The organism is Streptomyces sp. SS7, assembly GCF_037993025.1.
Classification (GTDB): domain Bacteria; phylum Actinomycetota; class Actinomycetes; order Streptomycetales; family Streptomycetaceae; genus Streptomyces.
In genome coordinates, this window is record NZ_CP141223.1 from 5,407,850 (window position 1) to 5,462,769 (window position 54,920).

Annotated in this window: 56 protein-coding genes, 2 pseudogenes and 1 riboswitch (2 of these 59 running past the window's edge); of the genes and pseudogenes, 28 read left to right on the forward strand and 30 right to left on the reverse strand. The window is 72.0% G+C overall.

Annotated features, from left to right (window positions below; genetic code table 11):
* On the forward strand, positions 1-809 hold the 3' portion of the coding sequence (locus U5640_RS25025) for an FAD-dependent oxidoreductase (protein WP_340377981.1). It extends 598 nt beyond the left edge of the window; only the last 809 of its 1,407 coding nucleotides appear in the window; its start codon lies beyond the left edge, outside the window; the stop codon is at positions 807-809.
* Here U5640_RS25025 and U5640_RS25030 read toward each other — a convergent pair.
* Positions 765-2,279, reverse strand: a complete 1,515-nt coding sequence (locus U5640_RS25030; protein WP_340377982.1) for an MFS transporter — start codon at positions 2,277-2,279, stop codon at positions 765-767. The genes U5640_RS25025 and U5640_RS25030 overlap by 45 nt on opposite strands.
* 115 nt (positions 2,280-2,394) lie before the next feature.
* On the opposite strand from U5640_RS25030, the gene U5640_RS25035 reads away from it, so the two are divergent.
* The gene (locus U5640_RS25035) at positions 2,395-3,072 is read left to right on the forward strand and encodes a pentapeptide repeat-containing protein (protein WP_340377983.1); all 678 of its coding nucleotides are present in this window, start codon (positions 2,395-2,397) and stop codon (positions 3,070-3,072) included.
* Positions 3,073-3,137: 65 nt separating this feature from the next.
* On the opposite strand, the gene U5640_RS25040 is transcribed toward U5640_RS25035, so the two are convergent.
* Positions 3,138-3,638 (reverse strand): hypothetical protein, encoded by a 501-nt coding sequence (locus tag U5640_RS25040; RefSeq protein WP_340377984.1) that lies wholly within the window; start codon positions 3,636-3,638, stop codon positions 3,138-3,140.
* Between the two features lie 7 nt (positions 3,639-3,645).
* Between U5640_RS25040 and U5640_RS25045 the strand changes: the two genes are divergently transcribed.
* Positions 3,646-5,064, forward strand: coding sequence for a M1 family metallopeptidase (locus tag U5640_RS25045; RefSeq protein ID WP_340385312.1), 1,419 nt, complete (start codon positions 3,646-3,648; stop codon positions 5,062-5,064).
* 5 nt (positions 5,065-5,069) lie between these two features.
* Here U5640_RS25045 and U5640_RS25050 read toward each other — a convergent pair whose 3' ends face one another.
* Complete coding sequence (locus U5640_RS25050) at positions 5,070-6,056, reverse strand: bifunctional GNAT family N-acetyltransferase/NUDIX hydrolase (RefSeq protein ID WP_340377985.1); 987 nt, start codon at positions 6,054-6,056, stop codon at positions 5,070-5,072.
* Between the two features lie 78 nt (positions 6,057-6,134).
* On the opposite strand from U5640_RS25050, the gene U5640_RS25055 reads away from it, so the two are divergent.
* Complete coding sequence (locus tag U5640_RS25055) at positions 6,135-6,329, forward strand: hypothetical protein (protein ID WP_340377986.1); 195 nt, start codon at positions 6,135-6,137, stop codon at positions 6,327-6,329.
* A gap of 152 nt (positions 6,330-6,481) precedes the next feature.
* Here U5640_RS25055 and U5640_RS25060 read toward each other — a convergent pair whose 3' ends face one another.
* Positions 6,482-7,057, reverse strand: a complete 576-nt coding sequence (locus U5640_RS25060) for a TerD family protein (protein WP_340377987.1) — start codon at positions 7,055-7,057, stop codon at positions 6,482-6,484.
* A 145-nt stretch (positions 7,058-7,202) separates the two neighbouring features.
* On the opposite strand from U5640_RS25060, the gene arfB reads away from it, so the two are divergent.
* Both arfB and U5640_RS25070 read left to right on the forward strand, forming a co-directional pair.
* Positions 7,203-7,640 (forward strand): alternative ribosome rescue aminoacyl-tRNA hydrolase ArfB, encoded by a 438-nt coding sequence (gene arfB / locus U5640_RS25065; protein ID WP_067251600.1) that lies wholly within the window; start codon positions 7,203-7,205, stop codon positions 7,638-7,640.
* A gap of 115 nt (positions 7,641-7,755) precedes the next feature.
* A complete protein-coding gene (locus U5640_RS25070) occupies positions 7,756-8,625 on the forward strand; it encodes an alpha/beta hydrolase (protein WP_340377988.1) in 870 nt (289 codons plus the stop codon).
* Here U5640_RS25070 and U5640_RS25075 read toward each other — a convergent pair.
* Both U5640_RS25075 and U5640_RS25080 read right to left on the reverse strand, forming a co-directional pair.
* Positions 8,625-8,967: pseudogene (locus U5640_RS25075) on the reverse strand (GNAT family N-acetyltransferase); the annotation flags it as partial. The gene U5640_RS25070 and the pseudogene U5640_RS25075 overlap by 1 nt on opposite strands.
* An 86-nt stretch (positions 8,968-9,053) precedes the next feature.
* Positions 9,054-9,572 (reverse strand): flavin reductase family protein, encoded by a 519-nt coding sequence (locus U5640_RS25080; RefSeq protein WP_340377989.1) that lies wholly within the window; start codon positions 9,570-9,572, stop codon positions 9,054-9,056.
* A gap of 397 nt (positions 9,573-9,969) precedes the next feature.
* Here U5640_RS25080 and cdgB point away from each other — a divergent pair, with 397 nt between their 5' ends.
* Positions 9,970-11,640: a diguanylate cyclase CdgB gene (gene cdgB / locus U5640_RS25085; protein WP_340377990.1), complete on the forward strand. Its 1,671-nt coding sequence runs from the start codon at positions 9,970-9,972 to the stop codon at positions 11,638-11,640.
* A 143-nt stretch (positions 11,641-11,783) separates the two neighbouring features.
* The gene (locus tag U5640_RS25090) at positions 11,784-12,746 is read left to right on the forward strand and encodes a carbohydrate-binding protein (RefSeq protein WP_340377991.1); all 963 of its coding nucleotides are present in this window, start codon (positions 11,784-11,786) and stop codon (positions 12,744-12,746) included.
* Positions 12,747-12,751: 5 nt separating this feature from the next.
* Here the strand turns inward: U5640_RS25090 and U5640_RS25095 are convergent, their stop codons facing one another.
* From U5640_RS25095 to U5640_RS25105, 3 genes are all read right to left on the reverse strand, one after another.
* A complete protein-coding gene (locus tag U5640_RS25095; RefSeq protein ID WP_340377992.1) occupies positions 12,752-13,675 on the reverse strand; it encodes a 1-phosphofructokinase family hexose kinase in 924 nt (307 codons plus the stop codon).
* Between the two features lie 124 nt (positions 13,676-13,799).
* Entirely contained in the window at positions 13,800-14,930 is a 1,131-nt protein-coding gene (gene nagA, locus U5640_RS25100) for an N-acetylglucosamine-6-phosphate deacetylase (RefSeq protein ID WP_340385314.1), read from the reverse strand.
* 77 nt (positions 14,931-15,007) lie between these two features.
* A complete protein-coding gene (locus U5640_RS25105; RefSeq protein WP_340377993.1) occupies positions 15,008-15,952 on the reverse strand; it encodes an ROK family protein in 945 nt (314 codons plus the stop codon).
* Positions 15,953-16,171: 219 nt separating this feature from the next.
* Between U5640_RS25105 and U5640_RS25110 the strand changes: the two genes are divergently transcribed.
* Genes U5640_RS25110 through otsB form a run of 3 tightly spaced genes read left to right on the forward strand, consistent with a single transcriptional unit; the run spans position 16,172 to position 18,567 of the window.
* On the forward strand, positions 16,172-17,410 hold the full coding sequence (locus tag U5640_RS25110) for an extracellular solute-binding protein (protein ID WP_340385317.1): 1,239 nt from the start codon (positions 16,172-16,174) through the stop codon (positions 17,408-17,410).
* Between the two features lie 53 nt (positions 17,411-17,463).
* On the forward strand, positions 17,464-17,703 hold the full coding sequence (locus tag U5640_RS25115) for a DUF3263 domain-containing protein (protein ID WP_067251855.1): 240 nt from the start codon (positions 17,464-17,466) through the stop codon (positions 17,701-17,703).
* 9 nt (positions 17,704-17,712) lie between these two features.
* Positions 17,713-18,567 (forward strand): trehalose-phosphatase, encoded by an 855-nt coding sequence (gene otsB / locus U5640_RS25120; RefSeq protein ID WP_340377994.1) that lies wholly within the window; start codon positions 17,713-17,715, stop codon positions 18,565-18,567.
* Here the strand turns inward: otsB and U5640_RS25125 are convergent.
* A complete protein-coding gene (locus tag U5640_RS25125) occupies positions 18,555-19,970 on the reverse strand; it encodes a trehalose-6-phosphate synthase (RefSeq protein WP_340377995.1) in 1,416 nt (471 codons plus the stop codon). The two genes, otsB and U5640_RS25125, sit on opposite strands and share 13 nt — an antisense overlap.
* Before the next feature lie 108 nt (positions 19,971-20,078).
* On the reverse strand, positions 20,079-21,023 hold the full coding sequence (locus tag U5640_RS25130; RefSeq protein WP_340377996.1) for a glucosyl-3-phosphoglycerate synthase: 945 nt from the start codon (positions 21,021-21,023) through the stop codon (positions 20,079-20,081).
* Between the two features lie 136 nt (positions 21,024-21,159).
* Positions 21,160-21,298, forward strand: a riboswitch (SAM riboswitch).
* An 18-nt stretch (positions 21,299-21,316) separates the two neighbouring features.
* Here U5640_RS25130 and thrC point away from each other — a divergent pair.
* The 4 genes from thrC to groL all read left to right on the forward strand — a co-directional run bounded on the left by thrC (position 21,317) and on the right by groL (position 25,576).
* Complete coding sequence (thrC, locus tag U5640_RS25135; RefSeq protein ID WP_340377997.1) at positions 21,317-22,597, forward strand: threonine synthase; 1,281 nt, start codon at positions 21,317-21,319, stop codon at positions 22,595-22,597.
* A gap of 43 nt (positions 22,598-22,640) precedes the next feature.
* Positions 22,641-22,916: a MoaD/ThiS family protein gene (locus U5640_RS25140; protein ID WP_340377998.1), complete on the forward strand. Its 276-nt coding sequence runs from the start codon at positions 22,641-22,643 to the stop codon at positions 22,914-22,916.
* Between the two features lie 464 nt (positions 22,917-23,380).
* Positions 23,381-23,587: a cold-shock protein gene (locus U5640_RS25145; RefSeq protein WP_007493268.1), complete on the forward strand. Its 207-nt coding sequence runs from the start codon at positions 23,381-23,383 to the stop codon at positions 23,585-23,587.
* A gap of 366 nt (positions 23,588-23,953) precedes the next feature.
* Entirely contained in the window at positions 23,954-25,576 is a 1,623-nt protein-coding gene (groL, locus tag U5640_RS25150; protein WP_133911971.1) for a chaperonin GroEL, read from the forward strand.
* Positions 25,577-25,661: 85 nt separating this feature from the next.
* On the opposite strand, the gene U5640_RS25155 is transcribed toward groL, so the two are convergent.
* Both U5640_RS25155 and U5640_RS25160 read right to left on the reverse strand, forming a co-directional pair.
* Positions 25,662-25,850, reverse strand: a complete 189-nt coding sequence (locus U5640_RS25155) for a DUF397 domain-containing protein (RefSeq protein ID WP_340377999.1) — start codon at positions 25,848-25,850, stop codon at positions 25,662-25,664.
* The gene (locus U5640_RS25160) at positions 25,831-26,673 is read right to left on the reverse strand and encodes a helix-turn-helix transcriptional regulator (protein WP_340385319.1); all 843 of its coding nucleotides are present in this window, start codon (positions 26,671-26,673) and stop codon (positions 25,831-25,833) included. Before U5640_RS25160 ends, U5640_RS25155 begins: the two co-directional genes overlap by 20 nt.
* A gap of 282 nt (positions 26,674-26,955) precedes the next feature.
* Here U5640_RS25160 and U5640_RS25165 point away from each other — a divergent pair, with 282 nt between their 5' ends.
* Positions 26,956-27,330: a VOC family protein gene (locus U5640_RS25165; RefSeq protein ID WP_340378000.1), complete on the forward strand. Its 375-nt coding sequence runs from the start codon at positions 26,956-26,958 to the stop codon at positions 27,328-27,330.
* On the opposite strand, the gene U5640_RS25170 is transcribed toward U5640_RS25165, so the two are convergent.
* Positions 27,311-28,000: a methyltransferase domain-containing protein gene (locus U5640_RS25170; protein WP_340378001.1), complete on the reverse strand. Its 690-nt coding sequence runs from the start codon at positions 27,998-28,000 to the stop codon at positions 27,311-27,313. The two genes, U5640_RS25165 and U5640_RS25170, sit on opposite strands and share 20 nt — an antisense overlap.
* A 176-nt stretch (positions 28,001-28,176) precedes the next feature.
* Between U5640_RS25170 and U5640_RS25175 the strand changes: the two genes are divergently transcribed.
* Together U5640_RS25175 and U5640_RS25180 are read left to right on the forward strand one after the other, a co-directional pair.
* Complete coding sequence (locus tag U5640_RS25175; RefSeq protein WP_340378002.1) at positions 28,177-29,304, forward strand: NADH:flavin oxidoreductase; 1,128 nt, start codon at positions 28,177-28,179, stop codon at positions 29,302-29,304.
* Between the two features lie 204 nt (positions 29,305-29,508).
* The gene (locus U5640_RS25180) at positions 29,509-30,990 is read left to right on the forward strand and encodes an MFS transporter (RefSeq protein WP_340378003.1); all 1,482 of its coding nucleotides are present in this window, start codon (positions 29,509-29,511) and stop codon (positions 30,988-30,990) included.
* Between the two features lie 61 nt (positions 30,991-31,051).
* Here U5640_RS25180 and U5640_RS25185 read toward each other — a convergent pair whose 3' ends face one another.
* From U5640_RS25185 to U5640_RS25200, 4 genes are all read right to left on the reverse strand, one after another.
* Positions 31,052-31,621: a hypothetical protein gene (locus U5640_RS25185; RefSeq protein ID WP_067251568.1), complete on the reverse strand. Its 570-nt coding sequence runs from the start codon at positions 31,619-31,621 to the stop codon at positions 31,052-31,054.
* A gap of 497 nt (positions 31,622-32,118) precedes the next feature.
* Positions 32,119-33,642, reverse strand: a complete 1,524-nt coding sequence (locus tag U5640_RS25190; RefSeq protein ID WP_340378004.1) for a PTS transporter subunit EIIC — start codon at positions 33,640-33,642, stop codon at positions 32,119-32,121.
* A complete protein-coding gene (murQ, locus tag U5640_RS25195; protein ID WP_340378005.1) occupies positions 33,611-34,609 on the reverse strand; it encodes an N-acetylmuramic acid 6-phosphate etherase in 999 nt (332 codons plus the stop codon). Before murQ ends, U5640_RS25190 begins: the two co-directional genes overlap by 32 nt.
* Positions 34,610-34,649: 40 nt before the next feature.
* Positions 34,650-35,540 carry a MurR/RpiR family transcriptional regulator gene (locus U5640_RS25200; protein WP_340378006.1) on the reverse strand — a complete coding sequence of 297 codons (891 nt, stop codon included), beginning with the start codon at positions 35,538-35,540 and terminating at the stop codon, positions 34,650-34,652.
* Positions 35,541-35,594: 54 nt separating this feature from the next.
* Here U5640_RS25200 and U5640_RS25205 point away from each other — a divergent pair, with 54 nt between their 5' ends.
* Together U5640_RS25205 and U5640_RS25210 are read left to right on the forward strand one after the other, a co-directional pair.
* Positions 35,595-35,990 carry a hypothetical protein gene (locus U5640_RS25205; RefSeq protein WP_340378007.1) on the forward strand — a complete coding sequence of 132 codons (396 nt, stop codon included), beginning with the start codon at positions 35,595-35,597 and terminating at the stop codon, positions 35,988-35,990.
* 7 nt (positions 35,991-35,997) lie between these two features.
* Positions 35,998-36,267, forward strand: a complete 270-nt coding sequence (locus tag U5640_RS25210; protein WP_340378008.1) for a DUF4031 domain-containing protein — start codon at positions 35,998-36,000, stop codon at positions 36,265-36,267.
* Here U5640_RS25210 and U5640_RS25215 read toward each other — a convergent pair.
* The 3 genes from U5640_RS25215 to U5640_RS25225 form a co-directional block, all read right to left on the reverse strand.
* Positions 36,257-37,033 carry a hypothetical protein gene (locus tag U5640_RS25215; protein WP_340378009.1) on the reverse strand — a complete coding sequence of 259 codons (777 nt, stop codon included), beginning with the start codon at positions 37,031-37,033 and terminating at the stop codon, positions 36,257-36,259. The two genes, U5640_RS25210 and U5640_RS25215, sit on opposite strands and share 11 nt — an antisense overlap.
* Positions 37,034-37,161: 128 nt before the next feature.
* Complete coding sequence (locus tag U5640_RS25220) at positions 37,162-37,650, reverse strand: GNAT family N-acetyltransferase (RefSeq protein WP_340378010.1); 489 nt, start codon at positions 37,648-37,650, stop codon at positions 37,162-37,164.
* Positions 37,647-38,294 (reverse strand): hypothetical protein, encoded by a 648-nt coding sequence (locus U5640_RS25225; protein WP_340378011.1) that lies wholly within the window; start codon positions 38,292-38,294, stop codon positions 37,647-37,649. The genes U5640_RS25220 and U5640_RS25225 overlap by 4 nt, the downstream gene beginning before the upstream one ends.
* A 107-nt stretch (positions 38,295-38,401) precedes the next feature.
* Between U5640_RS25225 and U5640_RS25230 the strand changes: the two genes are divergently transcribed.
* Complete coding sequence (locus tag U5640_RS25230) at positions 38,402-39,082, forward strand: copper homeostasis protein CutC (protein ID WP_340378012.1); 681 nt, start codon at positions 38,402-38,404, stop codon at positions 39,080-39,082.
* Positions 39,083-39,153: 71 nt separating this feature from the next.
* On the opposite strand, the gene U5640_RS25235 is transcribed toward U5640_RS25230, so the two are convergent.
* On the reverse strand, positions 39,154-41,196 hold the full coding sequence (locus tag U5640_RS25235; RefSeq protein ID WP_340378013.1) for a UvrD-helicase domain-containing protein: 2,043 nt from the start codon (positions 41,194-41,196) through the stop codon (positions 39,154-39,156).
* A 267-nt stretch (positions 41,197-41,463) separates the two neighbouring features.
* Here U5640_RS25235 and U5640_RS25240 point away from each other — a divergent pair, with 267 nt between their 5' ends.
* A complete protein-coding gene (locus tag U5640_RS25240; RefSeq protein ID WP_340378014.1) occupies positions 41,464-41,646 on the forward strand; it encodes a hypothetical protein in 183 nt (60 codons plus the stop codon).
* A gap of 4 nt (positions 41,647-41,650) precedes the next feature.
* On the opposite strand, the gene U5640_RS25245 is transcribed toward U5640_RS25240, so the two are convergent.
* Complete coding sequence (locus U5640_RS25245; RefSeq protein WP_340378015.1) at positions 41,651-43,294, reverse strand: DNA repair helicase XPB; 1,644 nt, start codon at positions 43,292-43,294, stop codon at positions 41,651-41,653.
* 130 nt (positions 43,295-43,424) lie between these two features.
* On the opposite strand from U5640_RS25245, the gene U5640_RS25250 reads away from it, so the two are divergent.
* A complete protein-coding gene (locus U5640_RS25250; RefSeq protein ID WP_340378016.1) occupies positions 43,425-43,964 on the forward strand; it encodes a hypothetical protein in 540 nt (179 codons plus the stop codon).
* A 7-nt stretch (positions 43,965-43,971) separates the two neighbouring features.
* On the opposite strand, the gene U5640_RS25255 is transcribed toward U5640_RS25250, so the two are convergent.
* Positions 43,972-46,572 carry a helicase C-terminal domain-containing protein gene (locus tag U5640_RS25255; RefSeq protein WP_340378017.1) on the reverse strand — a complete coding sequence of 867 codons (2,601 nt, stop codon included), beginning with the start codon at positions 46,570-46,572 and terminating at the stop codon, positions 43,972-43,974.
* A gap of 80 nt (positions 46,573-46,652) precedes the next feature.
* Between U5640_RS25255 and U5640_RS25260 the strand changes: the two genes are divergently transcribed.
* Positions 46,653-47,573 carry a hypothetical protein gene (locus U5640_RS25260; protein ID WP_340378018.1) on the forward strand — a complete coding sequence of 307 codons (921 nt, stop codon included), beginning with the start codon at positions 46,653-46,655 and terminating at the stop codon, positions 47,571-47,573.
* A gap of 67 nt (positions 47,574-47,640) precedes the next feature.
* Positions 47,641-48,273 (forward strand): haloacid dehalogenase-like hydrolase, encoded by a 633-nt coding sequence (locus tag U5640_RS25265; RefSeq protein WP_340378019.1) that lies wholly within the window; start codon positions 47,641-47,643, stop codon positions 48,271-48,273.
* On the opposite strand, the gene U5640_RS25270 is transcribed toward U5640_RS25265, so the two are convergent.
* Complete coding sequence (locus U5640_RS25270; protein ID WP_340378020.1) at positions 48,261-48,518, reverse strand: hypothetical protein; 258 nt, start codon at positions 48,516-48,518, stop codon at positions 48,261-48,263. The two genes, U5640_RS25265 and U5640_RS25270, sit on opposite strands and share 13 nt — an antisense overlap.
* 246 nt (positions 48,519-48,764) lie before the next feature.
* Here U5640_RS25270 and U5640_RS25275 point away from each other — a divergent pair, with 246 nt between their 5' ends.
* A complete protein-coding gene (locus U5640_RS25275) occupies positions 48,765-50,378 on the forward strand; it encodes a recombinase family protein (RefSeq protein WP_340378021.1) in 1,614 nt (537 codons plus the stop codon).
* 262 nt (positions 50,379-50,640) lie between these two features.
* Here the strand turns inward: U5640_RS25275 and U5640_RS25280 are convergent, their stop codons facing one another.
* Complete coding sequence (locus U5640_RS25280; protein ID WP_340378022.1) at positions 50,641-50,961, reverse strand: hypothetical protein; 321 nt, start codon at positions 50,959-50,961, stop codon at positions 50,641-50,643.
* A 170-nt stretch (positions 50,962-51,131) separates the two neighbouring features.
* On the opposite strand from U5640_RS25280, the gene U5640_RS25285 reads away from it, so the two are divergent.
* On the forward strand, positions 51,132-51,512 hold the full coding sequence (locus U5640_RS25285; protein WP_340378023.1) for a recombinase family protein: 381 nt from the start codon (positions 51,132-51,134) through the stop codon (positions 51,510-51,512).
* A 159-nt stretch (positions 51,513-51,671) separates the two neighbouring features.
* On the forward strand, positions 51,672-52,055 hold the full coding sequence (locus tag U5640_RS25290; RefSeq protein WP_340378024.1) for a cold-shock protein: 384 nt from the start codon (positions 51,672-51,674) through the stop codon (positions 52,053-52,055).
* A gap of 92 nt (positions 52,056-52,147) precedes the next feature.
* Here U5640_RS25290 and U5640_RS25295 read toward each other — a convergent pair.
* From U5640_RS25295 to U5640_RS25310, 4 genes and pseudogenes are all read right to left on the reverse strand, one after another.
* Positions 52,148-53,000, reverse strand: a pseudogene (locus U5640_RS25295) (1,4-dihydroxy-6-naphthoate synthase).
* Positions 52,990-53,739 (reverse strand): futalosine hydrolase, encoded by a 750-nt coding sequence (locus tag U5640_RS25300; RefSeq protein ID WP_340378025.1) that lies wholly within the window; start codon positions 53,737-53,739, stop codon positions 52,990-52,992. Before U5640_RS25300 ends, U5640_RS25295 begins: the two are co-directional and overlap by 11 nt.
* Positions 53,709-54,194 (reverse strand): DUF2771 domain-containing protein, encoded by a 486-nt coding sequence (locus tag U5640_RS25305; protein WP_340378026.1) that lies wholly within the window; start codon positions 54,192-54,194, stop codon positions 53,709-53,711. The genes U5640_RS25300 and U5640_RS25305 overlap by 31 nt, the downstream gene beginning before the upstream one ends.
* 62 nt (positions 54,195-54,256) lie before the next feature.
* Positions 54,257-54,920, reverse strand: partial view of an MFS transporter gene (locus U5640_RS25310; protein WP_340378027.1) — the 3' portion only. It continues 779 nt past the right edge of the window; the window shows 664 of its 1,443 coding nt (coding positions 780-1,443); its start codon lies off the right edge, out of view; it ends in the stop codon at positions 54,257-54,259.

Genomic DNA, 54,920 nt, shown 5'->3' on the forward strand with positions numbered 1-54,920 from the left:
CGGCGGCCGTCGAGGCGCTGGGCGTCGAGGTGCACGAGTCGACGCCGGTCACCGAGATCCAGGCCGGACGCGCCGTGACGCCGTACGGCACCGTGCGCGCGCCGTACGTCCTGCGCTGCACCGAGGGCTTCACGGCCGCGCTGAAGGGCGAGCGGCGGACCTGGCTGCCCATGAACTCCTCCATGATCGCCACCGAGCCGCTCACCGACGAGCAGTGGGCGGCCGTCGGCTGGACGGGCCGGGAGGCGCTCGGCGACATGGCGCACGCCTACATGTACGCCCAGCGCACCGCCGACGGGCGGATCGCGCTCGGCGGGCGCGGGGTGCCGTACCGCTTCGGCTCGCGCACCGACCACGACGGCCGCACCCAGCCCGAGACCGTCGAGGCGCTGCGGGAGATCCTCGTGGGCTTCTTCCCGGCGCTCGCCGGGGTACGGATCGCGCACGCCTGGTCCGGGGTGCTCGGCGTGCCGCGCGACTGGTGCGCCACGGTCACCCTGGACCGGGCGTCGGGGCTCGGCTGGGCGGGCGGTTACGTCGGCTCGGGCGTCGCCACCACCAACCTGGCCGGCCGGACCCTGCGCGACCTCGTGCTGCTGGACTCGGGCCGGGGCGGCAACACCGACCTCACCGTGCTGCCCTGGGTCGGCCACCGGGTCCGCCGCTGGGAGCCGGAGCCGCTGCGCTGGCTGGGCGTCCAGGGCATGTACGCCACCTACCGCACGGCCGACCGCCGCGAGACGCGGAGCCACAGCGCGGGGTCCTCACGGCTGGCCCGGCTCGCGGACCGGGTGGCGGGGCGGCACTGAGGGCTCCGCCGCCCGTGGCTGAGCGGGGGGTTTCGCCGTCACCATCAGGCCGGCGATCAGGCCCGCCAGGAGCATGATCCCGGCGGCCCACCAGATGGCCACCGTGTAGCCGTGGACGATGCCCTCGCGGGTGACCGCGGCGCGTTCGGCGGGGCCGGTGAGGTGGGCCGTGACGTAGGCGGCGCTGCTGGTGGTGGCGATGGTGTTGAGCAGCGCCGTCCCGATGGAACCGCCCACCTGCTGCGAGGTGTTCACGGTGGCCGAGGTGACGCCCGCGTCCTGGGGGGCGACGCCGGCGGTGGCCGTGGCGAAGACCGGCATGAAGGTCAGGCCCATGCCGAGGCCCATGAGCAGCAGCGCGGGCAGGATCTCGCTGGTGTAGGAGGAGTCCACCGTCATCTGGGTGAGGATCACCATGCCGCTCGCGGCGAGGATCATGCCGGGGACCATCAGGGCGCGCGGCTGCACCCGGCTCATCAGCCGGGCCGAGATCTGGGTGGAGCCGACGATGATCGCGAGGGTGAGCGGCAGGAAGGCGAAGCCGGTCTTCATGGGCGAGTAGCCGAGGATGACCTGGAGGTAGTAGGTCATGAACAGGAACAGGCCGAACATGCCGATGACGGCGAGCATCATCGTCAGCAGGCAGCCCGCGCGGTTGCGGTTCTTGAGGATGTGCAGCGGCAGCAGCGGGCTCGGGGCGCGGGTCTGCCACCACACGAAGGCCGCGAGCAGGACGGCTCCGGCCGCGAACAGCGCCAGCACGAACGGATCGCTCCAGCCGCGCGACTCGGCCTCGCTGAAGCCGTAGACGATCGTGAACAGCCCGCCGCAGCCCAGGACGACCCCGGGCACGTCGAGCCGGGCCGGGTGGCCGGGGGAGTCGTGCAGCAGGACGGAGGCGCCGACCACCGCGACGATCGCGATGGGCACGTTCACGTACAGGCACCAGCGCCAGTCCAGGTACTCGGTGAGCACTCCGCCGACGATGAACCCGATCGCGGCGCCGCTGCCGGCCAGGGCGCCGTAGACGCCGAAGGCCTTGCCGCGTTCCTTGGGGTCGGTGAACGTCGTGGTGAGCAGGCTGAGCGCGGAGGGTGCGAGGACGGCGGCGAAGACGCCCTGGAGGGCGCGGGCGCCGAACAGCATGCCCGGATCGACGGCCGCGCCGCCGAGCGCGGAGGCGCCCGCGAAGCCGATCAGCCCGATGACGAAGGTGCGTTTGCGGCCCACGAGGTCGGAGATCCGGCCGCCGAGCAGCAGCAGACCGCCGAAGGCGAGGGTGTAGGCGGTGATGACCCACTGGCGGTTGCCGTCCGAGATGCCGAGGTCCCGCTGGGCGGAGGGGAGCGCGATGTTCACGATCGTCGCGTCGAGGACGACCATCAGCTGGGCGAGGGCGATGATCACCAGCCCCCACCAGCGGCGGGGGTCCGGCTCGGTCGAGGTTTCACCTGTCCGGGTGACACTCATTTGCCCAGAAGACCACGAATCGGGAGGTAACGCATCCCTGTTCGACGGCTCGGGGCGGGGGGTGGGAGTGGTGCCGGTCAGGGGCGTTGTCAGTGGTGGGGTGCACGATGGGGGCATGGCGAGGCGAGCGAGCGGTGGCGCGGGAGTGAAGGGGGCGCGGCGGCCGGAGGTGCGGCTGCCCGCGCTGGAGGCGTACGGCGGAGGGGGACTGGAGCCCGACGGGGACTACGACGGGGTGGAGTTCCGCGAGCTGGACCTCGCCGGGCAGGACGGCGCGGGGGCCCGCTTCATGGACTGCGCCCTGACGGAGTGCGCGCTGGACGGCACGGGGCTCAGACACGCCCGCCTCCTCGACTCCGTCCTCACCGGCGTCCGGGGCGTCGGCACCGATCTCGCGGAGGCGACCCTGCGCGATGTCGAGCTGGTCGAGGCCCGGCTGGGCGGCACACAGCTGTACGGCGCCGTGCTGGAGCGGGTGCTGATCCGGGGCGGGAAGATCGACTTCCTGAATCTGCGGCAGGCACGGCTGCGGGACGTGGTGTTCCAGGGCTGTGTGCTCGTCGAGCCGGACTTCGGCGGGGCCCGGCTGGAGCGGGTGGAGTTCGTGGACTGCGCGGTGCGGGCGGCGGACCTCACCGCGGCGACCCTCACCGACGTCGACCTGCGCGGGGCGGCGGAACTGGGGATCGCCTCGGGCGTGGACCGGCTGTCGGGCGCGGTGATCAGCGCGGCCCAGCTCCTGGACCTGGCCCCGGTGCTGGCGGCGCAACTGGGGGTGCGGGTGGAGGGCTAGAGCGTGTCTCTTTGGGCAGGGAGCCGCCCGGAGGGCGCGCGGAGAGGGCGGCGGTCCCCGCGGGGTCAGCCGATGCGGGGGAAGCGGGCCTGGAGGGTCCAGATCGCCGGGTTCTCGCCCAGGTCCTCGTGCAGGTCGATCAGATCGGCGAGGAGGTCGTGGAGGAAGTCGCGGGACTCGCGGCGCAGCTCGGTGTGGGAGAAGGTCAGCGGGGGTTCCTCGGCCGGCATCCAGTCGGCCTCGACGTCCACCCAGCCGAAGCGGCGCTCGAAGAGCATGCGGTCGGTGGACTCGGTGAAGTCCAGCTCGGCGTACTGGGGGCGGGAGGCGCGCGAGCCCGCCGGGTCCCGGTCGATCTGCTCCACGATGTCGCACAGCGCCCACGCGAAGTCCAGCACCGGTACCCATCCCCAGGCCGTGGACAGCTCCCGGTCCGCCTTGGTGTCGGCGAGGTAGACGTCCCCGCAGAACAGGTCGTGCCGCAGCGCGCGGACGTCCGCGCGCCGGTAGTCGGTCTGCGGCGGGTCGGGGAAGCGGTTGGAGAGGGCGTAGCCGATGTCGAGCACGAGGGTGATGGTGTCATGCCCTCGTAGGATCGCGGTCGTGGCCCGATACGTGCGCTCCGCCCTCGTACTCCTCCTCCTCACCGCATGCTCGGGCGGTGGCGGACGCGGCGCCGACGGGGCGGCGGGCGTCGGCGACCCCTACTTCCCGAAGGCCGGCAACGGCGGGTACGACGTCACGCACTACGACCTCACCCTCGCCTACGACCCGGGGGGCCGGCCGGTGCTGACCGGCTCGGCGGCGATCACGGCCCGCGCCACCCAGGACCTCGACTCCTTCCACCTGGACCTGAAGGGACTCAGCGTCCGGAGGGTCACGGTCGAGGGCAGCAGCGCCGACTGGAACCGGGACGGCCAGGAGCTGAGCGTCCGCCCGTCCCGCGCGCTGGACCGGGGCGAGACGTTCCGCGTCACGGTCGACTACTCCGGCACCCCGCGGCCGGTCACCGACGCCGACGGCTCGCAGGAGGGCTGGCTGCGCACGGCCGACGGCGCCCTGGCCCTCGGGGAACCGGTCGGCTCCATGGCCTGGTTCCCCGGCGACCACCACCCCTCCGACAAGGCCTCGTACGACATCGCGGTCACCGTTCCGAAGGGCCTGACGGCCGTCTCCAACGGTGAGCCCGCCGGGGAGCGGACCGAAGGCGACCGCAGCACCTACACCTGGCACACCGCCGAGCCCATGGCGAGCTATCTCGCCACCCTCGCCATCGGCCGGTACACCGTCACCCGCTCCACGACGAAGGACGGCCTGCCGCTGTACGTCGCGGTCGACCCGACCCAGGTCGCCGCGAGCCGCGAGGTCCTCGCCCGGCTGCCGGAGGTCATGGACTGGGCACGGAACAACTTCGGCCCCTACCCGTTCGCCTCCGCGGGGGCGATCGTCGACCGCCCGGAGGACTCCGACTACGCCCTGGAGACCCAGAACCGCCCCGTCTTCCCCGGCGCCCCCGACACCGCCACCCTCGTCCACGAGATCGCCCACCAGTGGTTCGGCGACTCCGTCACCCCGAGGACCTGGCGCGACATGTGGCTCAACGAGGCCTTCGCGACCTACGCCGAGTGGCTGTGGGAGGAGGACGAGGGCGGCGCCACGGCGGAGGAGACCTTCACCGATCTCTACGAGCACGGCGAGGACGACTATCCGGACCTGTGGGACTTCCCGCCCGGCGACCCGCCGAGCGCCGAGGACATCTCGGCCGACACCGTCTACCAGCGCGGCGCGATGGTCGTCCACCGGATCCGGCAGACCGTCGGCGACGACGCCTTCTACGACCTCGTCCAGGGCTGGACCGCCGCCCACCGCCACGGCAGCGCGGACGCCGACGACTTCATGGCGTACGTCGAGCGGCAGGCGCCGGACGAGGACTTCGAGGAGATCTGGGACGACTGGCTGTACGGGGAGGGAAAACCGCACCTGGGGCGCTGAAGCGCTCAGCCCTCCTCGTCGGACCGCACGGACCGCACGGACCGCACGGACCGCTCGAACCGGTCGAGCAGCTCGGCGAGATGGGGCGGCCACACCGGCTCGGTGGGCGCGCGCAGTTCGTCCCGGGTCCACCAGCGCCAGGCGAGGATGCCGTCGGCGGCGTGGGCGTCGGCGAGGTGCGGTCCCGACGGCTCCCGGTGCGGGCCGTGGGCGACGTGGATGTGGTCGTGCTGGTGGACGCGGACGCCGAAGCGGGTGAAGTCGTGCTCCCAGGCACACAGCAGCGGTCCCGGTGCGAGGTCCGCCCACCCCGTCTCCTCGCGCAGTTCGCGCAGGGCGCCCTCGGCCGGCGTCTCGCCCTCCTCCAGCCCTCCGCCGGGCAGGGCCCAGTGCGGGCCGATGTCCTCGTTGTCGTACCGGAAGAGGAAGACGGCACCCGCGGGGTCGAGCACGGCGACCCGGGCGGCCTGACGGACCCGGCCGAGCCGTTTGCGCAGCACGGAGCACGGGCGGCCGTGTTGCAGATCGGGCCGGTGCCCGACGACCTCGTAGCCGAGGGCCGTCCAGAAGGCGAGGCCCTTGGGGTTGGCGTCGAGCACGGCGAGCCGTACGGCCGTACGACCGCGGGCGCGGAAGCGTTCCGCCAGGCGCTCGGCGATCCGCCGCCCGTACCCCTGCCCGTGCGCCCCCGCGTCGACCATCAGCAGCCCGATCCAGGGGTCCGGGTCGGCCGGGTCGGGATGCCGGTCCAGGGTGATCGCCACGCCGACCAGCCGCCCCTCGCTCCGCGCGAGCAGCACCTCCACCCCCGGCCCGGCCGACTCGTCCGCCAGCGCCCGCGCCACCTGCTCCGGCCGGATGTCGTCCGGATCCGGGAAGTCCCCGCTGAGCGCCTGGAACTCGCGGTTCGAGGCGTACAGCGCGGTGAGTTCGGTGAGCAGCGGGGCGGGGATGTCGTGGTCGGGTGAGAGGGGGAGCGGTTCGAGGATCACGGGCTGGTGGATCCTTTCCTTGTCGTCCGTCAGTCGTCCGTCAGTCGTGTGTCGGACGGGAGTCACCGGAGGAAGTACATGAACCGCAGGAGCACCGTGGGCATCGCCCTGTCCGTCGCCGGTCTCTGCGCGCTGATCGCACTGGCCGCCGTGTCGGCCGCGTTGGAGCTGTCCGGAGCGGTGCGCATGGGAGTCGTCGCCGTACTGGTCTGCGCCATCGCCGGGGCAGCGGCCGTACTCGGGGCCTCGGTGGTCAGCGGCAACCGCGAGTGAGGTCGGGCCTTCGGGCGCCGAGCGGGGCGTGATCCCCCGGGCCCCCGGGCTGCCTGCGCACGCACGAGGGGCCCCTGGTGTGAACCGGGGCCCCTCGGTGGCTCGATCAGCTGCTGATCAGGTGGCGATCAGCCGCTGGATCAGGTGCTGGATCAGACGTTGACGCCGAAGTCCTGGGCGATGCCGACCAGGCCGGAGGCGTAGCCCTGGCCGACCGCGCGGAACTTCCACTCCGCGCCGTTGCGGTAGAGCTCGCCGAAGACCATGGCGGTCTCGGTCGCCGCGTCCTCCGAGAGGTCGTAGCGGGCGATCTCGGCGCCGCCGGCCTGGTTCACGATGCGGATGTAGGCGTTGCGGACCTGGCCGAAGTTCTGCGAGCGGTTCTCCGCGTCGTAGATCGAGACCGGGAAGACGATCTTGTCGATGTCGGCGGGGAGGCCGGCCAGGTTGACGTTGATCGCCTCGTCGTCGCCCGCGCCCTCGCCGGTGCGGTTGTCGCCGGTGTGGACGATCGTCTGGTCCGGGGTCTGCTTGTTGTTGAAGAAGACGAAGTGGGCGTCGGAGTAGACCTTGCCCTGGTTGTTGACCGCGATGGCGGAGGCGTCGAGGTCGAAGTCCGTGCCGGTGGTGGTGCGGACGTCCCAGCCGAGGCCCACGGTGACGGCGGTCAGGCCCGGAGCCTCCTTGGTGAGCGAGACGTTGCCACCCTTGGACAGGCTTACAGCCATGGTTTGGGACCCTTCCCTCGGTTCAGGTACGGCAGAAAGCTACAGCTACCGGTATGAACGCCAAGAGGGGTACACAAGGTTCCAGGTCTCTTTGCTTTCTTTACCCGGGAATTTCGGATGACGCGAGCATGCCCGGCGGGCGACCATGGGGGACATGTCCGGTCCCTATCTCATCCGCGGTTCCGTCCCGCTCCCCGAGGCCGAGCTGGCGTGGCGTTTCTCGCGGTCCTCGGGGCCGGGCGGGCAGCACGTCAACACCAGTGACTCGCAGGTGGAGCTCCGTTTCGACCTGGCCCGCACCGAGGCCCTGCCCGAGGTGTGGAAAGCGCGGGCGCTGGAGCGGCTCGCCGGCCGTCTGGTCGACGGCGTGATCGTCGTACGCGCCTCCGAGCACCGCTCGCAGTGGCGCAACCGGGAGACCGCCGCCGTACGCCTCGCGGCGCTCCTCGCCGAAGCGACGGCGCCGCCGCCCAGGCCGCGCCGCCCCACCCGCATCCCCCGCGGCATCAACGAACGGCGGCTGAGGGAGAAGAAGGCCCGCTCCGACACCAAGCAGGGCAGGTCCGGCCGCAACTGGACCTGACCCGTCCCGGCACGGGCCGGCACGTCCCGGCACCCGGTACGGCTCTCCCCGCCTCGCCGCCCACCCCCACCGGTGTGACATTGGACCGCGGGGGCCGGCAGCGAGGAGCGACAAGATGGCCGTACGGCAGGCGGGGCAGGTCCGGCGGGTCGAGCTCGACGGCGGGGACGTCCCCCTGTCCGGTCTGCTCGCGCTTCCCTCGGACGGCGGACCGCCCCGCGCCGTCCTCGTCGCCCTCCACGGCAGCGGGATGGCCGCCGGCTACTTCCACGGCCAGGCCGACGCCTCCGTCTCCCTCCTCTCCCTCGCCGCCGACGCCGGCTATGCCGCGCTCGCCCTCGACCGCCCCGGTTACGGCCTCTCCGCCCGTTCGCTGCCGCACGGCCAGTCTCTCGTCGAGCAGGCCCGGTGCGTGCGGGCGGCCGTACGGGCGTACGCCGACGGACACGAGACGGGGGCCGGGACCCTGCTCGTCGGCCACTCGCTGGGCGGCAAGGTCGCGTTGACCGCGGCGGCCACGGCGGGCCCGGAGGACCGGCTCCTCGGCGTGGACGTCTCCGGTGTCGGCGCCCGCTGGGCCGTACCGCCCGACCGGCTGGCCGCCCTGCGGCACCGTCCCGACCCCCGGCTGCACTGGGGCCCGCTCACCCTCTACCCGCCGGACACCTTCCGGCTGGCGCGCCGCTTCCTCGCGCCCGTCCCTGCCCGGGAGGCCGAGGAGATCCCCTGCTGGCCCGGCCGGTACGCCGACGTGGTCCGCCGTATCCGCGTGCCCGTACGGTTCACCTTCGCGGAGTACGAGCGCCTGTGGGCCTGGGACCCGCCCGCCCTGCGCGAGCTGACCCGCTCCCTCACCGCCCCCCTGGTCCGCGTCGACCACGAACCGGACGCCGGCCACAACATCAGCCTCGGCCGCTCCGCCCGCCGCCACCATCTGCGCCTGCTGGACTTCCTGGAGGAGTGCCGGGCCCGGGCGGCCGCCTGAGGTCCGTCGTGCCGGGTGACGTACAGCTCCTCGCCGACGCGGCGGCGGATCTCGTCCGCGACCGATTGCACGGCGAAACGGCCGTCACCGCGGCCCTGTTCTCCGGAGGAGATGTCCAGGCGCCACGGACCGGAGCGGAACAGCGTGCCGTCGAGAAGCCGGTCGATGTCGAAAAGGGCCATCAGGAAGCCGAACGGGCGGTCGCCGTCCATGATCGGACGGGGTCGGGCGGCACCGGGGTGCACAGCGGCCTCGGCGAAAGACTTCACCACGTGCGACTGCGAATTCCCGCTCGGGTGCGACCTTCACCGCGAGAGCCGCGTCGAGACGGGCGGCGGTGATTTCTTCGAGCCTGAGAGAAGCCCCTGATGAGTTCGTCGTCCGGGGAAAGCAAGTCGGCCGGCCACCGTCCGGCCGCTGAATTCCGTTCAGCCCAACTGCCGGTACCGGCCGCGGAAATACAGCAGCGGACCGCCGTCCGCGCTCGGCATCCTCGCCTGCAGCACCCGCCCGATCACGAGCGTGTGGTCGCCCGCCGCCACCCGCTGCTCGGTCCGGCACTCCAGGGTGCCGAGCGCCCCGCCCACCAGCGGAGCCCCGGTCGCCTCGCCGCGGACGTACGGGATGTCCTCGAAGAGCAGCCGGTCGCTGAGCCGGCCCTTCATGGCGAAGCGGCCGGCGATGTGCCGCTGGCTCTCGGAGAGCACCGACACCGCCCACAGCGGCTGTTCGTCCAGCAGGTCGTCCATCCGGGAGCCCGTGCGCAGGCTGACCAGCACCAGGGGCGGCTCCAGGGAGACCGAGAGGAACGCCGTCGCCGTCATGCCGGCGTACTCGCCGTCCGGCGCCCCGGGGTCGTCCGGGTCCAGCGGCGGCTCCTGCGCGGTCACCAGGACCACCCCGCCGGCCAGCCGGGACATCACGGCGCGGAACTCTTCGCTGCTCACTCCCCCAGAATGCCCAAAGGCGGGGAGGGCGGGGGTCTTCAGTACGTCGGTAGCCACGTCCGGAACGCTAGTGCCGATGCCGGGCCCGCCACATCGGACCTCGGTCCGAGTAGGGTCGTAGGTCCGTGGACCGATTTGTTGTGTGCTCGGTCGTGCACTTCCTGTTAGGGAAACCCCCAGGGAAAACACAGAAACTCCACTCAAATGTTCAGGTTCGTCTGTGACTTGAGTCACAAGACGCATTAATTGTTGACCCTGTGTACCGAGTGGGCAGCGCGCTGTGATTCAGTGGCGGAGGTGTCACTAGGACATACGCAACGGACTGGAACGACAGAAACGAACGTTACGCCGAAGACAACCCTTGATTCGCTGCGAAGTCTCGGGGGGAGGGCGAAGCATGGAGACCGAGTCGGAGCCGTACGTCCGCCTTGCGTCCCTGCGACAGCTGCACCAGGCCATGGCCGAGATGAACACGGCCCGCAGCCTGGCCGAAACACTGCAGACCGTCGCCGACGGCGTGGTCACCGCACTGGGCTACGAGCTCGCGTGCGTCAACCTCGTGCGCCCCGACGGGGACCTCGTGGTGGCCGCCTTCTCGGGGAACCCCGCCGCCGAGGCCCTCATCACCGGCCGGGTCGGCTCCCGTGAGTCCTGGGAACGCCGGCTGGGCATGGGCGAGGCCTGGGGCGACCTGATCTTCATACCCCACACCGAGGGCTGGATCCTCGACGACGACGACGTCCCGCAGTGGTACACCGACGGGCCCGCCCCCCGCTTCGAGGACGAGCGGCACCCCTCCGACCGGCTCTTCGCCCCGATGTACACCCCCGCCCCGCCCGGCAGCGGCGGCACCTGCGGTGAGCTGATAGGCGTCCTGTCCGTGGACCGGCCGCGCAACGGCCGCCTGCCCGGCGCCTGGGGCCGCGAGGCCCTCCAGATGTACGCCTTCCAGGCCGCCATCGCCATCAGCAACGCGCGTCTACGTGCGAACATGCAGCGGGCACTGGTCCGCCTCGAACGGGAGCAGCAGGCCCTGCGCGCCAGCGAGGAGTCCTTCCGCCAGGCCTTCGAGTACGCCCCCTCCGGCATGGCGATAGCCGAGATGGGCGGCGACCAGCACGGGCGGATCCTGCGCACCAACGACGCCCTGTGCCGGCTGCTCGGCCGCCCCGCCTCCGCGATGCGCCGCTACGCGTTCTCCGACCTCGTCCACCCCGAGGACATAGGCACCCTGCTCCGCACGTCCGCCGAGGGCGGGCGCGCCGAGCTGCGGCTCGGCCGCCGGGACGGCACCTACGTCTGGGTCAGCCTCCGCAACTCCGTCGTCGCCGACGCGGCCGACGGGCCCCGCTTCCTCCTCACCCACGTCGAGGACATCGAGGAGCGCAAGCGCCGCGAGCTCCAGCTCGCCCACCGCGCCTCGCACGACTCCCTCACCGGCCTGCCGAACTCCGCGGAGCTGCGCTCGCGGCTGTCGGCCCGGATCTGTTCGCGCCCCCAGTCGACGCACCCGGCCGCCGCCGACGCCATGGACCAGACGTACGGCCACCCCGCCTTCGACGCCAACGGCCACGGCTTCGACTACCGCCCGGCCGGCGCCGAGTCCTACGACGGCTACGACCACCACGTCCACACCGCCGCCCCCGAGGACGCCGCGCGCGACGACGGCACCAAGGGGCTCGCGGTCCTCTTCTGCGACCTCGACGGCTTCAAGTCGATCAACGACCGGTTCGGGCACAACGCGGGGGACGCGGTCCTCATCGAGGTCGCCCGGCGGCTGTCGCGGGCCGTCCGCGACGGCGACACCGTCGCCCGGCTCGGCGGCGACGAGTTCGTGATCCTCGCCGACGGCCTCGGCCGCGCCGACGCCGCCGACCTCGCCGTGCGCCTGCGCAACGAGATCATCCAGCCGATCCGCGCCGAGGGCCGGGCCGTCCGGGTGGGCGCCAGTTTCGGCATCGGGTGGGCGCACTGCGGGATGACCGCCGACGAAGTCCTGAAATCCGCCGACGAGCGGATGTACGTCGAGAAACGATCTCGTCCCAAACAGCACCGACGTGCGGGGTGAAACGGCGATGAAGGGCCAGGTCAGCGCCCGGGTCGCCGAGATGGTGCGATCCGGGTCACCCGTTCGGGGCAGCTGGACCGGGTAGGCTCGCCATTCGCACCTTGCAACGCATCAGCCCCGCACCTGTTGAGGAGTACGAAGGGATGACGCCCGGCAACAACGGCGCGAGTACGCCCGAGGACGACGACCCGTTCGGCTACCTCTACGCCGACGGCCAGGCCAACGGCGCCCAGCCGCCCTCCGGTGGCTACGGCTACCCGGGCTCGGTCAACAGAGTGCGTCCGGTGGGTGAGCGCCAGTACGGCCAGCCGCAGCAGCAGACCGCGCAGTACGGCCAGTACGGCCAGCCCACGGTGCCCCAGCAGGGCGCCTACGGCCAGCCGGGCGCGAACTACGGCGGGCCCGAGACCTTCCCCGGCGCGGGCGGCCCGACCGGCCGTCAGCAGCCCGTACCCGGCGGCGGTGGCGGCCGGGGCCGTGGCCCCAACACCAAGGGCCTGCTGATCGGCGCGGTCGCGGTGGTCGCCGCGGTCGTGATCGGGATCGCGGTGGCCATGGCCAACGGCGACTCGGACACGGGCGACAACAACAACGCGAGCGGCCAGGTCTCCCCCTCGGCCTCCACGTCGACGAGCGCCTCCCCGAGCGAGTCCTCCAAGAGCGAGCCGGGGCAGGAACTGCCGACCATCGACGCCAAGGCCCTGAAGCTCGACGGCGGCGCGTCGCTGGCGTCCGACGTCAAGGGCGCCGCGGCGGACGGCGGGATCTACGTCAACAACCTCAACAACCAGGGCGCCTCGGTGACCTGGACGGTCAACGGGATCCCCTCGGACGGCACCTACACGGTCTTCGCGCACTACAGCACCGCCGGTGAGGACCAGTCGATGACGCTCACCGTCAACGGCAAGGTCTTCGGCAGCAAGTTCAACATGGAGAACTACGCCCACGCCAAGGACGGCGACTTCGCCAACGGCTGGACCACGACGTACTCCTGGCCCACCCTCACCAAGGGCACGAACACGATCAGCCTGTCCTGCCAGGGCGGCGACAAGTGCAACGTCCTGCTCGACCAGCTGTACCTGAAGGCCGGTCAGGTCAAGCGCTGAGGCGCTCACGCCGCCGTGGCCTCCCCCGTCACCGTGATGTGGTTCAGGAGGTCCTCGTACGTGGTGCGGTCGAAGTCGCCTGTCGTCGGGGTGTGGAGCGTCGCCGCCGAGAGGGCTGCCGCTCGGGTCAGGCGGGCCGGCCAGGGGAGGCCTTCGGCCAGGGCCGAGAGCAGGCCTGCCGCGACGGAGTCGCCGGCGCCCGTCGGGTGGCCGGGGACGCGGGTGGGCGGGGTGGCGCGCCAGCGGCCCTCGGGGGTCGCGGCGATCAGGCCGTCGGGGCCCAGTGAGACCACCACGGACTGGGCGCCCCGTCGGCGCGCGTCCTGAGTCGCTCTCAGCGGCTCGTGCGAGCCGGTGAGTTCGGCCAGTTCGTCGGCGGTCGGTTTGACCAGGTCCGGGCGCGCGGCGACGCCCCGGCGCAGCGGCTCCCCGCTCGTGTCCAGCAGCACCGGCACCCCCGCCGACCGCGCCTTGCGCACCAGCCCCGCGTACGCCCCCACCGGCACCCCCGGTGGCAGAGTCCCGCACAGGGCGACCGCGTCGGCGTCGGCGACCAGATCCTCGTACGCCTCCTGGAAGGCGGACCACTCGGCCGGGGTGATGAGCGGGCCGGGTTCGTCGAGCCGGGTGGTGTCACCGGTGCGGGTGTCGACGACGGCGACCGTGCGGCGGGTGGCGCCGGAGACGGGCAGGAGCGCGTCGGCGATCACCATCGGGAGCCGTTCCCGGACGACCCGCCCGGTTGCCCCGCCCGCGAAACCGGTGACCGCCACCTCGTGGCCCAGCGCGGCCAGCACCCGCGCCACGTTCAGCCCCTTGCCGCCCGCACGCTCCGTCACCTCCGTCACCCGGTGCGCGGTGTGCGGCCGCAGCGCCGGGACGCGGTACGTGATGTCGAGAGCGGTGTTCAGTGTGACCGTGAGGATCACCTGTGCCGACCTCCCCCGAGCGATGCCGCGTGCGCGTGACTGTTTCCGGGGCCCGATCATGCCAAAAGGACGGCGACCGGCCCAGACCCCCGGTCGGTCACCGTCCTCGGCGGAGGGGGGCTTTTCAGCCGAGGTGGGGTTCCACCACCCAGTCGCCCTGCCGCATCACGCCCTTGACGTCGAAGTTCTCGTCGAGAAGGACCAGGTCGGCGTCCTTGCCGGGCTCCAGGGAGCCCACGGTGTCGAAGAGGCCGAGCACCCGGGCCGGGGTCGCGGACAGCGCGGTGACGACGTCCTCCACCGGGATCCGGTCGACGGTGACCGCCCGCTTGAAGGCGCGGTCCTGGGTCAGCGTCGAGCCGGCGATCGCGCCGCCCGCCACCAGCCGGGCCACCCCGTCGCTGACCTCGACCTCCAGCGGTCCCAGCAGATAGCGGCCGTCGCCGATGCCGGCCGCGTCCATCGCGTCGGTGATGAACGCCACCCGGTGGGCGCCCGCGTGACGGAACGCCAGGGCCAGGGAGGCGGGGTGCAGATGGGTGCCGTCGTTGATCAGTTCGACCGTGATCCGCTCGTCCTGGAGGAGGGCGGCGATCGGGCCGGGCGTGCGGTGGCCCAGCGGCGGCATCGCGTTGAAGAGGTGGGTGGCGACCGTCGCGCCCGCCTCGATGGCCTGAACCGTCTGCTCGTACGTCGCGTCCGTGTGCCCCACCGCCGCGATCACGCCCTGCTCGACGAGCAGCCGTACGGAGTCCAGGCCGCCCGGGAGTTCGGTGGCGAGGGTGACCATGCGGGCCGCGCCGCGCGCCGCGTCCAGCAGCTTGCGGACGTCCGCCGGGTCGGGGTCGCGCAGCAGCGCCTCGGAGTGGGCGCCCTTGCGGCAGGGCGAGATGAACGGGCCCTCGAAGTGGATGCCGGCCAGGTCGCCCTGCTCGGTCAGCTCGCTCAGCAGGCCGGCCTGGCGGACCAGGACGTCCATGTCGTCGGTGACGGTGGAGGCGACGAGGGTGGTGGTGCCGTGCCGGCGGTGGGTGCGGATCGCCCGCTGCACGTCGTCCGCCGTGCCGGAGAAGGAGGCTCCGCCTCCGCCGTGGTTGTGCAGGTCCACGAAGCCGGGGACCAGCCAGTGGCCTCTCGCGTCGATGACGTGGGCGTTCGCCGTGGAGGTGCCGGTGATGTGTCGGCCGTGGACGGCGATCTGGCCGTTCTTGACCGTTCCGGTGGGCATGACCACGTTGGCGCCGGTGAGGAGCAGGGGGGTGTCGGCCGTCGCGGGGCGCGGGAGCGTTGTGGTCGGTCGCGCAGTTCCCCGCGCCCCTGGGGGCGTTGCGGTCACGCGGTTACCTCCGAACTGTCGAGGGAGTGGTGGAGGAGATCCCAGGCCAGCAGGCCCGCGCCGCGGCAGCCCGCGGTGTCGCCCAGGGCCGCCGGGACGATCTCCGGGAGTTTCTGGAAGGTGATCCGGGCGCGGACGGCGTCCCGGAGGGGGGTGAACAGGGTGTCGCCCGCCTCCGCGAGGCCGCCGCCGATGACGAGGGTGCGCGGGTCCAGCAGGGTGAGGGCGGTGACCAGGCCGTCGGCCAGGGCGTCCACCGCCTCTCGCCAGACCCGGACGGCGTTCGGGTCGCCGGACGCGACCGCCTCGGCGCAGTCCGCCGCGTCCGCCTCCGGGTCCCCGCAGGCCGCCGCCCAGGCCTCGGACACCGCCGCAGCCGAGGCGAACCGCTCCAGGCAGCCGCGCTGCCCGCAGGGACACGGGGTGCCGCCGGGCCGTACGACGACGTGCCCGATCTCACCGGCGAAGCCGTGCGCGCCCGCCTCGACCCGGCCGTCGACGCCGATGGCGCCCGCGATGCCGGTGCCCAGGGCCACGAACAGGAAGCGGTCCGCGCCCCGGCCCGCGCCGACCCGGCCCTCGGCGAGTCCGCCGGTGCGGACGTCGTGGCCGAGGGCGACGGGGGTGCCGAGCCGCTCGGTGAGGAGCGTGCGCAGGGGGACGTCCCGCCAGCCCAGGTTGGCCGCGTAGACGGCGGTGCCGTCCGTCTCGTCGACGATGCCGGGGACCGCGACACCCGCGGCCGCCGCGGGCTCGCCGAGCCGCTCGACGCCGAGTGCGCGCAGGTCGGCGGCGAAGCCGAGGATGGCGTCCACCACCGCGTCGGGGCCGCGCTCCCGGCCGGTGGGCCGGCGGTCCTGGTGCAGGAGGGTGCCGTCGGCGCCGACCAGCGCCGCCTTCATCCCGGTGCCGCCCACGTCGAGGGCGATGACATGTCTCACGGGAACAGTGTGGACCGAGGAACCGCGAGAGGTCTAGTCCACTTACCCGTCTTGGCGGTACGGTGCCGCCTCATGAGACCCAAAAGAGGTCTAGTCCACCCTTATGGTGTAGACCTTGATCCGGATAGCGGACCCATTGGTATGAGCAATCATTTCGGGAGTGAGGGGCGACACGTGCACCGGCGGGCAGGCAGGTCACTGACGACGATCGTGGGCGGACTGTCCACCCTGGGCCTGGCGGCGGTGCTGTCCGGCTGCGGACTCACCTCCGGCTCCGACCACACCACCCTCAGACTCGTCGCCGCCGACTACGGCGACAGCGCCGCCAACAGCTCCACGAAATACTGGGGCGCCCTGGTCGAGGCGTACGAGAAGAAACACCCCGACGTCACCGTCGACGTCACCGTCTCCTCCTGGAACGACGTCGACGCCGAGGTCAAGACCATGGTCGACGCGGGCCACCCGCCCGACATGGCGCAGATCGGCTCCTACGCCGACTACGCGGCCGCCGACCAGCTCTACACGGCGGACGACCTGCTCTCCGTCACCGTCCAGGCCGACTTCGTGCAGCAGCTCGCCACCGCCGGCAAGGTGCGCGGCGTGCAGTACGGCATGCCGTTCGCCTCCTCCACCCGGCTGCTCTTCTACAACAGGACCCTCTTCGCCGAGGCCGGGATCACCCCGCCGACCACCTGGGCCGAACTCGCCGCGGACGCCGCGAAGCTGAAGGCCCAGGGCGTGAAGTACCCCTATGCGCTGCCCCTCGGGCCCGAGGAGGCCCAGGCCGAGACCCTCCAGTGGCTGCTCAGCGGCGGAGGCGGCTACGCCCGGAGCGCCGGCGGCTACAGCATCGACTCGACCGAGAACGTCGACACGTTCGACTGGCTCAAGGACAAGCTGGTCGGCAAGGGACTCACCGGGCCGGTCGCACCGGGCTCGCTCAACCGCGCGGACGCCTTCACGGCGTTCGCCGACGGACAGGTCGGCATGCTCAACGGGCACCCCTCCCTGATGAAGATGGCCCAGAAGACCGGCGTGAAGTTCGGCATGGTGCCGATGCCCGGCGTCGACGGCCCCTCCAAGGTCGCCATGGGCGTCGCCGACTGGATGACCGCCTTCCGCAAGAACGGGCACGCCGAGCAGATCGGCCGGTTCCTCGACTTCGTCTACAGCGAGCGGAACGTGCTCGGCTTCTCCCGCGAGTACGACCTGCTGCCCGTCACCACCTCCGCCTCCCAGATCATGAGCACCTCCTCGCGGGACGCCGCGCTGCGGCCCTTCCTGGAGGAACTCCCGCTCGCCGAGGTCTACCCCGTCGGACGGACCTCCTGGGCGCAGGTCAGCGCGGCCGTCAAGAAGGGCATCGGCAGGGCCGTGACCCGCTCCGGCGACCCGGCGGCCGTCCTGTCCGACCTCCAGGCCAAGGCGATGAGCGCGCAGAGCGCCGCCGGGGAGTGAGCCGGCTGTCGGTGGCCGGGGTTACGGTGCTCGGGTACGCGGGAGCGCCGGAGGTGCGGGCAGTGCCAGAACAGCTGGAGACCAGGGAACGCGACATCCTCGCCCTGGAGCGTCGCACCTTCCCCGGCCCCGGAGCCAAGGAGCGCGCCATCCGCGAGGAGCTCGACCTCTCCCCGGTCCGCTACTACCAGCTCCTCAACGCCCTCCTGGACGACCCGCGGGCGCTGGCCCACGACCCGGTGACGGTGAACAGACTGAGAAGGGTCCGCGAGACCAGGCGGGGCGACCGATAGTGTCGCCGTATGGGCACCCAGGAGACGCACTCAACGGACCCCGTACCCACGACCCCGGCCGGCCGTGAGGCCCTCGCCGCCATTCTGGCGCGCCCCGCGGCCACCCTCGTCGGTCTCGACTTCGACGGCACGCTCGCCCCGATCGTCGAGAACCCCGAGGACGCCCGCGCCCACCCCGACGCCCTCGCCGCCCTCGCCGCCCTCGCACCCAAGGTCGCCGCCGTCGCCGTCATCACCGGCCGCCCCGCCGAGGTGGCCGTCCGCAACGGCGGCTTCGCGGGCGCCAGGGGACTGGACCACCTCACCGTCCTCGGCCACTACGGCGCCGAACGCTGGGAGGCCCGCACCCAGGAGATCACCGCCCCCGCACCCCACCCGGGCGTCGCCGCCGTCCGCGCCGAGCTGCCCGCCGTCCTGGACGCGGCCGGCGCGGGGCAGGGCGTCCGGGTGGAGGAGAAGGGCGGCCGGGCCGTCGCCGTGCACACCCGCCGCGCCGCCGACCCCCTCGCCGCCTTCGAGACCCTCCGCGAGCCCCTCGCCGCCCTCGCCGCCCGCCACGGCCTCATCGTGGAACCCGGCCGGTACGTGCTGGAGCTGCGCCCGCCCGGCATGGACAAGGGCGTCGCCCTCCTCGACCACGTCCGCGCCACCGGCGCCGGGTCCGTCCTCTACGCCGGCGACGACCTCGGCGACCTCCCCGCCTTCTCCGCCGTCGAGAAACTCCGCCAGGACGGCGTCCCCGGCCTCCTCGTCTGCAGCGGTTCCACCGAGGTGACGGAACTCGCGGCCCGCGCCGACCTGGTCGTCGACGGCCCCGCCGGCGTCGTACGCCTCCTGCGGGACCTCGCCGGTCAGCTGGGCTGAAGGTCCCGCAGGGCCGTCAGCTGCTCCAGGAACCACTGGGCCGGAGGCAGCGCGGTCGCGGCGGCGGCCAGCCGTTTGACGCGCTCGGCGCGCTCCTCCGGCCCCATGGACAGGGCCTCGTGCAGGGCACGGGCCGTCTCCAGGACGTCGTACGGATTCACGACGATCGCGTCCTCGCCCAGCTCCCAGTACGCCCCGGCCTCCCGCGACAGCACCAGCGCGCACCCCCGGTCGGAGACGACCGGGACCTCCTTGGCGACCAGGTTCATCCCGTCCCGGATCGGGTTGACCAGCGCCACGTCCGCGAGCCGGTACGCGGCGAGGGAGCGGGCGAAGTCGTCCTCCAGGTTCAGCAGGACCGGGGTCCAGCCGGGGGTGCCGTACTGTTCGTTGATCTCCGCCGACAGCCGCGAGACCTCCGCCGTGTAGGCGCGGTAGACGGCGAGATCCTGCCGGGAGGGGTAGGCGAAGGCGATGTGGACGACCCGCTCCCGCCACTCGGGGTGGTCGTCGAGGAGCTGCCGGTAGGCCAGCAGACCGCGCACGATGTTCTTCGACAGCTCGGTGCGGTCGACCCGCACGACGGTCCTGCGGTCCGTGCCGCCGATCTCCTCGCGCAGGGCGACGATCCGCTCCTCCACGTCCGGCCGGTGCGAGCGCTCGCGCAGGAAGTCGGCGTCGGCGCCCAGACCGTGCACCCCGATCAGGGTGCCGCCCGTGCCGCCCACGTACTCCGCGCAGCACGCGGTGAACGCGTCCGCCCAGCGCCGGGTGAGGAAGCCCAGCCGGTCCGCGCCGAGCATGCCCCGCAGCAGCTGCTCGCGGATGTCCGCCGGCAGCAGCCCGAAGTAGTCCACCGGCGCCCACGGCGTGTGCGAGAAGTGCCCGATGCGCAGGTCCGGGCGGAGTTCGCGGAGCATCCCGGGCACCAGACAGAGGTGGTAGTCCTGCACGAGGACCGCCGCGCCGTCCGCCGCCTCCTCCGCCAGCGCCTCGGCGAACGCGCGGTTGTACGTCTCGTACGACGCCCACTGGCGCCGGAACTCCGCGTCGAAGGACGGTTCCAGCGGGGTCTGGTAGAGGAGGTGGTGGATGAACCACAGGACCGAGTTCGCGATGCCGTTGTAGGCGTCCTCGTGCACGTCGGCCGGGACGGGCAGCATCCGCACGCCCTCCTCGCCGACCCCGCGCCGGACCGCCTCCCGGTCGCCGTCGGACAGCGCGGAGCACACCCACAGCGCGCCGGCGTCCGGGCCGATCGCCGACAGACCGGAGACCAGCCCGCCGCCCCCGCGTTTCGAGTGCAGCGAGCCGTCCTCGCCGATCGTGTAGGAGACCGGGCCGCGATTGGACGCGACCAGCACCTGAGCACCCCGAGCAGCAGTGTCGTGCGTGGAAGCCATACGCCTCAACCTAGCCCGGCCGGGAAACAATCAAACGTACGGTGGCGCTGTGTGCGGGGGTCGTATCCAGCCGTATACGACCCGTCCTCCCGCACGGCGCAACAGGCCCTAAGCGACCTTGCGGGACCGGTACTCCGCGATCTCCGCCATCGGTGGCCGTTCCTCCGTGTCCACCGTGTAGGTCCGCGGCTCGAAACCGTCGGGGCCGCGTTCGAACTGGGTGAGGGCGGGGCGGACGAGATGGCCGCGGGCCAGCCGCAGCTGGGCGGTGCGGTAGATCGCCGCCGCCATCCGGCCGAGGGCCTGCCCGTCCTGGTGGCGGTGCTTGCGCACCCCCAGGTCCACCTGCGCGAGCGCGTCGAGGCCCACCAGGTGCAGCGCGTCGATCAGCATGCCGAGCTCCACGCCGTAGCCCACCGGGAACGGCAGCTGTTCGAGCAGGGAGCGGCGGGCCGCGTACTCGCCGCCGAGCGGCTGCACGAAACCGGCCAGCTGCGGCCAGTGCAGGTTCAGCAGCGGGCGCGCCATCAGCTCGGTGACCCGGCCGCCCTGCCCGGCGGCGCCGCCCAGGGGACGGTCGTACATCCCCTTGACGAGGTCCACCGCGGGGTCGGTGAGCAGCGGGCCGACGATGCCGGAGACGAAGTCCGAGGAGAACTCCCTGAGGTCGGCGTCTATGAAACAGACGATGTCCCCGCCGGTGACCAGCAGGGACCGCCACAGGACCTCCCCCTTGCCGGGCACGGCCGGGACGCGGGGCAGGATCGTGTCGCGGTGGACGACCCGCGCGCCGGCCGCCGCCGCGACCGCGGCCGTGCGGTCGGTCGAACCCGAGTCGACGACCACGAGCTCGTCGACCAGCGGGACCTGCTGCATGAGGTCGTGCCGGATGACCGCGACGATCTCGCCGACGGTCTCCTCCTCGTTCAGCGCGGGCAGGACGACACTGACCCGCTGCCCCGAGGACCGTTTGGCCGCCATGATCCGGTGCAGCGGTCGGTCGGTCACGGTCCAGGAGCGGGTGGTCAGCCAGCGCTCGACTTCTTCCAGCACGTACGCGGCTCCTTCACCTGTGATCCGTCTCGCGGTTCGGACGACTATCTCAACTGTCCTGGTTGTCGGTTACAGTCTTGAACAACGCGGGTGACCATCGCATGTCCTCGGTGGCCCGCCGTCCACAACTTCATACCGCTCATCCAGAGGGGCAGAGGGAAACGGCCCGATGAAGCCCCGGCAACCCTCCAGCCGGTCTCGTTCACGCGAGGCTCCCGGCTAGGGAAGGTGCCAAATCCGTCTCACGGCGAGATGCGTCGTGAGGAAGATGAGGAGAAAGGGCCTCGCCTCACATGGCTGCGCAGACTGTTGCAACCGAATCCACCGTAGACCTGGGTCCCGCCGCGGCACTGAGCTGCCGCGAGTGCGGGCACCGCGTACCCCTCGGCCCCGTCTTCGCCTGCGAGGAGTGTTTCGGCCCGCTCGAGATCGCGTACGACTTCTCCGCCTACGACCCGGAGGAGCTCAGGAAGCGCATCGAGGCGGGACCCGCGAACATCTGGCGGTACGCGCCGCTGCTGCCCGTCCCGGCGGACGTGGCCGACAAGCCCAACATCAACCCCGGCTGGACCAAGCTCGTCAAGGCCGACAACCTGGCGCGCGAGCTGGGCGTCGAGCCCGGCAGGCTGTTCGTCAAGGACGACTCCGGCAACCCGACCCACTCCTTCAAGGACCGGGTCGTCGCCCAGGCCGTCGAGGCCGCGCGTGCCTTCGGCTACACGACCCTGAGCTGCTCCTCGACCGGCAACCTCGCCGGTGCCGTCGGCGCCGCGGCCGCCCGGGCCGGCTTCCGCTCCTGTGTGTTCATCCCGCACGACCTGGAGCAGGGCAAGGTCGTGATGGCCGCGATCTACGGCGGCGAGCTGGTCGGCATCGAGGGCAACTACGACGACGTCAACCGCTTCTGCTCCGAGCTCATCGGCGACCCGGCGGGCGAGGGCTGGGGCTTCGTCAACGTCAACCTGCGGCCGTACTACGCCGAGGGCTCCAAGACGCTGGCGTACGAGATCGCCGAGCAGCTCGGCTGGCAGCTCCCCGACCAGCTGGTCGTGCCGATCGCCTCCGGCTCACAGCTCACGAAGATCGACAAGGGCCTCCAGGAGCTGATCAAGCTGGGGCTCGTCGAGGACAGGCCGTACAAGATCTTCGGCGCGCAGGCGGAGGGGTGCTCCCCGGTGTCGGTGGCCTTCAAGGCCGGGCACGACGTGGTCCGCCCGCAGAAGCCGAACACCATCGCCAAGTCGCTGGCGATCGGCAACCCGGCGGACGGGCCGTACGTCCTCGACATCGCGCGCCGCACCGGCGGTGCGGTGGAGGACGTGACCGACGAGCAGGTCGTCGAGGCGATCAGGATTCTCGCCCGGACCGAGGGCATCTTCGCGGAGACCGCCGGCGGTGTGACGGTCGGCGTCACGAAGAAGCTGATCGAGAACGGGCTGCTGGACCCGGCGAAGACGACCGTCGTGCTGAACACCGGTGACGGTCTGAAGACGCTGGACGCGGTGGCCGGTACCGGGCTCACCGCGACGATCCGCCCGTCGCTGGAGTCCTTCCACGAGGCCGGGCTCGCGTAAGCGGCGCGCCCCCCGAAGCACGCACCTGACCGGAGGTCACACAGTGAGCGTCACCGTCCGCATCCCCACCATCCTGCGCACCTACACGGGTGGCCGGGCCGAGGTCACCGCCGAGGGGACCACCCTCGGCGAGGTCATCTCGGACCTGGAGAAGAACCACACCGGGATCGCCGCCCGGGTCCTGGACGACCAGGGCAAGCTGCGGCGGTTCGTGAACGTGTACGTGAACGACGACGACGTCCGTTTCGAGCAGGGGCTGGAGACGGCGACCCCGGACGGCGCGGGCGTGTCGATCATCCCGGCCGTCGCCGGCGGCTGAGCGGTGGCTGACCTCCGGTCAGTACCCGCGAGTAGTAACCGTCGGTAACATTGATTACCGAGTGTTCATCGAATTGCCCCCTCCGTGAGAGAAGCGGAGGGGGCAATTCAGTGTGGTTGAGCGAGGTACAGTTGGGGAACCGGGTCGCGAAACCCTGATCCGGAATCTTTGATTTCTGCCTTGCGCCCGACAAGAAGTAGCCAAAGTGCGAGCCTCTTGCGTGGCATTTGCGGCTTTTGCGGGGCCCGACTTGCCCTGAATTCTGGCGAATTCTCGCCACATTCCGGATCGCGTGCGTCCAGAATTCTCGTCCGAGTGACCTGTTGCAGACGGCAGTTGGACAGATACATTCGGCCGCGGTCGACGCGTTCCGGCGCACGCCCCCAAACCAACTGGGGGGTGAGGTCTGACCCGGATCCGCGAAGTGTGGATCTGTGCAAGGGCCAGTAATAGGGGAGTTAGGCATGGCTCAGGGCACCGTCAAGTGGTTCAACGCGGAGAAGGGGTACGGCTTCATCGCGGTCGACGGTGGTGCGGATGTTTTCGTCCACTACAGCGCGATCCAGATGGACGGGTACCGCACCCTGGAAGAGGGCCAGCGGGTCGATTTCGAGATCTCGCAGGGTCAGAAGGGGCCGCAGGCGGACATGGTCCGACTCGCGACCGGCTGAAGCACGCGCCGACTGAAGCGTCGTTCTTCTGTTTCATCTTCGAAGGGCTCGTACCTCCCGGGGTACGGGCCCTTCGGCCTGTCCGGGCACCGGGGTACGGGCCCTTCGGCCTGCCCGGCCAGGGGTGCGCGGGGGGCCCGGGGCGCGCGCGCCCCCCTGCGGATCGGGCGGAGGCGCTTGCACTCGACCATGCCGAGTGCTAATCATTGGCGTTAGCACTCTGAAGGTGAGAGTGACAAAGAAGGACCGGGTCGGTGAGGCCCGCAGGCCAGGTGGGGCAAGGAACCACGCGGCATGCGAGCCGTCCGTCGCGGGCGCGGGCGCGGTCCGAAGGAATCACCCCCAGTCCTGGAGGGACCACTTCACATGGCCAAGATCATCGCGTTCGACGAGGAGGCGCGGCGCGGCCTCGAGCGCGGCATGAACCAGCTCGCGGACGCCGTCAAGGTGACGCTCGGCCCCAAGGGTCGCAACGTCGTCCTCGAGAAGAAGTGGGGCGCCCCCACGATCACCAACGATGGTGTGTCCATCGCCAAGGAGATCGAGCTCGAGGACCCGTACGAGAAGATCGGCGCCGAGCTGGTCAAGGAAGTCGCGAAGAAGACGGACGACGTAGCCGGTGACGGCACGACGACCGCGACTGTCCTGGCCCAGGCCCTGGTGCGCGAGGGTCTGCGCAACGTGGCCGCCGGCGCCAACCCGATGGCTCTGAAGCGCGGCATCGAGAAGGCCGTCGAGGCCGTCTCCGGCGCGCTGCTGGAGCAGGCGAAGGATGTCGAGACCAAGGAGCAGATCGCTTCCACGGCCTCCATCTCCGCCGCCGACACCCAGATCGGCGAGCTCATCGCCGAGGCGATGGACAAGGTCGGCAAGGAAGGCGTCATCACCGTCGAGGAGTCCCAGACCTTCGGTCTGGAGCTGGAGCTCACCGAGGGTATGCGCTTCGACAAGGGCTACATCTCGGCGTACTTCGCCACCGACATGGAGCGTATGGAGGCCGTCCTCGACGACCCGTACATCCTGATCGCGAACTCCAAGATCGCGAACGTCAAGGACCTGCTCCCGCTCCTGGAGAAGGTCATGCAGTCGGGCAAGCCGCTGCTGATCATCGCCGAGGACGTCGAGGGCGAGGCCCTGTCGACCCTGGTCGTCAACAAGATCCGCGGCACCTTCAAGTCCGTCGCGGTCAAGGCCCCGGGCTTCGGCGACCGCCGCAAGGCGATGCTGAACGACATCGCCATCCTCACCGGCGGCGAGGTCATCTCCGAGGAGGTCGGTCTCAAGCTCGAGAACACGACCCTCGACCTGCTGGGCAAGGCCCGCAAGGTCGTCATCACCAAGGACGAGACCACCATCGTCGACGGTGCCGGCTCCTCGGACCAGGTCGCCGGCCGGGTGAACCAGATCCGCGCCGAGATCGAGAACAGCGACTCGGACTACGACCGCGAGAAGCTGCAGGAGCGCCTGGCGAAGCTCGCCGGCGGTGTCGCGGTCATCAAGGCCGGCGCCGCCACCGAGGTGGAGCTCAAGGAGCGCAAGCACCGCATCGAGGACGCCGTCCGCAACGCGAAGGCGGCCGTCGAGGAGGGCATCGTCGCCGGTGGTGGCGTGGCCCTGCTGCAGGCCTCCCAGGTCTTCGAGAAGCTGGAGCTCGAGGGTGACGAGGCGACCGGCGCCAACGCCGTGAAGCTCGCGCTGGAGGCCCCGCTCAAGCAGATCGCCGTCAACGGTGGTCTCGAGGGTGGCGTCGTCGTGGAGAAGGTCCGCAACCTCCAGGTCGGCCACGGCCTGAACGCCGCGACCGGTGAGTACGTCGACATGATCGCCTCCGGCATCATCGACCCGGCGAAGGTGACCCGCTCTGCCCTGCAGAACGCCGCCTCCATCGCCGCGCTCTTCCTCACCACCGAGGCCGTCATCGCCGACAAGCCGGAGAAGGCCGCCGCGCCCGCCGGTGGCGGTATGCCGGGCGGTGACATGGACTTCTGATCGACCTGACGGTTGATCGCCTGTCCTTCGGACCGAGGGCGGTACCCCTGGCTACGGCCGGGGGTACCGCCCTCGGGCGTTTCGCTCAAGCGCTGATGTGCTCCACGAACGCCGCCCAGGCCTCCGGCCGGAACGCGAGCCTCGGGCCGTGGGGGGCCTTGGAGTCGCGGATGAGGGTGGGGTGGGTGAGGGCGGCTTCGAGGCAGTTGCCGCCGTCACCTCCGCTGTAGCTGGACTTGTGCCAGGTCAGGACCTCACGAGTGCTGTTCTCCATGCCCGTAATCCTGCGCTACTGATTCCAGCAGGGCCAGCGATTCCTGCGGCGAAAGCGCCGCAGCCTGAAGCAGGTTGAACATCAGCGTGTGTCGGCCGACGGTGGCGGGGTCGTCCAGCAGTTTGCCCATGTCCGGCGCCTCCACGAAGGAGAGCGGCGGCGCGTCCTCGAACTCCATGAGCTTCAGGGAGCCGTGCATGGCCGCGTGCACCCCGGCGGCGAAGGGCAGAACTTGCACGATGATCCGGTGTCTGCGGGCCAGGTCGGCCACGTGACGCAGGGCTTCCGCCATCACCGCTGCTCCGCCGACCGGTCGCCGGATCGCGGCCTCGTCGAGAATGGCCCACAACAACGGCGTGGTCGGATCGTCGAGGAGATGCGCCCGTTCGAGGCGCGTGGCCACCAGGTTGTCGATCTCGGCGTCCGGTGCCGTGGGCTTGTAGGCGCGGCAGACCGCTTCCGCGTAGGCCCGTGTCTGCAACAGACCCGGGATCAGGAGCTGGGCGTATTCCCTGATCGCCGTCGCGACCGCCTCCGCCTCCGCCGCCTCCGCGAAGTGGTCCGGGTACTTCGACTTGGCCAGTGCGCGGCAGTTCCGTTCGAAGAAGCCGTTCGTGCCCAGGATCTCGTCTATCTGGACGGCGTACTCGAGGTGGAGGCGCCGCGTCCCCGCCTCCAGCCGGGCGATGAACGAACCGCTCACGAAAAGGGGTTCGCCCAGCTCGGCCTGGCTGAGGCCGGCTCGCTCGCGGGCGTGGCGCAGCTCCGCCCCCAACAGCGCGCGCGGGGAGGATGACGGGTCGAGGTCCTTCGGGCCGGGCATGGCAACTCCCTTGTGGCACAGCAGGGGTTGGGCGGGTGCCGTCTCCGGCCAGGTTAGGGCGGTGGTGGCCACGCTGTGTGGTGAACTCGCATACCCAGCGTGGAGGCCGTCCTCTTGCCCGGGACGGCCCCGCTCCCGGTAAGGTTCTGGCATGAACACCGGACCGGCCTCGCGCCACACACGGACGGGCGATCCGGTGGAGAGCTGACCGCCCGCGGACCCCCGCAGTGCTCGCGCACCGAGAACCCTTCTTCGTGTCGAGCGCCAAGCGAGGTCAGCCGTATGTCAGTCACCTTCAACCACACCATCATCGCCGCCAAGGACCGCAACGAGTCGGCCCGGTTCTTCCGGGAGCTGCTGGAGCTGGCGGAAGCCCCCTCGTGGGGGCCCTTCACCAACATCCAGCTCGACGACGGCGTTCTGCTCCAGTTCGCCGAGCCGCCGGTGGACATCCAGATGCAGCACTACGCCTTTCTCGTCGACGACGAGCTCTTCGACCGGGCGTACCGGCGGCTGTGCGCGCAGGGTGTCGTGCACTGGGCCGATCCGCAGATGCGGCGGCCCGGCGAGATCAATCACGAACACGGCGGCCGGGGCGTCTACTTCAAGGACCCCGCCGGTCATGCCGTCGAGCTGATCACCCGGCCGTATCTGTGACCGTCCGGGAGTAGTGGGAGCCGACCGCCGGCTGGCCCGTGTAGTTGGGGCCGGCCGCCGGATCGGCGCCCAGGTAGGTGAAGGGGAGGGTGGTGGTCCGGGCGCCCTGGAGGGTGAGCAGGTGGCGGCGGGTGTCGTACGTGAATCCTGCCGCCCGCAGCGCCGCGAGCACCGCCCTGCCCGCCGCCGTGCCGTCGGCCCAGCGGACCGACTCCGGGTCGAAGTGGGCGAGGAGGAGGCCGTCCTCCGTCAGCCAGGAAGCGGCCCGGCCGAGCAGGCCGAGCTGGTCGCCCACGTAGTGCAGTCCGTGCACACAGGTGATCAGGTCGTACGGCCGGGTCGGCGCCCAGGCGGAGACCGAGGCGGTGATCTCCTCCACGGTGGGCGGGGCGGGGAGCGGCACCAGCGGTCCCACCAGGTCCACGGCGGTGAGGACCGCGTCGGCCGGGAGGGCGGAGGCTGCTTCCCGCAGGGCGCGCCCCTCGCCGCTGCACAGGTCCAGCCAGGACGGGGCGGGCCCCGCCAGCCGGGCCAGCGGGTCCACGCCCAGTTCGCGGGCGTAGCTGTTCACCCCGGCCAGCCCGCGTTCGCGGTTCATCGTGCTGTTGGCGACCACGGACGACCGCTCCAGCTCGGACGTGCCCACCAGCCCGCCCCTCGCGTCTCGCATGGCGTAACGCTAGCGGCACCTCTGGCAGCGCCTGCGCGTGGCCGGGATCACAGGGCCTTCGGGGGTGCGGGCGGAATGGGACGGCTGGCGCGCTGGTTCTCTGTTGAGAGTCACTCAATGCATGTGCACATACTGACCGGTCTCCAAGGCCGCATACTTCACGAGGAGCCCCCCGCGTGAGCGTCACCGAGCCCACCCCCACCCGAGCCGCCGAGATCCTCTCCCGGCCGGTGAACATCAACGGTCTGACCGTCCCGAACCGGATCGTCATGGCGCCGATGACCCGGATGTTCTCCCCGGACGGCATCCCGGGCGAGGACGTGGTCTCGTACTACTCCCGCCGTGCCGCCGCCGGTGTCGGTCTGGTCGTCACCGAGGGGACGTACGTCGGACACGAGTCGGCCGGGCAGAGCGACCGGGTGCCCCGGTTCCACGGTGAGGAGCAGCTCGCGGGGTGGGCCAGGGTCGCCGAGGGCGTCCACGCGGCGGGCGGGACGATCGTGCCGCAGCTGTGGCACATCGGCATGGTCCGCAAGCAGGGCGAGCCGCCGTACGCGGACGCCCCCGCGGTCGGTCCGTCGGGGCTGCGCATGGACGGCACCGAGGGCACCGGCCGGGCGATGACCCAGCGTGACCTGGACGACGTGATCGGCGCGTTCGCCGAGGCCGCGGCCGCCGCCGAGCGCATCGGGTTCGACGGTGTCGAGATCCACGGCGCCCACGGCTACCTCGTCGACCAGTTCCTGTGGGCCGGCACGAACCGCCGTACCGACGCCTACGGCGGTGACGCGGTGGCCCGTACGAAGTTCGCCGCCGAGGTCGTCGCGGCCGTCCGCGAGACCGTCTCGGCCGAGTTCCCGATCATCTTCCGGTACTCGCAGTGGAAGCAGGAGGCCTACCGGGCCCGGCTCGCCGAGACCCCGGAGGAGCTGGAGGCCATCCTCACGCCGCTGGCCGCCGCCGGTGTCGACGCCTTCCACGCCTCCACCCGCCGCTACTGGACCCCGGAGTTCGAGGGCTCGGACCTCAACCTCGCGGGCTGGACGAAGAAGCTCACCGGCAAGACCACCATCACGGTCGGCTCGGTGGGTCTCGACGGCGACTTCATCCGGGGCTTCGCGGGGGAGGGCGCGCCGCTCAAGGGCATCGAGGACCTCCTCGACAGCCTGGAGCGCGACGAGTTCGACCTGGTGGCCGTGGGGCGCGCGCTGCTCCAGGACCCGGAGTGGGCGGCCAAGGTCCTCGCGGGGCGGACGGACGAGCTGAAGGCGTACGACGCGGCCGCACTGAGCACCCTGAGCTGAACCAGGGGCGGCGCCCTCGACTTTCCCGCGGCTGATGCCGGGCGGCGGGAGCGGTGGGGGCGCCGCCGAGGTCTCGGGCCCGCAGCGGTGGCGGATTTAGCTTGCTTAACTCAATCAATCTACCTAAGCTTGCTTGAGTCAAGCAGTTCTCGGTGTGCTGTCGGCACCCCTTGCTCGTCCCGCGCATCCGACGGAGGCCCTGTGATGTCCGACGCCCTTGCCCGACCCGCCGCGCCGGGGACATCCGCCCCGCCGCGGCCGAACGCCGTGGTGGCGGTGCTGGCCCTGGCCGGGATCGTCGTCTCGCTGATGCAGACCCTGGTCATCCCGATCGTCCCCGAGCTGCCGAGGCTGCTGGACGCGCCCGCCTCCGACACCGCCTGGGCGGTCACCGCCACCCTCCTCGCCGCCGCCGTGGCCACCCCGGTCGTCGGCCGGCTCGGGGACATGGCCGGCAAGCGGCGGATGCTGGTCGTCAGCGTCGTGATGCTGATCGCCGGCTCGCTGGTCTGCGCCCTCTCCGACTCCCTGGTCCCGCTGATCGTCGGCCGGGTGTTCCAGGGGCTGTCGGCCGCCGTGGTGCCGCTCGGCATCAGCATCCTGCGGGACACCGTCCCGGCGGAGAAGCTCGCCGGTTCGACGGCCGTGATGAGCGCCTCGCTCGGCGTCGGCGGCGCGCTCGGACTGCCGACCGCCGCGTTCATCGCGGACAACTGGGACTGGCACGTCCTGTTCTGGGTCGCCGCCGCCCTCGGGGTGCTCGCCCTCACCCTCGTCCTGGTCTTCATCCCCGAGTCACGGAACCGCACCGGCGGTCGCTTCGACCTGGCCGGCTCGCTCGGCCTGGCGGCCGGTCTCGTCACGCTGCTGCTCGCCGTGTCCAAGGGCGCCGACTGGGGCTGGACCTCCGCCACCACCCTGGGCCTGGGCGCCGCCGCCCTGGTGATCCTGCCCGCGTGGGGCCGGTGGGAGCTGAGGGCGAAGCAGCCGCTGGTCGACCTGCGCACCACCGCCAAGCGGCAGGTGCTGTTCACCAACCTCGCCTCGATCGCCCTCGGCTTCTCGATGTTCGCGATGTCGCTGGTCCTGCCGCAGATCCTCCAGCTGCCCGCGCAGACCGGCTACGGCCTCGGCAAGTCGATGCTCGCCGCCGGTCTGCTGCTCGCCCCGCAGGGCCTGGTGATGATGCTCATGTCGGCCGTGTCGGCCGCGATCACCCGGGCCCAGGGCCCCAAGGTCACCCTGATGACCGGCGCGCTGATCGTCGCCGCCGGCTACGGCCTGAACATCGTCCTGATGAGCGAGGTCTGGCACGTCGTCCTGGCGTCCTGCGTCATCGGCGCCGGTGTCGGCTTCACCTACGGCGCGATGCCCGCCCTGATCATGGCCGCGGTCGATCCCTCCCAGACCGGTGCCGCGAACAGCCTCAACACCCTGATGCGGTCCCTGGGCACCTCGTTCGCCAGCGCCGTCGCCGGCGTCGTCCTCGCCCGGCTGACCACCGACTTCGGCGGGTACGCCCTGCCCTCCGAGAACGGCTTCAAGGCCGTCATGGCGATCGGCGCGGGCGCGGCCCTGGTCGCCTTCCTCCTCGCCCTCTTCATCCCCGGGCGCCGGGCCGCCGTACCGCCCGCGGCCCCGGCGGGGGAACCCCGCGACGCGACGCCTGCCGCCTCCGGCAGATGAGCGGCCAGTAGGGCTTGGTCAGGTTCACACGCCACCGGCGAGTGAACCTGACCAAGCCCTGCTAGAGGTTGCCGAGGGGCTCGATGTCGACCTTCACCGGGGTGCCCCAGATGCGCAGGACCTCGTAGTCGGTGAACTCGTGGACCAGGCGGTACGCCATTGCGGGGCGGGAGCCGCGGCGCAGGGCGGCCAGGTACAGCTCGGCCTCGCGCCGGTCGCGCCGGGGCGTGCCGCACAGCTGCCACTCCTGGCCGTTCCACAGCTCGGGCAGCCAGCGCTGCTGGGGCTGGGGGCGGTCGCCGCGGCTGCCGTAGCGGGAGGGGGCGTGCGAGGCGGGCGCGCCCTGCGGGGCGGGGCCGTTGAACTCGGCCCGGCGGGCCGCCCGGCGCCGGGTCTCGCAGAGCAGGCAGAGATCGGGGGCGGCCTCGTCGACGGGGCCGTGGGGATGCTCGGCGCACCGGGTGGTGGGGACGGCGCTGGTGACACTGTCGTCGAGCAGTTCCAGGGCACGCCGCAGATCGGCCTTGACCTCGTGCAGCCGGGCGTCGGGGGTGTCGGCGGACAGGGCCTCGCCGTGTTCCCCGAGCAGTCGGAGGGCACGGCCCAGGGCGGTGGACTGGGCGTGGTTCATGCCACCCAGGGTAGGCCGGGCCCGCACGGGGTCACCCGGCTGACCCGGTCGGCCCGGGGCCTCAGGTGCCGGGCAGGCGGGGCCTCGGCGCTGGTTGCCGCCGCTCTTCCGTACGCGGCCGATGGCGTGGGCCGCCGCGAGGCGGTGGACACGCCCCGGCACGGCGGACGGCGGCACCTCGCCGTCCGCGGTGCCGGGCGCCCCGGGAGGCCCGGGCCGCGGTCGGTCCGGCTGGCCCGGGCGTCCGGCAGACTCGGCGGCGGCGGGCTTGGTCGCCCGAGAGGTCCGGTCGCCCCGCGGCGGTCGGCTTGGTCGCCCGAGAGGCCCTGTCGCCCGGCTGCGGTCGCCCGGTCGCCCCGGTCGGGCGGCAGGCCCGGGCGGCCCGAGCCACGGTCGGCCCGGTCGCCCCGGTCGGGCGGCAGGCCCGGGCGGCCCGAGCCACGGTCGGCCCGGTCGGCCCGGTCGGCCGGTGGCGGTCGGTCCGGCTGGCTCGGGGTTCAGTTTCCCGAGGTGGGGCGGGTAGGTGCCGGGGCGGGTGAGGTGTCGGCGAGGGGGGCCGTCGCTGCTTTCCGTACGCCGCCGAAGGCGTAGGTCGTCGCGAAGCCGACGCCGTAGCCCGTGAGGAGGCCGCCCGCGTAGATCGCGGCGGTGACGCCCAGCCCCCTGTTCCCCGCGAGCAGGGGGAACAGGGCCCACCCCGAGGGGCCGATGGCCATCGCGCCGACCCGGTCGCCGAGCATCGCGAAGAAGCCGATGAAGGCACCGCCGGCCGCGCCGCCCGCGCAGGCGGTCAGGAAGGGCCGGCCGAGGGGGAGGGAGACGCCGTAGATGAGGGGTTCGCCGACGCCGAGCAGGCCCGCCGGGAGCGCCGATCTGATCGTCGTACGGAGTGAGGCGCCGAGGGAGGTGTCGTGGCGCAGCCGGACGTACACCGCGACGGCCGCGCCGACCTGGCCCGCGCCCGCCATCGCCAGGACCGGGAGCAGGACGGTGTAGCCCTGCTGGTCGATGAGGGTGGTGTGGATCGGGATCAGCGCCTGGTGGAGGCCGAGCATCACCAGGGGGAGGAAGAGGCCGCCCAGGACCAGGCCGGCGAAGGCGCCCGTGGTGGCCAGCAGCCAGTTGGCCGCCGTACCGATCGCGGTGGAGACCGCGCCGGCCGCGTACATGATCCCGTACAGCGTGCCCAGGCCCGCGACGAGGACGGTCAGGGCGGGGGTGAGGAGGACGTCCAGGGCGTCCGGGACCCTGCCCCGGCACCACCGTTCGGCACCGGTCGCCAGCAGGGCCGCGGCCAGTGCGCCGAGCACCCCGCCCTGGCCGGGGGAGAGGTGCACCCCGAACGCCGTCACCTTCGCCACGCCGGGAAGGACGACGATCGCCGCGACCGCGCCCCCGAGGACCGGGGTGCCGCCGAACTCCTTCGCCGTGTTGACGCCGACGAACACGGGGATCAGCGCCATGAAGCCGGAGGCGACGGCGGCCAGGGCGGGCGTCAGCCCGGGCAGCAGGCCCGCGTTGACGAGCAGACCGTTCAGCCCCGCGAGGATGCCGCAGCCGATCAGCGCGGGGATCAGTGGGACGAAGACGGCGGCGAGCCGGCGCAGGGCCGCCTTGACCGGGGTGGCGTTGCGCCGCCGCCGCTCCTCCCGCAACACCGCTCCCCGCGCGGCGAGCCGCCCCGCGGCGGTCGGCTCGGCAGTCTGTGCGGTGGCAGCCCGAGCGGGGGCAGCCCGTGCGGTGGGGCTGCCCTCCGTTTCCGTCAGCTGTCGGAACGCGGTCGTCACCCTGCCCACCACCCCCGGTCCCAGCACCACCTGCCAGGTGTGGCCGGCCGTGACGACGCCGAGGACGCCGGGCAGGGCCCGCAGGGCCGGTTCGTCGGCGCGGGACGGGTCGGTGAGGGTGAGGCGCAGACGGGTCATGCAGTGGGCGACGGAGGTCACGTTCGCGGGGCCGCCGACCAGGGGGAGGATCGCGGCGGCGAGGTCAGGGGCGCTGTCCGAAGTCGGGGTGCTCACCCACCGAGCGTGCGGCCCGGCCGGCCGCCGCGGCGAGCGCGGCACGCAGATGACCGCCGGACTCCTCCAGAAGGCGGGCGGCCGCCGCCCCGTCCACCCCGGCCAGCAGCACCAGGACGGCGTGTTTGGCCCGGCCGTCGGTGGCCGCGAGCGCCGCCTCGACCTCCCGCTCCCCGGCCCCCGTCGCCAGCGCGACGATGTGCCGTGAGCGGGCGCGCAGCTTGTCGTTCGAGGCACGGACGTCGACCATCAGGTTCCCGTAGGTCTTGCCCAGCCGGATCATCGTGATCGTCGACACCATGTTGAGCACCAGTTTCTGCGCGGTGCCGGCCTTCAGCCGGGTCGAGCCGGTGAGCAGCTCCGGCCCGACCACGACCTCGATCCCGTGCTCGGCGGCGGCCGCCAGCGCGCTGCCCGCGTTGCAGGAGAACCCCACGGTCAGCGCACCCCGCGCCCGGGCGTACCGCACCGCGCCGACCGCGTACGGGGTGCGGCCGGACGCGGAGACGCCGATCACCGAGTCGTCGGCGGTCAGCCGGAGGGCCCGCAGGTCGGCGACGGCCAGCTCGGGGGAGTCCTCGGCGCCTTCGACGGAGGTGGTCATCGCCGTGGGCCCGCCGGCGAGGACGCCGACGACCTGCCCGGGGGCGGTGTCGAAGGTCGGCGGGCACTCGGAGGCGTCGAGCACACCGAGCCGCCCGGCGGTCCCGGCGCCCGCGTAGACCAGCCGCCCCCCGCGCGCCATCCGTGCCGCGACGGCGTCGATCACGGCGGCGATACGGGGCAGCTCGGCGGCGACGGCCGCCGGTACCCCGGCGTCCTCGCCGTTCATCAGCCGGGCCAGATCGAGGGTGGCGAGCCGGTCGATGTCGGCGAGCTCGGGCCGGAAGGCCTCGGTGGTGAGGGAGGAGAGCTGACGCCGCAGGGCGTCGGGGGAGGCGGCGCCGGAGGACGAGGTGGAGGTCATGGCAGACGGTTCTTTCTGACGCGGGTCCAGTGCAACACGACTACCTGTGCCGGTGCGCCAACGCCTCGTACGACGCGGCCAGCGCGGGCCCCGCCACCTCGTAGGTCCGCTGGGCCACGCCCACGAACAGACAGTCCACCACCAGCAGCTGCCCGGTCCGGGAGGACATCGCCGCGGGCCGCAGCTCGCTCTCCCGCGCCGTCGACGTGGTCAGGACGTGATCGGCGTACTGGGTGACGGGGCTCCGCGGCCGTCCGGTGATGGCGATCGTGGTCGCCCCCCGCTCGAACGCCACCCGCAGCGGCTCGATGACGTCCCCGGTCGACCCGGAGTGGGTGATCGCGACGGCGACGTCCCCCGCGCCGAGCTGCACCGCGTTGGTCACCGCGAGGTGCGGGTCGCTGTGCGCGTGGGCGACGCGGCCGATCCGCAGCAGCTTCTGGGTGAGGTCCTGGGCGACCAGCCCGCTCGCGCCGACGCCGTACACGTCGACCCGCCGCGCGCCCGCCGCCGCGCCGACCGCCGCCTCCAGCTGCGCGGTGTCGAGGCAGGCCGCGGTGTCGGCGAGGGTCTGCCGCTCGTCGTGGGCGAGTTTGGCGACGACGTCCGCGAGGGGGTCGTCGACGGCGATGTCGGTGGTGAGGGCGGGCGCGCGGCCGGACTGCTGCTGGGCGGCGAGCCCGGCGAGGGCGAGGCGCAGGTCGCGGTAGCCGGGGTAGCCGAGGACGCGGGCGGTGCGGACCACGGTGGCCTCGCTGGTGCCGGTGCGTTCGGCGAGGCCGCTGACGGTGAGGGCCGCGCAGCCGGCCGGGTCGCTCGCGACGGCCTCGGCGACGCGCTGCATGGAGCGGGTCAGGGAGGGCGCGAGGGTACGGACCTTGCTGGCGAGCGCGCCGGACGGTCGGAAGGTTTCCTTCACTTCCTGGGTCACCTTTGAAAGGTATTTTCACACGGGGGTGCGGTCAAGCTCGCGCACAATGGGTGCATGGATCCTTCCGGCCTCCCCGTCAGCGCCCTCGAACAGGCGCTGCACACCGCCCGCGCCCTCGTGCTGGCCGATCTGGCTTCCGGCGAGGTGGCCGCGGCGGACGTCGTGTCGATGGTCGAGGAGTCCGTCGTACAGCGCCGCTGGTGGGTCGAGCAGTGGCCGGACGGGATGGCGTACGTGGCCGGGCTGGTGGCCCAGGACGTGCAGGACGCGCTCCTCGAACGGTACGGCCGCTGGCCGCTGTGCCCGGTCTGCCGCTCGGGCGATCCGCACGCACTGGACGTCGAGCCCGAACTGGGCCCCGATCCGCACTGGGTGTGCCACCAGGCCGGGGTGAAGGTCGCGGCCGTGGGGACGCTGGGCTCGGCGACGGGCGGGGCGCGTTCCTCATGAGGCCGTCGTGACGCTCTACATCGACCCCCCGAACTGGCCGGGCCACGGCCGGATGTGGTCCCACCTCGTCAGCGATGTCTCGTACGACGAACTGCACGCGTTCGCCGAGGGGCTGGGCGTGCCCCGGCGCGCCTTCGAGCGGGACCACTACGACATCCCCTCCCACCGGTACGCGGAGGTGGTCGCCGCGGGCGCGGTCGAGGTGGGCAGCCGTGAGGTGGTGCGGCTGCTGCACGCGGCGGGGCTGCGCCGGCGCAAGGGCGGGGTCAGCCGGTGAAGACCGGCTCCATGGTGTGCCACCAGGCGGTGAGGCTGCTCTGGTCGGGGCCGGTGATCTGGACCAGGGCGGGACGGTCGTAGTAGCTGCACAGGAAGACGTACTGCCCGGTGGTCGACAGGAAGCAGACGACGTCGCCCGCCGCCCGGCCGGTGTTGTTCTCGGACCAGCTGCCCCGCACGTTGATCTGGGCCTCGCAGTTCCCCTCGGGCAGGGTGCCCGCGTAGCCCTGGAAGACCCGGTCCCGGTCGGTCTTCGTCTCGTACATCACGACGCTGGCCTTGCCGGTGCCGGTGACGCCGAACCGGTCGACGGTGGTGACCGTGCAGTACAGGGCGGCCGTGGCGCCCTGCCACAGGGTGTGCGAGCAGCTGTCGCGCGACCACTGGTCGGTGTTGAGCGAGTCGCGCAGCTCGTGCTCGGCGAGGGTGAGGCCGTCGTCGCCGGAGTACGGGGACGGGCTGGGGTCGTCCGGGCCTTCCCCGTCCGGGCCCTCCCCGTCCGGACCGGAGCCGTCCGGCGTCGGTGAGGGCGGATCGCCGCCCGGGCTCCCGTCGTCCGGCGTGGGCCCCGGCTCGGCGGAGGCGCTGCGGCTGGGCGTCGGGTGCGCGATGTCGCCCTTGGACTGCTGGGCCTGGAAGTAGAGGCTGACCAGGGCGATCACCGTGCTGATCACGATGCCGACGATGGTCCAGCGCACGCCCCGCCGGGCATGGGGGTCCGGCACGGGCGGTCCGGGCGGCGTGGCCGGGCCGTTCTGACTCATGACGCTCCCCGCTTCCCCCGGCGTGCACGGCCCGTGCGCGGCGCGGCCGTGCCGGAATTATCCGAAGCGCGTGGGGTGCGGGGGGAGCCGAAGGGCGGAAGATCGCCCCAGGCTACGCCAGGACGAGGTCAGCCGCGCAGCTCATACGCGTATGCGCCCTCGCCCTCCCAGACCCGGACGAACCCGGTCCGTTCGAGTACGGCGCGGGAGGCGGTGTTGGTCTGTTCGACGGTGGCGAACAGCCGGCGTACGTCGTCCCGGGCGAGCGCCCAGCCCGCCAGGGTGCGCAGCGCCTCGGTGGCGTAGCCGTGGCCGCGGGCGGCGGGGACGAGGTCGTAGCCGATCTCGGTGCGCCCGTCCTCGTCGGGTGCGGCGTGGAATCCCATGCTGCCGATCGCCCGGCGGTCCTCCCGGCGTACGACGACGTAGAGCCCGAAGCCGGGCCGCAGGATGCCGTCCTCATGGGCCCGGAACACCATTCCGGCGGCGTCGCGCGTGCCGTCGTACGGGCTGCCGCCGAGCCAGTCGTAGCCGCCGTCGCCGCCGGACCAGAGGTCGGCGAGGGCGGTGGGGGAGGCGCCTTCCAGGGTGAGCCGGGGGCCGGGGATACGGGTCACGACGTGAGCAGCTCCAGTTCGGACCGCAGGTTGTAGCGCGCGGTCGCCTCCCACCGCTCGGCCCCGTACGGCGTCCGGAACAGCCGGGGCAGATCGAGGAGCTGACGCAGGACCGCGGCGCGTCCGGCGCGGAAGGCGTCGTTCGGCACGAAGTGGTACTCCTCGCGGACGGCGGCCGTGTAGGCGGCGTACGCGGAGGGCGGCGCGGCGAGGATCGCGAGGTCGGCGTCGCACAGCACCTGCCCGTCGCGGTCCTCGTCGGCGGGGTCGTGGGTGACGGTCAGCCGCACCAGCCGGGCGACCTCGGCGGTTCTCGCCTTCCCGACCCCCGCCTCGGGCAGGGCCCGCTCGGCCAGCCGGGCGGACCGCTCCTCGTTCTCGGAGCGGTCGGGCAGGTACACGGCGTCGTGGAACCAGGCGGCGAGCCGTACGGCGGCCGGGTCGTCCGCGTGCTCGTGCAGGACGTCGATGTGGTCCAGGACCGCCGCGAGGTGCTCGACGGTGTGGTACCGGCGCTGGGGTTCCCGCCAGCGGGTGAGGAGGGCGTCGGCGTAGGGGGCGGGGTCGGGGCCGTCGGCGGCCGAGTCCCTGGCTGCTTCCAGGGCGTGGGTGAAGCGGGCGCGCAGGGCGTCGAGGTCGGCCATGGGCTCATTCTCGCGCGGAGACCGTCCGTATGGTGCAATTGGACTAGACAACTGGACTAGACCTGTTGTGGCGATGCTCCGTGATGCTTCTCGATGAATGGGGTCCCATGAGCGAGCGTGCAGTGCTTGAGGTGATCGCCCTCGACGCCGAGGACGCGATCGCGGCCCGGGCCGGAGGCGCGGACCGCCTCGAACTGGTCACCGACATGGCCGCGGACGGCCTGACCCCGCCCGTGCCGGTCTTCACCGCGATCCGGGCCGCCGTGGACATCCCGCTGCGCGTGATGGTGCGCCTCGCGGACGGCTTCGCGGCGGGCGACCTCGACCGGTTGGCGCGGGTCGCCCGCCAGCTGCGCGCCGCGGGGGCGGAGGAGTTCGTCCTCGGCTTCCTCGACACGGACGGCCAGGCCGACGTGGACGCGGTGGAGCGGGTCGTGGCGGAGCTGGCCGGCTGCCGCTGGACGTTCCACCGGGCGCTCGACCACGCGGCCGACCGCGACGCCGTACGCAAACAACTCGCCGACCTCCCCGGCCTCGACACCTACCTCACCGCAGGCTCGCCCGCGGGCGTGGACGAGGGCCTGCCGACCCTGCTGACGGAGGCGTCCCGGGGAGGCGACCAGCAGCTCCTGGTCGGCGGCGGCCTGCGCCTGGACCATGTACCGGCCCTGAGGGAGGCGGGGGTGACGGCCTTCCACATCGGCGGGGCGGCGCGGCCCGGCGGCTGGCAGAAGCCGGTATCGGCAGAGGCGGTACGAAAGTGGCGCCACGTACTCGACAGGGGCTGACCTGTCCTGCCCAGGGGCGCGGGGAACCGCGCGACCAGCCCCCCCCACGCACCCGCACTCACCCACCGACATCAGCCCAACTCGGCAGGCAACTCCCCCGCGTACGCCACGATCAGCCCCGACACCGCGCGGGTCAGCGCCACATACAGCCGCCGCAACCCCGTCCGCCCGTCCGGCTCCCCGTCCACGACCGCCCGCGGCTCGTCCAGCACGACATAGTCGTACTCCAGACCCTTCGCCAGCGACGCCGGCACCAGCGTCAGCCGGGTCTCGGCGGTCGTCTCCGCACCGGGCTCCAGATACGAAAGCCCCGCCGACGCCAGCGCCGAAGCCAGCGCGGGGACCCGCGCGTCCGCGGCGATCAGCCCCACCGACCCTTCCCGGCGCAGCAACTCCTCGCAGGCGGCGACCACGTCGGCGGCCCCGGCCACCGGCCGGAGATCGAAGAACCCGGGGTTCTCCCGCACCGAGGCCACCGGAGCGAGCCCGGGAGCGATGTGCGGGAGCAGCCGGGACGCGTAGGCGATGACGTCGGTCGGCACGCGGAAACCGGCCGTCAGCTCCTCGATCACCCCGTCCGCCTTGCCGAGATGCGCCAGGGCCTCGCCCCAACTCCGCGTCGCCCAGGGCGTGGTGCCCTGCGCCAGATCGCCCAGGACGGTCGCCGAACCGGTGGTGCAGCGCCGTCCCACCGCCCGGTACTGCATCGGCGACAGATCCTGCGCCTCGTCCAGCACCACATGCCCCAGCGAGTGGGTGCGCTCCACGATGTCGGCCGTCTCGTCGATCAGCACGGCGTCCGCGGCCGACCACCTGGCGGACTTCACGCTCCGCACCGGCTTCGCCCACAGCATGGTCCGCTGCTCGTCCTCGTCGAGGATCCCGTCGGCGTGGGCGGCGAGGAAATCCGCGTCGGTGAGCAGGCGCAGCACCAGTTTCGCCGGGTCGACGGGCGGCCAGATCTCCTTCACCGCCGCCTTGACCACGCCGGTGCGGGCCACCGCGTCCTGCACCCGGTCGTCCGGGGCCTCCCCCGACCGCTCCATCTGCACCAGCACGGCATGCGCGATGCGCTGCGGAAGCGCCTCGCGGGCGGCGCCGTAGCGGATGTTCCGGTCGAGCAACTCGCGGACCATGTCCTCCAGTTCGTACGCCGGGACCCGCCAGCGGCGCGACCCGCGCACCACGACGACCGGCTCGGTGGGCATCCGGACATGGGAGTACACGGCCCGCCGCAGGACCTCCGCCAGCCTCGCGTCGCCCTTGACGACCGCAGCGGGCGCCTCGTCCGTGCCGCGCACCTCGACGTGCGCGACCAGGTCGTCCACCGTGGCCTGGCGGACCGTCAGCTCCCCCAGGGCGGGCAGCACCTGCTCGATGTAGTGCAGGAAGGACTTGTTCGGCCCGATCACCAGGGTGCCGGTACGGGCCAGCCGCTCCCGGTGCGCGTAGAGCAGGTAGGCGACCCGGTGCAGGCCGACGGCGGTCTTCCCGGTGCCCGGCCCGCCCTGGACGCACACGGTCCCGCCCAGCCCGGACCGGACGATCTCGTCCTGCTCGGGCTGGATGGTGGCGACGATGTCCCGCATCGGACCGACACGCGGCCGCTCGATCTCCTGCTGGAGCAGCCTGCTGGTGCGGGCCGCCTCCTGCGGGTCGGAGAGGTGCTCGTCCTCGTACGCGGTGAGGTCGCCGCCGGTGTAGCCGAAGCGGCGCCGCAGCCCGACGTCCATCGGGTCCTTCTTCGAGGCCCGGTAGAACGGCTGCGACACCGGGGCGCGCCAGTCGATGACCATGGGGTCGCCGTCACCGTCGTGCACATGCCGCCGCCCGATGTAGAAGCGCTCCCCCTCGGCGCCCTCGGCCTGCTCGGCGCCCGGGGCGTGCAGATAGTCGAGGCGGCCGAAGAACAGCGGGGTGTCGCTCAGGTCGGCGAGCGCCTTGATGCGTTCGTCGATCTGGCGGGAGAGGACCTCGGCGTTCACCCAGTTCGCGGTGACGTCGCTGATGTCGAGCGCCTCGACGTCCTCCCGCATGGCCCGCAGGGCGGCCCGGGAGGAGGTGAGGTGTGCGCGCTCGCGGCCGAGGGGGTCGTCGTGGACGGACGTGGACAAGGAGGTGCCTCCGGGCCTGCTGGGGGTGGGCTACGGCGATGCCGTCCGGTTTCCGTCCGGGCGGCGGCACTCCGTGAAGGGAGGCGGGCAAGAGCGGAGATTTTAAGGGAGGGGCGAGGGGAAGGCGAATGATTTTTCCCGCCCCGGAGGCGCTCCGGGCCCGCGCCCCCTAGGGGAAGCCGCACCGCACGGCTGTACTCAGGTAGTACGCCAAGTGGGGACCTGGGGCCGATGCCCCCTTTATGCCTCTCCCGGCACCATGGAGACATGAGTGCAGCGACCCTCACCCCAGCCCCCGGTCGCCCGTCCGGCGCGACTCCGCTTTCCGACGCCCACCGTCACCCCGTCGGCGACGCCCTGCACGCGATCAGGGTCTTCGTGGGCGCCGCCTTCGACGTCGTCATCCTCGGCGAGTACGGCGAGGAGGCCGGAGTCCGCCGCCGGCGCTGACCCCTCAGCCCCCGGCCAGCAGCTCGTCCGCGTCCATGATCCGGTAGGCGTACCCCTGCTCCGCCAGGAACCGCTGCCGGTGCGCCGCGAAGTCCTGGTCGATGGTGTCGCGGGCGACGACCGAGTAGAAGTGCGCCTGGTGACCGTCCGCCTTCGGACGCAGCACCCGGCCCAGCCGCTGGGCCTCCTCCTGGCGGGAGCCGAAGGTGCCGGACACCTGGATGGCGACCGTCGCCTCGGGCAGGTCGATCGAGAAGTTCGCCACCTTCGACACCACCAGCACGCTGATCTCGCCCTCCCGGAAGGCGTCGAAGAGCTTCTCGCGCTGCGCGTTGGACGTCTCGCCCTTGATGACCGGAGCCCCGAGGTGCTCGCCCAGCTCGTCGAGCTGGTCGATGTACTGGCCGATGACGAGGATCTGCTGGCCCGCGAAGCGCCGCACGATCGCCTCCGTCACCTTCCGCTTGGTCGCGGTCGTCGCACAGAAGCGGTACTTCTCCTCCGCCTCGGCGGTCGCGTACGCCAGCCGCTCGGAGTCGGTGAGGTTGACCCGTACCTCCACACAGTCCGCCGGCGCGATGTAGCCCTGCGCCTCGATCTCCTTCCACGGCGCGTCGAACCGCTTGGGGCCGATGAGGGAGAACACGTCCGACTCACGGCCGTCCTCACGGACCAGCGTCGCGGTCAGACCGAGACGGCGGCGGGCCTGGAGGTCGGCGGTGAACTTGAAGACGGGCGCGGGCAGCAGGTGCACCTCGTCGTAGACGATGAGCCCCCAGTCCCGGGAGTCGAACAGCTCCAGGTGCGGATAGACGCCCTTCCGCCGGGTCGTGAGCACCTGGTAGGTGGCGATGGTGACCGGGCGGATCTCCTTGCGCGTCCCGCTGTACTCGCCGATCTCGTCCTCGGTCAGCGAGGTCCGCTTCACCAGCTCGTGCTTCCACTGCCGGGCCGAGACCGTGTTCGTGACGAGGATCAGCGTGGTCGACTTCGCCTGCGCCATCGACCCCGCGCCGACCAGCGTCTTGCCCGCCCCGCAGGGCAGGACCACGACCCCGCTCCCGCCGTGCCAGAAGTTCTCCACGGCCTGCTTCTGGTACGGCCTGAGCGCCCAGCCGTCCTCCGCCAGCTCGATCGGATGCGCCTCCCCGTCCACGTACCCGGCGAGGTCCTCGGCCGGCCAGCCCAGCTTCAGCAGGGTCTGCTTGATCTGGCCGCGCTCCGAGGGGTGCACCACGACCGTGTCCGGGTCGATCCGGGCGCCGACCAGCGGGCTGATCCGCTTGGAGCGCAGGATCTCCTCCAGCACCGGCCGGTCGGTCGTGGTCAGCACCAGCCCGTGCGCCGGGTGCTTGGACAGGGTCAGCCGGCCGTAGCGGTCCATCGTCTCCGCGATGTCCACGAGCAGCGCGTGCGGCACCGGGTAGCGGCTGTACTGCACCAGCGCGTCCACCACCTGCTCGGCGTCGTGCCCGGCCGCCCGCGCGTTCCACAGGCCGAGCGGGGTCACCCGGTAGGTGTGGATGTGCTCGGGCGCCCGCTCCAGCTCGGCGAACGGCGCGATGGCGCGACGGCAGTCGTCGGCCTGCTCGTGGTCGACTTCCAGGAGCAGAGTTTTGTCCGACTGGACGATCAGCGGTCCGTTCACGAGGTACGCACATCCTTCCGAGGCGGCCAAACGTCCAGTGTGCCCCATCGCGCGTGCAACCCCGAGCGCCTCTCGGCGGTCTTGTCCAGGGGAAGCCGCGCAGCGCGCGCGGCTCGGTGAGGAGCTCGCGGTGACTTCGGTACGCATCTGGGGACCCGGCGTCGGCGCGGTGGTGGTGCTGGTGGCGACCGGGGCGTGGGCGCGGGGGTCGAGCGCGGTGGACGCCGGTCTGTGGGCCTCCGTGCGCCCCGCGATAGAGGAGCGGCTCGTGGCGCAGGCCCAGGGGGACGGGCCCGGCGAGAGCGAGCCCGCGCTGGAGGCGCGCTGGTTCTGCGCGGCGCAGGCCCTGGATCTGCGGGAGGAGGGGGACCGGGTGCGGGCCGGGGTCGACACGCTGTGCATGGAGTACGGGGTGCGGGACGGGGCGCTCCAGGAGTGCGGTGGGGCGCACTACCCCCAGGTGATGCGGCTGGCGCGGGAGGGCGAGGGGTATCGCGTCGTCGCCCAGGAGGAGCCGCCGGACGGGGCCGGATACGCGGAGTGGGAGAAGGACCACTTCTCGGTCCTCGCCACGTCCCGGCTGGACGGGCGGGTCAGCTCGGCGGGGCTGGAGAGCGCGGCCCGGGTGCATTTCGGGCTCGGCGCGGAGGGGGCCGTGGGGGACTGCTAGTCGTCCGCTAGTCGTCCGCCAGCTCGGCCACTCCCGTGATCCTGTGCAGCGGATACGTCCTCACCTCGTCCGCCGTGTGGTCGTACGCCGTGACGAAGCCGCCCTCCACCCGTACGGGGGCGATGACGCGCTGGCTGGCGGCGCCCTCCGCGTTGACGTAGCCGATCCAGAGCGCCTCGCCGGTCAGGACGGCGGCCTGCACGGTGGCCAGGGTCTCGGCGGAGGTGGTGCGGGGGAGTTCGCCGGGGGCCAGGGGTGTCGCCGTGTCCGTGGGTCTGCGGGGGGCCGTCGAGGCCAGGTCGCCCGCCCGGATCGCCCGGACCGCCGCCGTGAGGAGAGTGGCGTCGGGCACCGGGGGGCCGTCCGGTACCGGCTCGGGGGCCGTGCGGGGCGGGGTGCGGTGGGCGTGGGCGCGAGTGATCAGGACATCGCCCTCGGCGGACTCGGCGGCGGGGGCGTACCCCATGGCGCGCAGCCCTTCGAGCAGGGTCGCCGGATCGGCCTGGGCCGCCAGCACCGTGGGGGCGAGGCGGCGCAGCCGCAGCGCGCCGGCCCGCTTGTCGGCGAGGATCTCGTTCAGCACGGTGTCGTCGTCGCAGCGGACGTACGCCGAGGCCGCGCCCACCCGCAGCTGACCGTGTCTGCGCGCCACGTCGTCGATCAGATAGGCGAGCGGCTGCGGCACCGGCGTACGCGAGTGCTGGGCGAGGAAGGCGTGCAGGTCGGAGGCGCTGCGGCCGGCGTCCAGGGCGCGGCGTACGGAGCCGGGCGTGAATCGGTAGACGGTCGCGCCGCCCTTGGACTCCACGTCGGCGAGCACCCCCAGCACCTCGGCGAGCGGGCGGCGCAGGGGGCCCGGGGCCACGGCCGTGAGGTCCGCCTGGAGCAGGACGTGGTCCAGGGGCTCCGGCAGCAGCGGCGCCAGCAGACGGGCGGCGGCCGCGACGGCCACGGCCTGCTCCGGCGGGGACAGGGGGGCGAGAGGGGCGGCCGCGCGGTGGTGGTGGACCGGGAGTTTGTCCCCGGGGCCCTCGGGTTCCGGGTGCCGGCCGGGGGCGGCCGGTGACCCGCCGATCAGGGCCCGGCCCTGGGCCGACAGCGCACCGCGTCCGGTCACGCCGAGCAGCTCGGCCTCGGCGAGGGTCCAGCGGGCGAGGCGGGAGCGGAGATCGTCCTCGTCCCGAGGGGTGCCGTCCTCGCCCCGAGGGGTGCCCTGAGCGGGGGCGGGGGCGGGGGCGGGGGCGGCCTGCGGGCCGCGCAGCGGGCGCTCCCAGCGGAGCCGGGCCAGGACGGTCCGCGGGTCCGGCGCGGCGCCCTCCGGCAGAGCGGCCAGCAGCGCCAGCACCCGGTGGCGCACCTCGGGCGCCGCGGAACGGTCGAGGCCGGGGCCCAGCGCCGACAGCGCCCGCTCCTTGGCGTCCCGGCCGCCGACCACACCGGACGTCCGGGTTGCCGCCAGCCACGCCTGGGCGAGCTGTGCCCAGCGCTCGGCGGCGGGCCGCTCCAGCCACTCGTCGTACGCCGGCGTCGCCGCGTACCGCTCGTCGGCCTCGCCGTCGGAGGCGATCAGTCCGGCGGCGTACGCCAGCTCCACCCAGAAGGCCGCGGTCGGCTCCGGGACGTCGAGGGCGACAGCGGTCCGCTTCAGGTCCCGCACGCTCAGTCCGCCGGCCCGCAGCACCGCCGGGCCGCCCTCGTCCCAGTCCTTCAGCAGCTCCTCCACCGTCGCCAGCGCGGTGTACGCCTGCCCGGCCGCCGTGCTGTCCACAACCTGTGGACGGTGGGTGACGGACGGCTCCACGGCGGGCGGCAGCGGCTCGGGCGCCCGGTGCGCCCGTCCGGCCCGCAGATGCAGGGCGACCTCGCGCGGGAGGACGACCGTGCCGGGCGCCGTCGGCAGCAGCAGGCCGCGGTCCAGCAGCCAGCGCAGCCGGGGCGCCGGATCATGGGTGACCTGGCCGTAGGGCGGGCCCCACACCAGCCGCTCCAGCACCTCCACGGACTCCGCCGGGCCCTTGGCCAGCAGCGCCTTCATCTTCCTGCGGTGGGTGAACAGCGCGGTCAGCGCGTCCACGGCGGACACCGAGTCGTGCGTGGACGGCAGCCCGGCCGCCGCCACGATCTCCTGGATCCGGCCCGGCGACATCCCCGCCGTCGCCTCCCGCACACTTGGGCCGAGACCCGTGGGGGAGGGATGCTGCGGCGACGGGGCGAGCAGCTCACGGGCCGTGCGGACCAGACGGAGGCGGTCGTCGGCGCCCCACACCAGTGCCTGCTCGCGCAGCGCCGCGAGGGCGCCGGGCAGCGCGGCCGACACCTCCGGGTCGCGGGCGTCCCCGGCCATCAGGCCGAGCAGCTCGTCGTACGACGACGGGTCCGCGGCCACCGCCAGCGCCTCCGCGGTCTGCAGGGTGAACCGGTCGAGCCGCTCCAGCGCCCGGACGACGGAGGCCCGGGTGCCGGCCCGGGTGGCGAGCTGGGTGAGGTCGCCGGGGACCGGGGTGACGAGGTCGGGGCGGCTGCGCAGGAGGGCGGCCAGGGAGGCGTCGTCCCTGCCGCGGAGCGCCTCCGCGAGGGACCGGGGGGCCGGGTGGTCCTCGGTGCTCATCTTGCCCACGTTAGCGGGTCACCGGGGCGGGGGGCCGCGCCCCCGGACCCGCGCATCCCCCGCGCGGTACCGTGCCCTTCGTGGGGATCGAGAGCGACCAGGTCGTCTACGAGTATCTGAGCCGCGTCGGCGACGTCGCACAGCAGCAGCAGTTGTCGTCGGCCACGCGGATGCGGCTCGTGTCCGAGCTGCGCAACGAGATCGACCGGCGCCGCTCCCGGGCGGCCGTCGACTCGCCCGCCGCCGTCCGCCGCATCATCGACCGCCTCGGCAGCCCGGACGACGTCGTCGCCGCTGCGGCCGACGGCGGCGCGGGTGCCCCGCAGACGCCGACGCCCTCCGTGCCCGTACAGCGGGACGACGAGGACCGGCCGCCACCGGCCCCCCGGGGGCTGGGCAAGGTGCCCGGGCCCCGGTCGGGCGCGCTCGCCGACGAGGTCGGGGTGCCCGACTGGTGGGAGCGGGAGTCCGATCCGTTCGCCGTGGGCGACGAGGTGCCCGGGTTCGTCGGCGGGGTCGAGATCCCGGAGATGCTGCGGGCCCCGCGCCCGGAGAAGGAACCGGGGGAGCCCGAGGACGCGCCGGGCAAGCCCGAGGGGGCGCCGCAGGCGGAGGCCGCGGCGGTCAAGGGGCGTCGCCGGTTCCTGCCCGCCCTCCCGAGCGGCGGCTGGAGCAACCCCCTGCTGCTGCTCGCCGCCGTCGCCCTCGTCGTCGGGGCGGTGCTCGGGAAGCTGTTGTTGCTGGTCGCGGGCTGGGCGATCGCCTATGTCTCGCGCCGGCTGACCGACCGGGAGACCAAGCTGGCGGTCATGTGGCTGCCGGGGCTGTCCGTCGCCGCCGGGGTGGTGTGGCTGTGGGGCCGCAGCGAGGGCCGCTGGGGCGCGCCCATCGCCGAGGGGCACATGAACGACGCGATCGGCGAGACCTGGCCGTGGGTGGTGCGGGGCGCGGCCGTGGCGTCGGCGCTGTTCCTGGTCTGGCGCTCGCAGCGGCGGAAGTAGCTCGCGGCGGCGGAAACAGCTCGCGGCGGTGGAAACAGCTCGCAGCGGCGGAAAGCGGCCCGGCACAATGTCCCGCATGACCGTCGCCTCCCCCCGTGCACGCACCGTCGGCTTCGACCTCGACATGACCCTCATCGACTCCCGGCCCGGTATCCACGCCTGCTGGACGGAGCTGTCCGCGCGGACCGGGACGTACGTCGACGCCGATCTCGTGGTCACGCGGCTGGGGCCGCCGCTGACGGAGGAGATGGCGCACTGGTTCCCGGCGGAGGACATAGCGGCCATGGCCGACCTCTACCGCGAGATCTACCCGGCTTACGCCGTCACCGGCACCCTCGCGATGCCCGGCGCCCACGAGGCGCTGGAGGCGGTGCGGCGGGCCGGCGGGAAGCCGATCGTCGTCACCGCGAAGTGGGAGCGCAACGCGCAGCTGCACATGGAGCACCTGGGCATGCGGCCCCACGCGCTGATCGGCAACCTGTGGGCGGCCCAGAAGGCGGACGCGCTGCGGGAGCACGGCGCGTCCGTGTACGTCGGCGACCACGTGGGGGACGTGCGCGGGGCCCGGCTCGCCGAGGCGTTCTCGGTGGGCGTCGCCACGGGGCCGTGCAGCGCGGCGGAACTCACCGAGGCCGGTGCGGACGTCGTCCTCGACGACCTGACCGGCTTCGGGGAGTGGTTCGCGGACTACGAGGGCTGATTCCCCGCCCGCGCCCGCCGCCGGCCCGCCGCGACCGACCGGAGCACCCCGGCGCCCGCGACGAGGAATCCGACGCCCATGAGCATGCTCAGTCCGAACATGTACGTCGGAAAAGGCGTCGTCCCGAGGAACAGCGGGGCGATCGTGACGAGGGTGGCCACGGCACCGACGAAGAAGACGACGGCCCCCGCACGGATCAGTCGGTCACCGGGAGCGGCGGAATCGGTTGGTGTTTTGTCACGCACCGGACCAGGGTAGTTCCCACCGCGAAGGAACAGCCGGGCGACGTCCTCTCACCCGCCCGAAGACCATTAGCCTTGGTACCGGCGGGTCACTGTTGACCCGCCCGACTGCTCTCAAGAGCCGTTCCCCAGCTGTTTTTTCCAGAAGCAAGTTTCCGACGAGTACGAGTACGAGGACGAGGACAGACGTGCCTACCGGCAAGGATGAAGTCGGGTACCTAGGCACACAGGGAGCGCTACGCTCCCACCATGACTCCTGGTCTTCGCTACCTCGCATGCCTGCGCCTGTCTGCCGACTCGGACGGCTCGACGTCCATCGAGTGGCAGCGTGGCGTGATCCGACACCACGTCAGCTCCCCTCTCCTGTCCGGCGTCCTGGTGGGGGAGGCAGAGGACACGGACGTCTCAGGGTCCATCTCCCCCTTCAAGCGGCCCAAGCTGGGGAAGTGGCTGACGTCCCGCGCGGATGAGTTCGACGTGATCATTGCAGCCAGGATGGACAGGCTTACCCGTCGCTCAATGCACTTCAACGAACTCTTGGAATGGGCGCAGCAGAACGGCAAGTTCATCGTCTGCGTTGAAGAGGGGTTCGACCTCTCCACTCCCCAAGGCAAGATGATGGCTCGCATGACAGCCGTCTTCGCTGAGGCTGAGTGGGACACCATTCAGGCGCGCATCCTCAACGGCGTACAGAGCCGTCTGGAGAACCGTTCATGGCTCGTAGGCGCTCCGCCCACCGGCTACCGCATCAAAGCTGTAGAGGGCGGTAAGAGGAAGGTTCTGGAGATTGACCAGGACTTCCACCCTTACGTACAAGAGATCTTCTCTCGCGTCCGTGAGGGGCAGTCCACGCACAGGATTGCCCGTGACTTCAACGGCCGTGGCGTACTCACGTGGGGAGACCACCTGCGGAAGCTCAAAGGTGAGGAAACCAAGGGGACGCAATGGCAATCGACCATCATCAATAAATTCATCCGCTCCTCTTGGGTTCCTGGTATCTACACGTACAAGGGAGAGGCTGTATTGGATGACGAGGGGAATCCCGTCATTCTCCCTGAGCGGCCCTTGGCCACAATGGATGAGTGGACAGACCTGGTCGACAGGATCAAACCCGCTCCCAAGGCCTATACGGAGGGAACGCGCGTAAGCGCCAAGAGCCTGCTTTCCAGTATTGCGCGCTGCGGTAACTGTGGAGCGCCGGTTACTTCTCTCATGGGTACAGGGCACACCAGGAAAGACGGAGAGAGGATTCCCGGACACAGGTATTACCGCTGCTCCAACAAGTTCAAGGGTGGAGCGTGTAACGAGGGGCTTTACATTCGTGCTGATCTCCTGGACACGTGGGTTGAACAGGAGATTCGTAAGAGCGTAGGCGCGTGGGACATGTACGAGCGTGCCGGTACGGGTCCTAGTCAGGCAAGGGAACTCCAGGACACCAGGGCGCGCCTCGAAAACCTGGAAGCCAAGTACATTGCAGGGGAGTACGACGGAGAGGGGCAGGAAGAGTCGTACATGCGAATGCACAAGGGTCTCTCTGCAAAGGTCGCTCTCCTGGCTAAGCAGGAAGCGGAAAGGGCTAACCCCACACTCAAGGCGACGGGTAAGAAGTACGGGGAAGTCTGGGAAGCCAAAGACCAGGAAGACCGAAGGGAATTCCTCCGTACCTATCAGGTCAAGGTCTGGGGGTGGAACAAGGGAGCGGATGAAAGCGATAAGGGAATGGTCATGGACCTGGGAGACATTCAGGCAATGGCAAATGAACTCGCACTTACGCGCCCTGGAAAGAAGAAGATGACAAGGCTGGTGGTTAGTCACAACGTAGAAGCTCAATTGTGGAAAGCGCTGCAACTCGCCAGACCGTAAGAGATGAACGGGTATAAAGACAAGGCTCCGCTGAACAGCTGGGCCTCCGTAGGGCTACGACGGCTTTCTGTGTGGTCGCCTGGGCAGTCCCGTCCTCCGCTGCCAATGCGACGGTCCCAGGGAAGCGCGCACCAGGTGCCCACTCCCCAGCGCCCAACCGGCGACGCAGATCGTCGGCAATCTGTGGACCAGCGCGAGCTGACCTACGACGGGCTGCGGGCCGCCGAGGCCAAGGGCAACAAGGGCGGGCGCCGCCCGGTCGTCACGGCGGCGATGGCCGCCGCCGTGACGCGCCGCGTACCTGGGCGGCCGGTCCATCGCCAGCCTCGCCCGCGACCACCACGTCAGCCGCGGCGCCATCCGTACCGCCGTCGCCGAGCTCCTGCCCGAGCACACCGCCGACGTCGACCAGGACGCCCCGGCTCCGGAGCTGCCGGTCGTCCTCGACATGCCGGGCAAGGTCGCCGACTTCCTCCGCGCGGCCGACCTGGAGCCCGCCGAGCGGACAGCGCTCGACCACGGCAAGGCCGTACGACGCGGCACGGGCTACACCCTCCGCGTCACCGCCGCGCCCGCGGTTCACCGCCAACTCCTCGAACCGCTGCCAGGTCCTCGACCGTGCCGGGGCGATCCCGGCTCAGCGCAAGGCCCGCCGCGAGTACGAGAACCGAGTCACCGCTCTTCCCGGCACTACAGCCGGACCATGATCGATCTCAGCGCCGATGTTCCCCAAGGCCGGGCTTCCCAGGGTGGATGTCGATCTCCGCAGTCGATTGCATCAATCTCGAGGCCAAGGACGTACTGACGATCGCTGAGGACTTGCACGCCCGTGGAATCGCGCTCCGCATCCTCACGGGAACTCTCGCCGGTAACTACTCCCCGAAGGGGGAAGGCAAGTTCTTCTTTACGATGATGGTTGCCTTTGCTGAGATTGGGCGAGACATGATCGTAGAGCGCACCCGCGCTGGTCTCGACGCTGCCAAGGCTCAGGGGCGTACCGGTGGGCGTCCTGCCGTCATCACTGAGGACGTGCTGACTGCAGCCAAGGCCCGTAAGGCCAAGGGAGAGAGCATCACTGCCATTGCCAAGGCTCTCGGAGTCTCCCGTGCGACCCTCTACCGGCACATCGGCTAGCCCCTCACACTTCCCCCACCACTTTGAGCCTCTGTCATCACTGGCAGGGGCTCGCTACCGTTTTAAGGCGTGTTCGGCTGGAGAGACCCCCGGTAGGCTGTCATGACGGCAGTTCAAGGGCGTCCGGCCAGTCCGGGGCAGACAGAGGGAGCGTGTGCTTTGCCGACTGGCAAGGTCAAGTGGTTCAACAGCGAGAAGGGCTTCGGCTTCCTCTCCCGTGACGACGGCGGTGACGTCTTCGTCCATTCCTCCGTCCTGCCCGCCGGAGTCGAGGCCCTGAAGCCGGGCCAGCGAGTGGAGTTCGGTGTCGTCGCCGGACAGCGCGGCGACCAGGCGCTCTCCGTCGTCCTCCTCGACCCGACGCCCTCCGTCGCGGCGGCCCAGCGCAAGAAGCCGGACGAACTGGCCTCCATCGTGCAGGACCTGACGACCCTCCTCGAGAACATCACGCCGATGCTGGAGAAGGGCCGCTACCCCGACAAGGCCTCCGGCAAGAAGATCGCCGGGCTGCTGCGCGCGGTCGCCGACCAGTTGGACGTCTGACCGCAGCCGGGTCCGGGAGATCGAGCAGCCCCGGCCGGGGGGCCCACCGCCCCCCGGCCGCCGGGGCGGCTTTTTTCTGCCGTTTTCGGTGCTCAGGGGAACGAGAGCGACCCGGGTCCGAGCGCGGGCACCAGTCCCTCGGCCGCCGCCCGCGTCAGCAGTCCCCGGACCGCCGCGTAGCCGGCCTCGCCCAGGTCGGCCGTGAACGCGTTGACGTACAGGCCGATGTGCTGGTCGGCGACCGCCGGGTTCGATCTCCTGCGCGTGGGCCATGACGTACGGGCGGGAGATCTCGGGGGCGTCCCAGGCGGCGCGTACGGAGGCGCGGATCGCCGACGCCAGGGCGGTCAGCCTGTCCGGGCCCAGGGAGCGCTTGGCGATGATCGCGCCCAGCGGGATCGGCAGCCCCGTGGTGGACTCCCAGTGCTCGCCCATGTCCGCCAGCTTGTGCAGCCCGTAGTTCTGGTACGTGAAGCGCGCCTCGTGGATGACGAGCCCCGCGTCGACCTTGCCGTCCCGTACGGCGGGCATGATCTCGTGGAAGGGCAGGACCACGATCTCGCCCACCCCGCCGGGCAGCGTGTCCGCCGCCCACAGCCGGAACAGCAGGTACGCCGTCGACCGCTCGGAGGGCACCGCGACCGTGCGGCCGGTCAGGTCGAGCCCGGCCTCCCGGGTCAGGACCAGCGGTCCGCAGCCCCGGCCCAGCGCACCCCCGCACGGCAGCAGCGCATACGCGTCGAGGACGTACGGCAGCACCGCGTACGACACCTTCAGCGCATCGAACTCGCCCCGCTCGGCCATGCCGTTGGTGAGGTCGATGTCCGCGAACGTCACGTCCAGCGCGGGCGCGCCCGGCACCCGGCCGTGGGCGAGGGCGTCGAAGACGAACGTGTCGTTCGGGCAGGGGGAGTACGCGATCCGCAGCGGCTGCTCACTGGTCATGCCGGTTCCAACTCTCCAGAAGGGGCGCGAGCTTCCCGAAGCCCGTCGTCAGCGCGGCCAGCGCCTCGCCGATGCGCCAGGCCGCGCGGTCGCGGGGGCCCACGGGATTGGAGACCGCGCGGATCTCCAGGACGGGGGTGCCGTGCGCGCCGGCCGCCTCGGCGACCCCGAAACCCTCCATGGCCTCGGCCAGCGCCCCGGGGTGGCGGGCGCGCAGGGCCGCGGCGCGGACGGCGGTGCCGGTGACCGTGGAGACGGTCAGGATCTCCCCGGTACGGGCACCGGCGGCGTCCGCGGTCACTCGTACGAGTGAGTCCGGCGGACGATGGGTGACGGTGCCGAAGCCCAGCTCGGTGACCGGCAGGAAGCCCTCCGCGCTCTCCGCGCCCAGGTCGGCGACGGTGATCCGGTCCGCGACGACCAGCGAGCCGACGGGTGCCCCGGGCAGGAAGCCGCCGGCGATACCGGCCGAGACGACCAGGCCGTACGGCTCACCCGTCAGCGTCGCGGCGGTCAGCGCGGCGGAGACGGACGCGGCGGCCAGCGCCGGGCCGACCCCGGCGGCGAGCAGGTCGAACGGCCCGCCGGTGCGCTGCAGCTCCACCCCGGGCCGGGACACCGGCCGGCACGGCTCCGGAAACGCCCGTGCCACCGCGTCCCGTTCTGCGGGGACCGCGGTGGCCACGAGGATGCGGGCGGAGGACGTGACTAGTCGTCCTTCTTCAGCTTGAACGACCACAGACCCGTCGCGGTCTGGCTGTCCTTCTTGCCGTCGCCCGCCTTGATGGTGACGAGCGTCGAGTCGCCCTGGGCGCCGTACTGCGCGTTGAAGAACACGCTGCCCGGGATGGTGCGGTACGTCTTGTCGCTGTCCTCGGTGAGCGGCTGACCGTTCATCAGGATGGTCCAGCGCTTGTCCGCGATGTCGGGGTCGACACCGAAGCGGACCGTCTCGTCCGGGTCGACGTCGATGGACTTGATGTCCTTGTCGGCCAGGCACTTCGTCAGGGCGGCGGCGTTGAGCGCCTTGCCCTCGCCGCCGCAGGTGGCCTCGGAGCTCACCGAGGTGCGGCCGACGGTGATCGTGGACAGCGGCGTCGGCTTGTCACAGGCCGACAGGACGAGCAGTCCGGCGGAAACGGCGCCGGCGGCAGCGACGGCGCGGCGTCGCGTTACGGAGTGCAGCGTGGTCATGGGGCGAAGGCTATCGGGCGGGCACGGCGGTCTCTTTATGCGGGGGGCCATGCCGCTGTGTGTTACGCCACGCGGGCCTTCGCCGCTCCTCCGTGACGGGCCGAGCCGATCAGACCACGCACCGTCGTCAGCCAGCCGAGCGCGAGGACACCGGCGGCCACGCACAGACCCAGCGTGCCGTTGAGCGGCATCACGATGCCGATCGCGCCGCCCAGTACCCACGCCATCTGGAGCATGGTCTCCGAGCGGGCGAACGCCGACGTCCGCACCAGTTCGGGCACGTCCCGCTGGATCAGCGCGTCCAGCGACAGCTTCGCCAGCGCCAGACAGAACCCGGTCGTCGCCGTCAGACACGCCACCAGGAACGCGCCGAAGAAGACCGCCGCCGTGATCGCCGCGCCCAGGACCACCGCGAGGACCGTCACGATGATGATCTCCGGTGCCCGGGCCCGCAGCCACGCCCCCATCGCCGTACCCAGCGCGTTGCCCGCACCCGCCGCGACCGCCACCATGCCCAGCGACACGGCCGCGCTGGACCCGGTCAGCGGGTGCTCGCGCAGCAGGAAGGCGAGGAAGAAGGTCAGGAAGCCGGACAGCCAGCGCAGCGCCGCGTTCGCGCCGAGGGCATGGGTGACGGCGATGCCGACGGTCCGCAGACCGGGGCGTTTGACCGGCTGCCGGTGCGGGCCGTGCAGATGCTCCTCGTCCGCCGCGAGCAGCGCGATG

What these genes read in the sequence shown, in the direction of transcription:
- U5640_RS25205 (WP_340378007.1), top strand. Translation starts at nt 35,595, where the DNA reads ATGGATCCTTCCGGCCTCCCCGTCAGCGCCCTCGAACAGGCGCTGCAC.
- groL (WP_133911971.1), top strand. Translation starts at nt 23,954, where the DNA reads ATGGCCAAGATCATCGCGTTCGACGAGGAGGCGCGGCGCGGCCTCGAG.
- U5640_RS25165 (WP_340378000.1), top strand. Translation starts at nt 26,956, where the DNA reads ATGTCAGTCACCTTCAACCACACCATCATCGCCGCCAAGGACCGCAAC.
- U5640_RS25305 (WP_340378026.1), bottom strand. Translation starts at nt 54,194, where the DNA reads ATGACCACGCTGCACTCCGTAACGCGACGCCGCGCCGTCGCTGCCGCC.
- U5640_RS25145 (WP_007493268.1), top strand. Translation starts at nt 23,381, where the DNA reads ATGGCTCAGGGCACCGTCAAGTGGTTCAACGCGGAGAAGGGGTACGGC.
- U5640_RS25215 (WP_340378009.1), bottom strand. Translation starts at nt 37,033, where the DNA reads ATGAGTCAGAACGGCCCGGCCACGCCGCCCGGACCGCCCGTGCCGGAC.
- U5640_RS25230 (WP_340378012.1), top strand. Translation starts at nt 38,402, where the DNA reads ATGAGCGAGCGTGCAGTGCTTGAGGTGATCGCCCTCGACGCCGAGGAC.
- U5640_RS25180 (WP_340378003.1), top strand. Translation starts at nt 29,509, where the DNA reads ATGTCCGACGCCCTTGCCCGACCCGCCGCGCCGGGGACATCCGCCCCG.
- cdgB (WP_340377990.1), top strand. Translation starts at nt 9,970, where the DNA reads ATGGAGACCGAGTCGGAGCCGTACGTCCGCCTTGCGTCCCTGCGACAG.
- U5640_RS25285 (WP_340378023.1), top strand. Translation starts at nt 51,132, where the DNA reads ATGTCGATCTCCGCAGTCGATTGCATCAATCTCGAGGCCAAGGACGTA.
- U5640_RS25055 (WP_340377986.1), top strand. Translation starts at nt 6,135, where the DNA reads ATGAACCGCAGGAGCACCGTGGGCATCGCCCTGTCCGTCGCCGGTCTC.
- U5640_RS25185 (WP_067251568.1), bottom strand. Translation starts at nt 31,621, where the DNA reads ATGAACCACGCCCAGTCCACCGCCCTGGGCCGTGCCCTCCGACTGCTC.
- murQ (WP_340378005.1), bottom strand. Translation starts at nt 34,609, where the DNA reads ATGACCTCCACCTCGTCCTCCGGCGCCGCCTCCCCCGACGCCCTGCGG.
- U5640_RS25240 (WP_340378014.1), top strand. Translation starts at nt 41,464, where the DNA reads ATGAGTGCAGCGACCCTCACCCCAGCCCCCGGTCGCCCGTCCGGCGCG.
- arfB (WP_067251600.1), top strand. Translation starts at nt 7,203, where the DNA reads ATGGGGGACATGTCCGGTCCCTATCTCATCCGCGGTTCCGTCCCGCTC.
- thrC (WP_340377997.1), top strand. Translation starts at nt 21,317, where the DNA reads ATGGCTGCGCAGACTGTTGCAACCGAATCCACCGTAGACCTGGGTCCC.
- U5640_RS25090 (WP_340377991.1), top strand. Translation starts at nt 11,784, where the DNA reads ATGACGCCCGGCAACAACGGCGCGAGTACGCCCGAGGACGACGACCCG.
- U5640_RS25030 (WP_340377982.1), bottom strand. Translation starts at nt 2,279, where the DNA reads ATGAGTGTCACCCGGACAGGTGAAACCTCGACCGAGCCGGACCCCCGC.
- U5640_RS25060 (WP_340377987.1), bottom strand. Translation starts at nt 7,057, where the DNA reads ATGGCTGTAAGCCTGTCCAAGGGTGGCAACGTCTCGCTCACCAAGGAG.
- U5640_RS25160 (WP_340385319.1), bottom strand. Translation starts at nt 26,673, where the DNA reads ATGCCCGGCCCGAAGGACCTCGACCCGTCATCCTCCCCGCGCGCGCTG.
- U5640_RS25035 (WP_340377983.1), top strand. Translation starts at nt 2,395, where the DNA reads ATGGCGAGGCGAGCGAGCGGTGGCGCGGGAGTGAAGGGGGCGCGGCGG.
- U5640_RS25170 (WP_340378001.1), bottom strand. Translation starts at nt 28,000, where the DNA reads ATGCGAGACGCGAGGGGCGGGCTGGTGGGCACGTCCGAGCTGGAGCGG.
- U5640_RS25070 (WP_340377988.1), top strand. Translation starts at nt 7,756, where the DNA reads ATGGCCGTACGGCAGGCGGGGCAGGTCCGGCGGGTCGAGCTCGACGGC.
- U5640_RS25155 (WP_340377999.1), bottom strand. Translation starts at nt 25,850, where the DNA reads ATGGAGAACAGCACTCGTGAGGTCCTGACCTGGCACAAGTCCAGCTAC.
- U5640_RS25225 (WP_340378011.1), bottom strand. Translation starts at nt 38,294, where the DNA reads ATGGCCGACCTCGACGCCCTGCGCGCCCGCTTCACCCACGCCCTGGAA.
- U5640_RS25045 (WP_340385312.1), top strand. Translation starts at nt 3,646, where the DNA reads ATGGTGTCATGCCCTCGTAGGATCGCGGTCGTGGCCCGATACGTGCGC.
- U5640_RS25275 (WP_340378021.1), top strand. Translation starts at nt 48,765, where the DNA reads ATGACTCCTGGTCTTCGCTACCTCGCATGCCTGCGCCTGTCTGCCGAC.
- U5640_RS25255 (WP_340378017.1), bottom strand. Translation starts at nt 46,572, where the DNA reads ATGAGCACCGAGGACCACCCGGCCCCCCGGTCCCTCGCGGAGGCGCTC.
- otsB (WP_340377994.1), top strand. Translation starts at nt 17,713, where the DNA reads ATGGGCACCCAGGAGACGCACTCAACGGACCCCGTACCCACGACCCCG.
- U5640_RS25265 (WP_340378019.1), top strand. Translation starts at nt 47,641, where the DNA reads ATGTCCCGCATGACCGTCGCCTCCCCCCGTGCACGCACCGTCGGCTTC.
- U5640_RS25125 (WP_340377995.1), bottom strand. Translation starts at nt 19,970, where the DNA reads ATGGCTTCCACGCACGACACTGCTGCTCGGGGTGCTCAGGTGCTGGTC.